At 75.4% G+C, this 44,558-nt stretch carries 17 protein-coding genes and 1 pseudogene; all 18 read right to left on the reverse strand.

Annotated elements, in window-relative coordinates; genetic code table 11:
- Window positions 1–620: pseudogene (locus tag ACFV61_RS06855) on the reverse strand (hypothetical protein); the annotation flags it as partial.
- Entirely contained in the window at window positions 617–5,212 is a 4,596-nt protein-coding gene (locus ACFV61_RS06860) for a condensation domain-containing protein (RefSeq protein WP_380490482.1), read from the reverse strand. The gene ACFV61_RS06860 and the pseudogene ACFV61_RS06855, both read right to left, overlap by 4 nt.
- 19 nt (window positions 5,213–5,231) lie before the next feature.
- A complete protein-coding gene (locus tag ACFV61_RS06865) occupies window positions 5,232–7,127 on the reverse strand; it encodes a non-ribosomal peptide synthetase (protein ID WP_380490484.1) in 1,896 nt (631 codons plus the stop codon).
- Window positions 7,124–8,077: a 3-hydroxyacyl-CoA dehydrogenase family protein gene (locus tag ACFV61_RS06870; RefSeq protein ID WP_380338263.1), complete on the reverse strand. Its 954-nt coding sequence runs from the start codon at window positions 8,075–8,077 to the stop codon at window positions 7,124–7,126. The genes ACFV61_RS06865 and ACFV61_RS06870 overlap by 4 nt, the downstream gene beginning before the upstream one ends.
- Window positions 8,078–8,112: 35 nt before the next feature.
- Window positions 8,113–9,330, reverse strand: a complete 1,218-nt coding sequence (locus tag ACFV61_RS06875) for an HAD-IIIC family phosphatase (protein ID WP_380490486.1) — start codon at window positions 9,328–9,330, stop codon at window positions 8,113–8,115.
- The gene (locus tag ACFV61_RS06880) at window positions 9,327–10,481 is read right to left on the reverse strand and encodes an acyl-CoA dehydrogenase family protein (protein WP_380490488.1); all 1,155 of its coding nucleotides are present in this window, start codon (window positions 10,479–10,481) and stop codon (window positions 9,327–9,329) included. The genes ACFV61_RS06875 and ACFV61_RS06880 overlap by 4 nt, the downstream gene beginning before the upstream one ends.
- Window positions 10,465–10,746: a phosphopantetheine-binding protein gene (locus ACFV61_RS06885; RefSeq protein ID WP_079135959.1), complete on the reverse strand. Its 282-nt coding sequence runs from the start codon at window positions 10,744–10,746 to the stop codon at window positions 10,465–10,467. Before ACFV61_RS06885 ends, ACFV61_RS06880 begins: the two co-directional genes overlap by 17 nt.
- The gene (locus ACFV61_RS06890; RefSeq protein ID WP_380481182.1) at window positions 10,743–11,765 is read right to left on the reverse strand and encodes a 3-oxoacyl-ACP synthase; all 1,023 of its coding nucleotides are present in this window, start codon (window positions 11,763–11,765) and stop codon (window positions 10,743–10,745) included. Before ACFV61_RS06890 ends, ACFV61_RS06885 begins: the two co-directional genes overlap by 4 nt.
- 102 nt (window positions 11,766–11,867) lie before the next feature.
- A complete protein-coding gene (locus ACFV61_RS06895; RefSeq protein WP_363375465.1) occupies window positions 11,868–13,289 on the reverse strand; it encodes a PLP-dependent aminotransferase family protein in 1,422 nt (473 codons plus the stop codon).
- Window positions 13,290–13,368: 79 nt separating this feature from the next.
- Window positions 13,369–15,072 (reverse strand): 2-isopropylmalate synthase, encoded by a 1,704-nt coding sequence (locus tag ACFV61_RS06900; RefSeq protein ID WP_244293483.1) that lies wholly within the window; start codon window positions 15,070–15,072, stop codon window positions 13,369–13,371.
- 54 nt (window positions 15,073–15,126) lie between these two features.
- Window positions 15,127–15,630: a flavin reductase family protein gene (locus ACFV61_RS06905; RefSeq protein WP_380434202.1), complete on the reverse strand. Its 504-nt coding sequence runs from the start codon at window positions 15,628–15,630 to the stop codon at window positions 15,127–15,129.
- Window positions 15,627–16,889, reverse strand: coding sequence for a cation:proton antiporter (locus tag ACFV61_RS06910; RefSeq protein ID WP_380481177.1), 1,263 nt, complete (start codon window positions 16,887–16,889; stop codon window positions 15,627–15,629). The genes ACFV61_RS06905 and ACFV61_RS06910 overlap by 4 nt, the downstream gene beginning before the upstream one ends.
- A 30-nt stretch (window positions 16,890–16,919) precedes the next feature.
- On the reverse strand, window positions 16,920–18,464 hold the full coding sequence (locus ACFV61_RS06915; RefSeq protein ID WP_380490491.1) for a tryptophan halogenase family protein: 1,545 nt from the start codon (window positions 18,462–18,464) through the stop codon (window positions 16,920–16,922).
- Window positions 18,465–18,725: 261 nt separating this feature from the next.
- Window positions 18,726–19,499, reverse strand: a complete 774-nt coding sequence (locus ACFV61_RS06920; protein ID WP_079135957.1) for a thioesterase II family protein — start codon at window positions 19,497–19,499, stop codon at window positions 18,726–18,728.
- Between the two features lie 55 nt (window positions 19,500–19,554).
- Complete coding sequence (locus ACFV61_RS06925) at window positions 19,555–24,165, reverse strand: amino acid adenylation domain-containing protein (protein WP_380490493.1); 4,611 nt, start codon at window positions 24,163–24,165, stop codon at window positions 19,555–19,557.
- Between the two features lie 11 nt (window positions 24,166–24,176).
- Window positions 24,177–36,653 carry an amino acid adenylation domain-containing protein gene (locus tag ACFV61_RS06930; RefSeq protein WP_380490495.1) on the reverse strand — a complete coding sequence of 4,159 codons (12,477 nt, stop codon included), beginning with the start codon at window positions 36,651–36,653 and terminating at the stop codon, window positions 24,177–24,179.
- Window positions 36,650–42,994: an amino acid adenylation domain-containing protein gene (locus ACFV61_RS06935; RefSeq protein WP_380490497.1), complete on the reverse strand. Its 6,345-nt coding sequence runs from the start codon at window positions 42,992–42,994 to the stop codon at window positions 36,650–36,652. The genes ACFV61_RS06930 and ACFV61_RS06935 overlap by 4 nt, the downstream gene beginning before the upstream one ends.
- A gap of 18 nt (window positions 42,995–43,012) precedes the next feature.
- Window positions 43,013–44,365 carry a serine hydrolase domain-containing protein gene (locus ACFV61_RS06940; protein ID WP_380490499.1) on the reverse strand — a complete coding sequence of 451 codons (1,353 nt, stop codon included), beginning with the start codon at window positions 44,363–44,365 and terminating at the stop codon, window positions 43,013–43,015.
- Between the last annotated feature and the right edge of the window lie 193 nt (window positions 44,366–44,558).

Here is a 44,558-nt window from a genome sequence, read left to right on the forward strand (position 1 = left end):
GCCCCGGCCGGGCGGGCGGCGGCGGGCTCGGGGCCGGCGGTCCCCAGGACCTCCCGCCAGTACGCCCGGTCGGCGGGCCGGTCGGCGTCCGGGTCCGGGTCCGGGGTGGAAACGGAGGTGCCGGTGGAGGCCGGGGCCGTCGCGACATCCGCGGCGTCCTCGGCGTACAGCTCGCCGGCCCGGCGGACGAGCGCGGCCAGCCCGGCGTCGTCGTCGACCAGCCGGTGGTGGCGCTGGAACCAGCTGAGCCCGCCGTCGGATCGGCGGATCAGCACATGGCGCAGCAGCGGCCCGCCGAGCAGGTCGAGCGGGCGGACGAGCTCGGCGGCGAGCCAGCCGTCCAGTTCCTCCGGGTCGAGGTCGATCACCGCGACGGCGGGCGGCTGGGCCGGGTCGGCCGGGCGGAGCAGGCCGGGGCCGCCCCCGGCGGCGGCGCGGTAGCCGGTGTGCAGGTCCGGGCGTTCGGCCAGGGCCCGGGCCACGGCGCGGCGCAGCCGGTCCAGCCCGACCGGGCCCTCGAAGCGGACCAGGCGCGCCACGCAGTCGGCGGGAAGGAGCGGGGTGTCCCGCAGGACGGCACGCCGGGCGGCGTCGAGCGGGGTGGCGGTGGAGCTGCTCACAGGGCCCTCACGGTGTCGTCGTCGGGGTGCGGGGTCACGGTCTCGGGCGCGTCGCCGTGGTCGGCGTGGTCGGCGTGGTCCGCACCGTCGGCCTGGTCCGCGTAGTCGGCGTAGTCGGCCGCCACGTCGTGGACCGGGCGATCGGGCTCGGCGAGCAGGCCGCGCAGCAGCTCGCGCAGGCCGGTGGCGAAGCCGGTCGCGGTCGGCGGGTCGAAGAGTTCGGGGGCGTAGTGCACGGTCAGCGCCGTGGGGACGGCGCCGCTCTCCGCCCGCCACCCCAGGTCGAGTTCGGCCCCGCCCGGGGCGGCGCCGTGACCGACGCCGTGGCCTCCGCCGTCGCCCCGGGAGCGGACCGGGGGCTCGGCTCCGGGGCCGACCGTCCCGTCGGGGGTGGTGCGCCCGAGCAGGTCGGTGAAGGCGGGCTCGTCGGCGAGGTCGGCCCGCAGCAGGGCGCCGCCGGGCAGGCCGACCGCCACCTCGTCCTGGCCGGCGATCCACGAGAGCAGCACCAGCCAGCCGGCCCGCAGCACCCGGTCGGGGTGCGGGCCGAACCGGGCGATGGCGCCGCGCAGCGACTCGTCGACCGGGACGGTGACGCTGCGCTCGGTGTAGTCGGGGCGGCCCGGGCGGGGGCGGTCGGTGGGGACGTCGAGCCGGACGGGCCCGGACAGAGCGGCTGGCAGCGCCGCGTCGGAGGAGGCGGGAACCGGCGCCCCGGCCCACAGCCGGGAGATCGGCAACTCGCCGTCGGCTGAGGCGAGTTCACGGAGCAGCTCCGTGTACTCCTCGACGAACGCGGCCGCCGTCGCCCCCGTGAACAGCTGGGTGCTGAACTCCAGGCAGGCGGTCATGGCGTCGTCGCCGACCCGGTCGGAGGTGATCAGGGTGAGGTCGAACTTGGCGGTGCCCGCCGGCAGGCCGCCGAACAGGTTGCCGGCGCTGTGGCCGATGTCGAAGTACCCGGTCGAGGTGCCCTCGATCTGCTGGATCGGCGGCAGCTCCTGGTGCACGTAGAACACGTCGAACAGCGGGCTCCGGCCCGGATCGCGCTCGTCCGTCAGCGCCTGGACGACCCGGTCGAAGGGGATCTCCTGGTGCTCCAGGGACTCCAGCACCACGGCGCGCACCCGGTGCAGGAAGGCGGTCACCGACGGGGCGCCGGACAGGTCGGCGCGCAGTGCCACGGTGCTGTTGAAGAAGCCGATCAGGCCTTCGAGTTCGGGCCGGTTGCGCCCGGTGGTCGGGATGCCGACGACCAGGTCGTCCTGCTCGCTGCGGCGGGCCAGCAGCAGGTAGAGGCCGGCGAGCAGGACCACGAAGAGGGTGATGGAGCGGTCGGCCGCGAGCCGCCGCAGCTCCCGCATCAGGGCGGCGTCCACGGTGAACACCGCGAGGTCGCCCGCGTGGTCCTTGCGGGCCGGGCGCGGGTGGTCGGTGGGCAGCCGCAGCACCGGCGCGTCCCGCAGGGTCTCGCACCAATAGGCGAGTTCGCCGTCCAGGGCCGAGCCGGCCACCAGTTCGCGCTGCCAGGCCGCGTAGTCGGCGAACTGGACGGGCAGCGGCGCGAGCCGGTGCGGGCGGCCCTCGCGGCGGGCGGCGTACAGCTCGGGCAGCTCGCGTTCGAAGATCCGCGGTGAGGCGCCGTCGTTGACGGCGTGGTGCATGGTCACCTGGAGCACGTGCTGCTCGGGGGCCGTGCGGACCACGAGCACCCGCACCAGGGGGTCGTGGGCGAGGTCGAAGCGGTGCTCGGCGGCCTGCCGGACGAGTTCGCGGGCGGCGGCGAGCGGGTCCGGCTCGGCGCAGACGTCCCGGAGGGTGAAGAAGTCGCCGGGCTCCGGGCTGATGCGCAGCACCGGCTCGTCGTCCTCCTCGGCGAAGTTGGAGCGCAGCACCTCGTGGCGCAGCATCAGGTCGTGCCACATGCCGCGGACGGCGTCGACGTCGAGCGGGCCGCTGATCAGGCTGACCATCGGGAGGTTGTAGAGCGTGGTGTCGGGGTCGAGCTGGTGGTGGAACCAGATCCGGTCCTGGCCGAAGGAGGTGACGGGCGGCGTGTCGCGGGGGGTGATCGGCGGCAGGGCGGGGGCCGCGGGGGCGCCGGCCCGGCGGCGGATGAGGTCGGCGAACGCGCCGACGGCGGGGTGTTCGTAGACGTCGAGCAGCCGGGGGCGGAAGCCGAAGCGGGTCTGGATCCGGTCGGCGAGCTGGAGGGCGATGATCGAGTTGCCGCCGAGTTCGAAGTAGTCGGCCTCCGGGCCGGGCGGCTGCTCGCTGTGCAGGAGTTCTCCGAGGACTTCGGCGAGCCAGCGTTCGGGGTCCTCGGCGGGGCCGGTCCCGGTGCGCTCGACGGCGGGCGCGACGGACGCGACGGACGCGACGGGCACCACGGATGCGACGGGCAGGGCGGGGGCCGCCGGTGCGGGCCGGATCCAGCACGGGGTGGCGGCCAGCGGGTGTCCGGGCAGGCGCAGCCGCCGGGCGGTGCCGGGCTCGGGGCCGAGCGCCGTCCAGTCCAGGTCCAGGCCGCATTCGTACAGCCGGCCGAGCAGCGCGGCAAAGCCTCCGTCGCCGTCACCGGCGGCCGTGACCAGCCGGGCGCCGTCCTGCCCCTCCGGGCCGAACCGCTCGGCGAGCAGCCGGCCGAGGACGCCGCCGGGGCCGGGGTCGAGGAACACCACCGGTCCGGCGGCGGCGAGCCGTTCGGCCGCCGCGACGAGCCGGTCCCGGTCGGGCGGCGCGGCCTCGGCACCGGTGGCGGTGGCGGTGGCGAGTTCGCGGGTGTCCTCGGCGGTGAGGGTGCCGAGCAGGTACCGGGCGGCGTACCGGGAGACGCCGCTGCTCAGCACGGTCTCCACGGGCACGCCGCAGCGCGACAGCTCGCGGTGGAGGGCGAGTTGGCCCGCGAGCAGCCGGGCCGCCGGGCCGGTGGCGGGCAGCGCGTCGGGCAGTTCCGCCGGGCCGGGGGCGTCGGGCGCGGCGTCCGGGGAGAGCAGCAGGCAGACGGCGGGCGGCCTGGTCCGGGCGCCGCGCGGGGCGCCGCCGACCGGCGGCGAGGCGTCGAGCCGGGCCGCCCGTTCGAGCAGGGCCCGGCCGAGCCCGGCGGTGTCGCGGGCCCACACCGCCGCCCGGTGCCCGTAGTGGGTGCGCCCGGAGTTGAGGGTGAGGGCGACGTCGTCGAGGTCGGTGTCGCGGGCGGCCGGGCCGGTCAACGCGGCGCCGAGGTCGGCGCAGAGCCGGGCGAGCGCGGTGCGGCTGCGCGCGGAGACGCCGACGAGCCGGGGGGTGCCCGACCGGTCGCCGCGCGGCGGCACGGGCGGCCGCTGGACCACGCAGTGGGCGTTGATGCCGCCGAGGCTGTACGAGCTGACGCCGGCGATCCGCTCCTCGCCCTCCCAGGGGCGCAGCGCGGTGACCACCTCGACGGGTTCGAGGGCGGCCTCGTCGACGGGCCGGCGGAAGTGCAGGGACGGGTACAGCTCGCCGTGGCCGACCGCGAGGACGGCCTTGACCAGGCCGGCGATCCCGGCCGCGTGGTCGAGGTGGCCGACGTTGGTCTTCACCGAGCCGATCGGCAGCCGCCGGCCCCGCGCCCCGAACCCGCGCGGCCCGAACACCTGGGCCAGGCCCTCCAGTTCGACGGCGTCGCCGAGCCGGGTGCCGGAGCCGTGCGCCTCCAGGTAGCCGGCCAGGGCGGGGTCGAGCCCGGCGGCGCGCCAGGCCGCGCCGATCACCGCCGCGTGCGCGGGTGCGCTCGGGGTGCTGATGGTGGCGGCCGCCCGGCCGTTGTGCCGGACGGCGCTGCCGCGGATCACCGCGTGGACGGGCGTGCCGTCGGCGCGGGCCCGGCCGAGGGTGGTGAGCAGCAGGACGGCGCCGCCCTCGCCGCTGGCGGTGCCGTCGGCGTCGGCGTCGAAGGCCCGGCAGCGGCCGCTCGGGGAGACGAGTTCGGTCATGCCCTCGGTCTGCCGGGCGGGCAGGCCGCCGGGGCGCAGGCTGAATCCGCCGGCGAGCGCGTACTCGGCCTCGCCGTCGCGCAGTTCGCGGCAGGCCTGGTGGACGGCGACGAGCGAGCCGTTGCAGCCGGTGTCGACGGCGTAGCAGGGGCCTTCGAAGCCGAGCACGTGAGCGATCCGGGCGGGCAGCGCGAAGGGCACGTTGCCGAGGGCGCTGAGCGGGCCGGGCTCGGTGGCGGCGCCGAGGTAGCCGGAGGCGGCGGCGCTGAGCACCACGGCGACCTGGCGTCCGCGCAGGGCGCTCGCGGCGTGGCCGGCGTCCTCGACAGCCTGGTGGGCGAGGACCAGCGCGATCCGCTGCTGGGGGTCCATCAGGGCGGCCTCGCGCCGGGAGAGGCCGAAGAAGGCGTGGTCGAAGGTGTGGACGTCGGCGAGGTGGCCCATCGGCAGGTAGCCCGCGTCCGGGTCGAGCCCGGTGGCAGCGGCCCGGGCGGCGGGCATGCCCCCGACGGAGTCCCGGCCGGCGGCGAGGTTGGCCCGGAAGGCCGCCAGGTCGTCGGCGTCGGGGAAGCGGGCGCCGATGCCGACGACGGCGATGTCGGTGTCGGCGGGGGCCGTCGCTGGGGTCCTGGTCACTGCTGCTCTCTCCCGTTCGTCAGACTTCGTACGCGGCGTCGGGCCGGGCGCCGCCCGTGGGCGCTCCGGCCGCCGGGGCGACGGGCTCCGGGGTGGCGGCCTCCGGGGCGACGGCCTCCGGGGCGACGGCCGCTGCCTGCTCGGCGACGGTGCGCAGGTCGAAGAGCCGGCCGACGCGGACGGCGCCGGGCCAGCGGCCTTCGAGGCGCAGGTGGAGTTCGACGATCCGGTGCGAGTTGCCGCCGACGGCGAAGAAGTCGTCGTCCGGTCCGAAGTCGCCGTGCCCGAGGACCTCGGTCCAGTAGCGCGTCACGAGCTGCGGGGCCCCGTCCGCCTCGGCGGGCTCGTCACGTCCGCCGGGCTCGCCGGGGTCTTCGGCGAGCAGGGCGCGCAGCGCCTGGAGGTCGGTCTTGCCGGACGGCGCGAGCGGGAAGCCGGCCACCCGGACGAAGCGCTCCGGCCGGGCCTGGCCGCCGAGCAGGGCGGTGCAGTGCGCCAGCAGTTCGGCGGTGTCCGGCGCGGGGGCGGCGGGGTCGGCGGGGAGCCAGCACGCGGCCAGCGCGGTGGCGCCGTCGGGGCCGGTCACGGCGAGGACGGCGGCCTGCCGGACGGCGGGGTGGCGCTCCAGCGCCGCTTCGACGGCCTCGCGTTCGACCCGGACGCCGCGCACCTTGAGCTGCCCGTCAGCCCGGCCGCGGAACACCAGCGCCCCGGTGGGGTCGGCGGAGGCGAGGTCCCCGGTGCGGTACATCCGGGCGCCGGGGGTGGTGGCGAAGGGGTCGGGGAGGAAGCGCAGCGCGGTGTCGGCCGGGCGGCCGGCGTAGCCCTCGGCGACCTGCGGCCCGGCCACGTACAGCTCGCCGGTTCGCCCGGGCCCGACCGGGGCGAGCCGCTCGTCCAGCAGGTGGATCCGGTTGCCCGGGGTGGACCGCCCGATCGGGACGGGGTCGAGCGGCGCGGGCGTGACCGGCTGGGCGAGCACGGTGACGGTGGTCTCGGTGGCGCCGTACTCGTTGACCAGCCGGGTGCCGGGCAGGACGGCCCGGTGCCGCTCGGCCTGCGCGGCCGACAGCGCCTCCCCGCCGACGATCCACTGCCGCAGGTGGACGTCGGCGCCGGCCAGGTGGGGCAGCACCAGCAGGTGGAACGAGGGCGGGCCGACCGCCACCTCGACCCGGTGGCGGCGGATCAGCGCGGCGGCGGCCTCCGGGTCGGGCAGGGCCCGTTCGTCGGGCAGCACCGCCGTGCCGCCGCCGCAGAGCGTGTGGAACAGCATCAGCAGCGGCGCGTCCCAGGAGAGCCGGGAGGCGGTGAAGGTGGTCGCGGCGGGGTCCTCGGCGCGGGAGGCGACCAGGTGGGCGAGCGCGCCGCGGGAGACCAGGACGGCCTTGGGCTCCCCGGTGGTCCCGGAGGTGGTGACGGCGTAGGCCGGTGCGGTCGGGGGCACCACGGCGTCCGACCGGCCGGCGGCCACGGCCGGAGCAGGGGCCGGTCCGCTCTCGACCACCGCCGTGACGGGCTGCCCGCAGCCGGCCGTCAGCTCCCGCACGGCGGCGGGCGGGGTGGCCGGGTCGCCGTCGTCGTACACCAGGACGGCGCAGCCGCTGTCGCGCAGCAGGGCGCGCACCATCGCGGCGGGGCGATCGGGTTCCAGGACGCACCAGGCGGCGCCCAGCCGCAGCGCGGCCAGCATGCCGACGACGGTGCGCACGCCCTGGCGGCGGTGGATCAGGACGAGCCGGCCGGGGGCGACCCCGACGGCGGCCAGTCGATCGGCCAACGCCTTGGTTTCGATGTCGAGTTGACGATACGTCAGGCTCTGCTCGCCGACCGCCACGGCGGTCCGGTCGGGCAGCGCGCGGAACCGTTCCCGGATCAGGTCGAGCACGTCGGTGGCCGGACGGCCGGCGGTCACGGGCGGGTCCCGTAGGCGTGGAAGCCCAGCCCGGTCTTGCGGCCGAAGTGTCCGCGCCGCACCAGGTCGAGCAGCAGGTCGCAGGGCCGGAACCGTTCGTCGCCGGTGGTCTCCAGCAGGACGTCGAGGGTGTCGACGATGGTGTCGAGCCCGATCAGGTCCGCCGTGCGCAGCGGGCCCATGGCGTGGCCGAAGCACTCCTGGAAGATCAGGTCGACGGTCTCCGCGTCGGCCACGCCCTCCTGCACCCGGGCGGCCGCGTCGTTGACCATCGGCATCAGCACCCGGTTGGAGACGAAGCCCGGCGAGTCGCGGACGACGTGGGCGCGGCGGCCGACCCCGGCGAGCAGGGCGAGGGTGGTCTCCAGCGTCCGGGCGGTGGTGGCCGGGCCCCGCACCACCTCGACCGTCTCCTTGAGGTACGCGGGGTTCATGAAGTGCGTGGCGAGCACCCGGTCGGCCCGGTCGGTGTAGGAGGCGAGCCGCTCGACCGGGATCGCCGAGGTGCAGGAGGCGAACACCGCGGCGGGGGCGCAGACCCGGTCGAGCTCCCGGAGCACCTGCTCCTTGACGGCCAGCCGCTCGGAGGCGCACTCCACCACGAAGCCGGCCGCCGCCAGCCGCCCGAACTCGTCCGTCCAGTCGACCAGTTCGACGGTCTCCGCCGCCGATGGGCGGGCCTCGCCAGGGGCCCCGGCACCAGCCTCACCGGGGGCCGGGCGGCGGCCGAGCAGCCGCGCGGCGCGCAGGCCGTCCCGCAGCCGGCCGGGGCCGGCGTCGAGGGCGGCCCGCTGCCGGTCGACCACCACCACGGGGTGCCCGGCCGCGGCGAAGACCTGGGCGACGGCGGTGCCCATCGTGCCGGCGCCGACGATCCCGACCGGGATCCGGTCGGTGCGGGCCGCCCGGGCCTCGCCTGCCTCGCGGTTCTGGGTGTCTTGCGGGTGCACGGTGTCCTTCCTGGTCACGACGGATTGCGGCCCGGTCACGGCCGGTTCCGGGCCTCGGGGGCCTCAAGGGCGACAGGGGCCTCGGGCGCCTCGGGGGCCTCGGGGGTGATCAGCCGCAGGTGGCCCGGCGGCGAGGGCGGCGGAGCGGCGGGCGGGTAACCGAGCAGCAGCCGCCCCTCCCCCTCCCGGCCCACCACGGTGAACCCGGCGAACCGGAGGTTCACCAGCATCACCCGGTTGACGTCGGTGGGCACGAACTCGGCCAGCGGGCGGCGCCCTTCGGCGAGCGCCGCGCGCACGACGTGCCCGATCAGCGCCGGCCCGATGCCCCGGGACATCACCCGGCAGGACAGCAGGAGCAGCCGCAGCACCTCGGCCGGCCCGGCCGGGCCGTCGCCCTCCCGGTGCCCGGTCCGCTCGCTCAGCGCGAGGCCGATGGTGCCGTAGTCGCCGAACCGGTCGGTCAGTTCGGCGACCAGCACCCGGTGGTCGGGCGAGTCGCACAGGGCGCGCAGCTCCGTCAGGCCGTAGGTCCGGCCGGTGGTGTTGAGCTGGTGGGTGCGGACGGTGAGCTCGTGGGCGCGGGCGAGGTCGTCCGGACCGGCTTGACGGATCGTCAACTCCAGTCCCAGGGAGGCGAGGAACTCCTCGGGGGTGCCCTGGTGATCCTCCCGGGCCTGGGTGCGGAGCGCCTCGCCGCGGTAGCGCAGCCGGCGTTCGCGGGCGTCGGCGGTGACGAACTCGGGCCGGAACTCCGGCAGTTCGGCCAGCGCGGCGACCTGCTCGGCCGGGTAGCAGCGCACCACGGGGTGGGCGGCGGCCACCTCGGCGCGCTCGACCGGGTCGTTGTCGACGAAGGCCACGGTGTCCAGCCCGATGCCGATGGCCTCGGCGATCCGGCGCACCGCGCCCGACTTGGGCCCCCAGCCGATCTCCAGCACGGTGAACAGCTCGTGCAGCCCGAGCCGTTCCAGGTGTGCGGTGGCGACGGCCCGGTCGCTCCGGCTGGCGACGGCGTGCAGGACGCCGCGCTCGTCCAGCGCCCGCAGGGCGGCGGTCGCGGCGGGGAACGGCGCCGGGTCGTCGCCCTCCAGCACGGTGCCGTCCCAGAGGGTGTCGTCGAGGTCCCAGACCAGGACCTTGACGGTCGGCTCCGCCCTGCTCGGCTCCGCCCTACTCTGCTCCGCCCCGCTCTGCTGCGGCCTGCTCTGCTCCGCCCCACTCCGCTGCGGCCCCGGTTGAGCCCCGGTCATCGGCGCACCCCCTGGCGCAACAGGCGGTCGGCGATGTGCAGTTCGGCGACCTGCGGGCTGCCCTCGATGATCTCCATCACCTTGGCGTCCCGGTAGAACCGGCCGGCCCGGACGCCGGGCTCGCAGCCCGCCGAGCCGAGGATCTGGACGGCCCGGTCGGCGACCGCCTTCGCGGCCCCGGCCGCCGCGTACTTGGCGACCACGGTCTCGGTGGCGGCGCCCAGCGGCGAGCCGGCCCGGGCCTCGGCGGCCCGCTCGGCCAGCGCCCGGGCGGCCGCCGTGTCGACGGCGGAGCGGGCGAGCAGCGAGCGCACCAGCTGGTGCCCGGCCAGCGGCACGCCGCCCTGGACCCGGTGCGCGGCGTGCTCGGCGGCGTCGGCCAGGCAGGCCTCCGCCATGCCGACGCAGCCCCAGGCCACCGTGAACCGGCCGTGGTCCAGCGCCACGGCGGCGGTGTGGGTCAGGCCCAGCCCGGGCGGCGCCACCAGGTTCTCCCGGGGCACCCGCACCCGGTCGAAGGTGAGGTGGGCGATCCGCGCGGCGCGCAGGCCGAGTTGGCCGCTGACGGGCTCGCGGACGATCCCGGGCCGGTCGGCCTCCACCAGGACGGCCGTCGGGCCGGCGTCGGTGCGCCCCAGCACCAGGAACACGTCGGCGCTCTGCCCGAAGGTCACCCAGCGCTTGGCGCCGGTGACGACCAGCCGTTCGCCGTCGTCCTCGATCCGCGTGCCGACCTCGGCGAGCGCGCTGCCGGCCTCCCGTTCGGTGGCGGCGAAGCCGGCGAGGCGTTCGCCGGAGGCCAGTGCGGGCAGCCACCGCGCGCGCTGCTCCTCGCCGCCCCAGCGCAGCAGCGCCGCGGCCGTCATGCCCTGGACGGTGAGCAGCGCGCGCAGGGCGCCGCAGACGCCGCCCAGGTGCGCGACGGCCTCGCCCAGCTGGGCCGGGGTGGCGCCGGCGCCGCCGTGGCGGGCGGGCAGGTCGAGGCCGAGCAGCCCGGCGGCGGCCACCGCGCGGACGGCCTCGTCGGGCAGCGCGCCCTGCTCGTCCCAGCGGGCGGCCTCGTCGCGGACGGCGGCAGCCAGGTCGGCGGCAGCGTCGACCGCCGAAGCCCCCGCAGTGGACGGCCTGGTCTCGCTAGCCGTGGGCGGCACAGCCGGCCCCCGTCTCCTCGCCCGTGCCCAGGCCGGCCCGCTTGCGCTCGACCAGCGCGGCGATCCGCTCGGCGGTGCGGAAGGAGTCCAGGTCGAGGTCGTCCACCTCGATCCGGATGTCGAACCGCTCCTCGACGAAGACCACCAGCTCCAGCGCGAACAGCGAGTCCGCGAGCCCCAGTGCGAAGTAGTCCTCGTCCGGCGCCACCGGCCGGCGCAGTGCGACGGTCAGGAACTCCCGTATCTCGATTGCCGTGTCGGTCACGCGGTGCTCTCCCAGGGTCCGATTTCCACCAGCAGCAGGTTCCAGGCCGCCACCGGGCTGACGTTGACCAGGACGACCCGGTCTCCCTCGGCCAGCCGCCCGTTCGCCAGCGCCGTCCAGAGGTTGAGGAAGACGTCGTTCGGCCCCAGGTGGCCGTACCGGGCCAGGTTCTCCCGGCACTCCGGCAGGAGGTCGACGCCCAGCGACTCCGCCAGGAAGCGCAGTCCGCCCGCCGAGAGGTTCTGGCTGGCGTAGCCGGCGACGTCGGCGCGGTCGAGGCCGTGCCGCTTGAGCAGCCGCTCCAGGAGCGCGGTGAGCCGGTTCCTGGTCTCCACCGCGAGCCGGAAGGAGTAGCCGGGCAGGTCCCGGCACTCCTCCTGCCAGCTCTCCCAGGGGCGGTCCCGGTAGTCCACCCGGAAGAGGTCCCAGTACGCGCCGTTGGTCTCCTGGACCAGGTCGAGCACCCGCACCGGGCCGGTGCGGGCGAGCAGCAGGGCCTGCCCGGCGTCCCCGTTGACGGTGACGGGGTGCCGGTAGCGGCCGGGGGTGGCCGGGGTGGAGGCGTGGGCGACCAGGACGTGCCGGACGTCGGGGTCGGCGGCGAGCAGTCCGCGGGCGGCGAGCAGGGCCGGGCCGAGCGAGACGCAGCCGAGGCCGCCGACGCCGAAGGTGACGGCCCGGTCGGCGCCGAGCCGGGCCTGGAGCCTGGTCGCCTCGGAGCTGAGCAGGGTCTCGGGGGCCCGGGAGTCGACGACGATCAGGGCGTCCAGGTCCTGGGCGGCGAGCCCGGCGCCGGCCAGCGCGCTGCGGGCCGCCCGCTCGGCCAGCCCGGTCGGGCCGAGCTCGCGGTCGACGGCCACGGTGTCGATGCCCAGGCCGGCCAGCGTGGTTCTGCGCTCGCCGTCCAGGCCCGCCAGTTCGGGCAGCTCACCGACCGGCACCCGCTGCTCCGGCAGGTGCCAGGCCGCCTCGCGCACCGCGAGCGGCGCGGGGGCGCCACCCGTCCTCGTCGTCACCATGCCGTGTCCTCGACTCTCCGCTGTCTGTCCGCTGTCCGTCCGGGCGTCCGGCCGTCTCTCGGTGCCGCCCCGGCCGCATTCCGGGCAAAGCCGGGGCGCGGCTCAGGCACTGCGCAGGCAGCCGTCCGCCGCCGACTCGGCGTAGGCCTCCCCCAGTTCCCGCACCGCCTCGGCGACGCCGCTGCGGGGCACCCCGGCGTACCCCACCACCAGGGCCGGCCCGGACTGCCAGGACCGGTGGTGGTACGAGCGGCCGCCGCGCACCAGCACCGAGCGGCGCAGCGCCCGGGCGACCAGCGCCGCCTCGTCCACCCGGTGCGGGAGCTGGACGTAGGCGTGCAGGCCGGCGAAGGCGCCCACGATCCGGGCCCCGGGCAGCCGGCGCCGCACGGCCTCGTGGAAGACCTCGCGGCGGGCCCGCAGCCGTTCGCGCTGGCGCCGCAGGTGCCGGTCGAGTTCGCCGCCGTCCAGCAGTTCGGCGAACGCGTGCTGGGTGAACACGTCGCAGCCGAGGTCCCGTTGGGAGCGGACCTCCTCCAGGCGGCGGCGCAGCCGGGGCGGGGCGACCAGCCAGCCCAGCCGCATCCCGGAGGCCAGCGACTTGCTCGCGGTGCCCGCGTAGAGCACCCGGGAGGGGGACAGCCGTTGCAGCGCGGTGGGCCGGCGGCCGTGGTCCAGCCAGAGGTCGCCGTCGTAGTCGTCCTCGATGATCCAGCCGTCCACGTCCTCCGCCCAGCGGACCAGGGCGGCCCGCCGCTCCGCGCTGAGCACGGCGCCGGTGGGGAACTGGTGGGCGGGGGTGACCAGCACCGCGCGGGCGCCGGTGCGGGCCAGCGCTGCCACGTCGATGCCGTGCTCGTCGACCGGGACGGACGGGCAGTCCAGGCCCGACTCGACGATGAACTGGCGCTGCTGCGGGTGGCACGGGTCCTCGACGGCGAGCGCGCCGAGGCCGGTGCGGGGCAGCGTGGCGCAGACCAGGCCGAGCGTCTGGGCGAACCCGGAGACCACCATGACGTGCTCGGGGGTGGTGTGCACGCCGCGCGCCCGCCCGAGGTAGCGGGCGAGTTCGGCACGCAGCGCCGGGACGCCGGACACCGGCGGGTACCCGAGGTCGCGCGGGCCGAGCCGGCGCGCGGCCCGCTGGTAGGCGGCCAGCCACTCGCGCTGGGGGAAGGCGGAGGCGTCGGCGCCGCCGGCCCGCAGGTCCCAGCGGATCACCGGGGCGGGGCGGGCGTCGCTGAGCAGGGTCGGCATCCGGGTGCCCCGGTCCAGGTGGGTGGCGACCCGGGTGCCCGATCCCCGGGTGGCCTCCAGGTAGCCGCCGGCGACGAGTTGCCCGTAGGCCTCGACGACGACGCTGCGGGACACCCGGAGGTCCTCGGCGAGCTGACGGCTCGACGGCAGCCGGGTGCCGGGGTGCAGCGCCCCCTCGGCGATCTCCCGCTTGATGCCGTCCCGGATCTGGGCGGTCAGCGGGAGCACGTCCTCCCGTGCCACGTCGATCAAGGTGTTCCAGGGCATGTTTGGCTCCTCCCTCCCCCGCCCACGGCGGCCCTGTTGAGCCCTGCGGACCTGTTAAGCCCTGCCCGGCCCGCCGGCCCTAGCGGGCCTCGGACAGACCGGCCCGCTCGGTGTCCAGCAGCGCCCGCAGGCACGCGACCCGGACGGCCCGGCCGACGGCCTCGCCCTCCTCCTGGGCGATGCCGACCCCCCAGTAGGAGTGGGAGTCCACGACGATCTCGAAGGCGGCGGTGACCGCGTTCAGCGGTGCGCCGGCCCGCTCCACGACGAGGCCCTGGATGACGGCGTCGAGCCCGTAGCCGGCCACCGCCTCGGCGGTGGCCCCGCTCCAGCGGGTGTCGCCGGGCTCCGCCGCCAGCGGCTCCGGCTCCGGCAGGCCGGGCACGGTCTCGGTGCCCAGCGCCACGTACCGCTCGACGAAGTGTTCCCACAGCTGGTCGCCGGTGATCTCGCCGCCGATCTCCTCGCAGACCGCCTGCATCTCGGCGGCGAAGTCGATCTGGAGGCGGCGCGGCAGCTCGATGCCGTACTCGGTGCGCAGCAGGTGGGCGATGCCGCCCTTGCCGGACTGGGTGTTGATCCGGATCAGCGCCTGGTAGTCGCGGCCGATGTCGCGCGGGTCGATCGGCAGGTACGGCACGTCCCAGACCTCCTGCCCGGACTCCTCGCGGGCGCGCAGGCCCTTGGCGATGGCGTCCTGGTGGGAGCCGGCGAAGGAGGTGTAGACGAAGTCGCCGGCCCACGGGTGGCGGGCGGGGACGGGCATCTGGTTGCAGCTCTCGACGATGCGGCGGATGCCGTCGATGTCGCTCAGGTCCAGCATCGGGTCGACGCCCTGGGAGAACAGGTTCATGGCCAGGGTGACCAGACAGACGTTGCCGGAGCGCTCGCCGTTGCCGAACAGGGTGCCCTCGACCCGGTCCGCCCCGGCGAGGACGGCGAGTTCGGCGGCCGCGACGCCGCTGCCGCGGTCGTTGTGCGGGTGCACGCTGAGGATGGTGCGCTCGCGGTGGAGCAGGTTGCGGTGGGTGTACTCGATCCGGTCGGCGAACTCCTGCGGCGGGAACACCTCGACGGTGGAGGGCAGGTTGATCCGCAGCGTGTGCGCGGCCCGCGGGGCCCAGAAGTCGAGGACGGCGTTGCAGAGTTCGAGCGCGTAGTCCGGCTCGGTCTGGGTGTAGGACTCCGGCGCGTACTGGAGGTAGATCTCCGTGCCGGGGATCGAGTCCTGGAGTTTGAGGGCCTGTTCGGCCCCGTCGAGCGCCATGGCGGTGGTCTGCCGGCGGTCCTTGCGGAAGACCAGGCGGCGCTGGACCTCCGAGGTCGGGTTGAAGATCTGGAGGACGGCGCGGGGCACGCCCTCCAGGGCCTTGACGGTGCGTTCGATGAAGTCGCCGCGGATCGGCGTCATGACCTGGACGACGACGTCGTCCGGGATCGCGCCGGTGTCGACGAGGTGGCGGAGGAAGGCGTGGTCGTCCTGCGAGGAGGTGGGGAAGCCGACCTCGATCTCCTTGAACCCCATGGCGACCAGCAGGTCGAACATCCGCCGCTTGCGGGTGATGTCCATGGGGTCGGTCAGGGCCTGGTTGCCGTCCCGCAGGTCGACGCTGCACCACAGCGGGGCCTGTTCCGCGCGGCGGCCCGGCCAGCCGCGGTCGGGCAGCCCGACCGCCTGGTACGGCTGGTACTTCCGGACCGGCATCGCGCTGTGGCGCTGGATGCCCTGGTCGCGGGCGGGTGTGCCCTGCGGCGTGTCCGCGTCGGTGGGTTGAGCGGTCATCTCTCCTCCACAACGGTGGTCTGGGCGTCTTGTGGGGACGCTCTGCTAGCTCTGCTAGGCGGGCCAGGAGCTGAACTGTCTCCTCCCGTAGAGCAGCGGCGACGCGTCGCTGAGCTCGGTGATCCGGATGACCTCGCCGAAGACCATCCGCTGGCCGCCGACGGGGACCAGCTGGCTGACCCGGCAGTCGGCCACCGCGTGGGCGTCGTGGACGAGGTGGGGTCCGCCGGCGCCGGGGGGCAGCCGCCAGGTGGTGGCGTCGAACCGGTCCGGGTCGCCGGAGGCGAACAGTTCGGCGGTGCCGCGGCCCTCGGCGTGCAGCAGGTTCACCGCGAACTGGCCACTGCGCAGCACGGCCTTCAGGGTCGGGCTCTCCGCCCGCATGCCGACCAGCAGGGTGGGCGGTTCGACGGTGACGCTGCACAGGGCGGAGCAGGTCATGCCCCAGGGCCGGCCGGCGTCGTCCAGCGAGGTGACGATGGCGACGCCGCTCGGGAAGCCGGACATGAAGGTCCGGAAGTCGGAGGGGGTTGAGGTGACGAGTTCCACGTGATTCACCGCTCGACTGGGTAGGGGACCGGCTCCGCGGTCCGGGGCGCGTCCACGCTCGCCGTGCGCCGGTCGATGACCCACAGCAGCGGGCCGCTGAGCACCGTCGTGAACAGGGCCATCACGACGAGGGCGAGGAAGAGCGCCGGGGTGAGGATCCCGGCCTGGTAACCCGTCTGGAGGACGGCGAGCTCGGTCAGGCCGCGGGCGTTGAGGAACACCGCGATCCGCATGCTCTCCACCGGGGGCCGGCCGGCCGCCCGGGCGCCGTAGTAGCTGCCGACCAGCTTGCCGAAGATCGCGAGCACCACCGACAGGACGACGGCCTGCCAGGAGAACACGCTGAGCGGCGCCGAGGCGAGGCCCATGCCGGTCACCGTGAACAGCAGCGGCAGCACGATCCGGCCCCAGCCGCCGACGGTGTGGGCGGCCCTGGTCCAGGGGCCCGCGCCGTCGTCGCCCGGCAGCGCCAGGGCGACCAGGACGGCGCCGAGCACATCGGTGAGGCCCAGCCGCGAAGTGGTCAGCGCCGCGGCCACGGCCGCGGCGGCGGTCAGCCCGATCGGCACCGCCACCGGGATCCGCTCGGCCCAGGCCCGGGGCCCGGGCAGGGCCCCGGCCCGGCGGATCAGCCAGGCGCCCAGCAGGCCGACGACGAACACCAGGTACGGGGTGATCTTCCCGCCGCCGTGCGCCAGGCCGACCGCGATCGCCAGCAGCGACCAGGTGACGGCGTCGATGGAGACCGCGACCGCCATGCAGAGCCGGCCGATCGCGGTGTTGAGCATGCCGCGGTCGTCCAGGATGCCGGCCAGCACCGGGACGGCGGTGACCGCCAGCGCGATCGCCAGCATCAGGACCAGCACCCCGGCCGGGGCACCGCCGCGCAGCGCCGGGGAGCCGTCGGCCAGCACCCACGCGGCGAACGCGACGCCGCAGCCGAGCGGCAGCAGCAGCGAGCCCACGGCGGTCAGTGCGATGCTGCGCCCGCCCAGCCGGCTGCCGCCGGCCCGGATCTCGTGGACGGCGCCCACCAGGAAGAGCGCGAGGCCGAGGTGGCCCGCCTTCTCCAGGACGGCCCCGCCGTCCATGGTGGCCGGCTTCCAGTGCCACTGGCTCGCCAGCAGCGCCCCGAGCAGGAGGCAGGCCATGATCTCGCCGACGATCTCCGGCTGCCGCAGCAGCTTCGCCAGCCGGCGTCCGAGCAGTGCCACGGGGACGAGCAGAGCGAGCGTCACCGCGGCCGGTACGTACGGAAGACTGTCCATGGTGCCTCCTTTCTCGGGGCGCCGAAGGGGTCAGTGCATCTGGGCGAGGTACTCGTACTGGCTGGGCAGGCGCTTCAGGAGCTCGGCGGACTGGTCGCTCAGCAGCTGGAACTCCTTCTCCGCGCGGCTGCCGTCCTGCAGGGCGAGTGCGGGCGGGGCCTTGAGCTCGATGCCGCCGAGGCCGAGCAGCATGGCCAGGTAGGAGTAGGACTCGAACCCGTGGAAGTGCGGGAAGATGGTGGCCTCCGTCGGAGGCTTGGCCTTCCACAGCTCGATCCGCTCGGCCAGGCCGTCGGGCATCACCCGGGTCTTGGCGTCCCGCCAGTAGGCGTTGTCCTCGCGGGCCGCGGCCTTGTAGTGCAGGACGAGGAACTCCCGTACGCCGTCGATGGTGTTGCCGACGATGCGGTTGTAGGAGCGGCGCAGCCCCGGGTCCCAGTTGGCGTCCGGGAAGTGCTTGACCAGTTCCTCGATGCCCTGCTGGATGAAGAAGATGCCGGTCGACTCCAGGGGCTCGACGAAGCCGCTGGACAGGCCGATGGCGACGCAGTTGTTGACCCAGGCGTTGCGGGTGCGGCCGATCCGCATCCTGATGTGGTTGGCCTCCAGGCCCTCCGACTCCGGGCCGACCTTGGCCCGCAGCGTGGCCTCGGCCTCCTCGGGCGTCGCGTACTCGTCGGAGTAGACGTAGCCGGTGCCGATGCGGCCGAACAGCGGGATGGTCCAGATCCAGCCGGCGTCCGAGGCGGTGGCGGTGGTGCAGGGGCGCAGGCCGCGCTTCTCCATGTCGACCGGGACGCGCAGCGCCACCGCGCGGTTGTTGGGCAGGGTGTCCTGGAAGGAGGTGAACGGCTCCTCCAGGGTCTGGTTGATCAGCAGGCCGCGGAAGCCGGTGCAGTCGATGAAGAGGTCGCCCTCGATCAGGCCGTGCTCCTTGGTGCGCACGCCGCTGATCCAGCCGCGGTCGTCCTGGACGACCTCGACGACGTCGTCCTCGATGTGCTTGGCGCCGCGCTCGGTGGCGTACCCGGAGAGGAAGTCGGCGAGCAGCGAGGCGTCGAACTGGTAGGCGTACGGGAACTGGGTGTCCTGCTCCGTGAGGGTGTCGCGCTCGGTCGTGTTGCCGCCCTCCTTGAAGTCCTGCTCGAAGAGGGTGCCGTCGAGGTAGCGCGGGGACTTCTCGGCGTCGCAGATCGCGGCCATCAGGAACACGTCCTGGTCGAAGCGGTCGCCGGAGCGGCTGTTCAGCCACCAGTCGGTGAGCGGCAGGCCGTCGACGACCCGGAGGCGCTCGAAGGGGTGGTAGAAGTAGTGGCCCTTGCGCCGCCAGTTCTCGAATCGGATGCCCAGCTTGTAGGTGGCATTGCACTTGGGCATCCAGACGTGCTCCGGCAGGCCCAGGTAGTTGAAGAAATGCCGGACGGTGCTGAAGGTCGCCTCGCCGACCCCGATGGACTTGATTCGCTTGGATTCCACCAGCGTGACGGAAATGCGATCGCCGAATGCGGCGCGCAGGTACGAGGCGGTCATCCAACCGGATGTCCCACCACCGACGATGACGACGTTGCCCAGCATTCCTGACCCTCTCAGCCGGTCGTTCAACCCGGAGCCCCGGGCTGTCCCATGGCTCGAAATCCTGCGGCAGCGGAGCCTCCGGAAAACAGGCTTTTAAGCCTCAGCGGAAACACGCACTCCAGCGCGTCCCGGCCTTCGCCGGGTGTTTTCCGGCATGCCGAACAGATGACACCCGATGGTTGGGGGTGCCATCTGTTCGGCGGAACTCGCCGGAATTCGGCGGGGGTTCGGCAGTGACTGAGCCTGACCGGCAGGGCCGGCTCAGCCACCGTCCAGCAGGTAGTCGTGCAGCAGGGAGATGACCCGGGCCCGCTGCGCGGTCAGGTAGAAGTGCCCGCCGGGCAGCACGTGGAACGCGAACTCCTTGCCGGCCAGCGCCTCCCAGCCGCGGGCCCGCTCGACGCTCACCGTGACGTCGGAGTCCCCGGTGAGCACCACGACCCCGCAGTCCACCGGGCGCAGCGCGGTGGGCCGGTAGGAGTCGATCAGCAGGTAGTCGTTGCGCAGGATCGGCAGCACCATCTCCCGGATGTCCGGGTCGTCGAAGATCGACATCTGGGTCCCGCCGTGGCCCGCGACCGTGGCGAGGAGCTCGTCGTCGCCGCGGGGCAGGGCCGGCGCCCGCCCGGCCGGTCCGTCGCCGGAGCCGGCCGGCGCCTGCGGCGGCGGGTAGCCGGAGAGCACCAGCCGGGCCACCGGCAGGCCCTGCGCGTGCAGGGACTGCACGGTCTCGTACGCGAGCAGCGCGCCCATGCTGTGGCCGAAGACGACCGTCTCGACGCCGGGGCGGTCGGTCTCCAGCAGCGCCTGCGTCAGCTGGGCCACCAGGCTCGCGGCGTCCTGGACGAAGGGGTCCTCGATCCGCTCCTCCCGCCCCGGGTACTGGACGAGCTGGAGTTCGACGGCCGCCGAGAGGTGGTTGGCCCAGGGCCGGTAGAAGCCCGCGCTGCCGCCGGCGTGCGGCAGGCAGACCAGCCGCCGGGTCGCCTCCGGGCGCGGCCGGGGGATCACCAGCCAGGGTTGGTCGTCGTTCAAACGGTCACTTCCTTCCGTCGGCCCCGCGGGGCCGTGTCCGTACCGGCCCGGCCGGTCATCCGCAGGCCCGGACGATCTCGCGCAGGGCCTCGTGCATGCGCTGGAGCAGGGCGGTGGCCGCCGTCTCGTCGAACCGGCCGCCCGCGTACACGCAGGACAGCTCCATCCGGCCGCCCTCGACCGCGGCGGCGACGTCCAGCTCGTAGGTGCGGGTCTCGCCCGGCTCGTGGTCGCCGCCGCCGTGGTCCAGGTGGCGCAGGATCAGCCGGTCCCCCTCGGGCAGCTGGTTGTCCCACTGGCCGAGGTAGTTGAAGCCGATCCGGGCCTTGGGCGCGGGGACCAGCAGGTCCTCCCGGGCCTCGGCGGCCGCCGCCAGCCGCAGGACGCCGTGGCCGATGCCGCGGCGCGGGACGGCCCGCAGCCGGCGCTTGGCCACCCGGACGGCGGCGGTCGGCGCCAGCTCCGCGGGCACGTCGAGCAGCACCGGGTAGATCGTGGTGAACCAGCCGACGGTGCGGGACAGGTCGACGCCGTCCAGGATCTCCTCGCGGCCGTGCCCCTCCAGGTCGATCACGGTGCCGCCGTCGTCGGCGTGGCCCTGGGCGGCGAGCGCCTGGGCGAGGGCGGTCAGCAGCACCTCGTGGACCTGCGCGCGCAGCACGCCGGGCACCCGGCGCAGCAGTGCCTCCGTCTCGTCCCCGGTCAGGGTGTGCCGCGCGGTGCGGCGGTCGCCGAACCGGCCGGTGTCCAGGGGCTCCCCGGCGGGCTCGGGCAGCGACCGCCAGTGCGCCAGCTCGTCGTCGAAGCCGCCGGTCAGGGCGTGCTCGCGCAGTCGGCGGGACCACTGGCCGAAGGAGGTGGAACGCGCGGCGGGCCGGGCGGGCCGGCCGGCCGCCAGGTCGGCGTAGGCGGAGCGCAGGTCGTCGAGCAGGATGCGCCAGGAGACGCCGTCGACCACCAGGTGGTGCGCGGTGAGGAACAGCCGGGCCGGGCGGTCCGGCCCGAGGTCGGCCAGGACGGCGCGCAGCAGCGGCCCGTCGGCCAGCCGCAGGCCGCTCTGGGCCTGCCGGAACGCCTCGGTGGCGCGCTCCTCGGCGTCCGGCGCCCCGGCGAGGTCGAGCCGCTGGAAGTCCCAGCAGCCGTCGGCCTCGGCCGCCACCTCCTGGGACCAGGCGCCCTCGGCGTCGCGGGTGTAGCGGGCGCGCAGCATGTCGTGCTGCCCGACCAGCGCGGCCAGGGCGGCGCGCAGGGCCTCGGTGTCGGTGCCCGGGACGAGTTCGAACAGCAGCGACTGGTTGAAGTGGCCCGGGTTGACGGTGTGGTGCTCGAAGAACCACTGCTGCACGGCGGTCAGCGGCACGGGCCCGGTGGCGTACGGGTCCTCCTCGGCCGGCCCGCTCTCCCCCGTCCCGGCGGCCTTGGCGAGCGCGGCGACGGTCTTGTGCTGGAAGAGGTCCCGGGCGGTGAAGTGCAGGCCCTCCTGGCGGGCCCGGGCGACCACCTGGGTGGAGAGGATGGAGTCGCCGCCGAGCAGGAAGAAGTCGTCCTCGGCGCCGACGTCCTCGATGCCCAGCACCGAGCGGAACACCTCGGCCAGCGCGGTCTCCACCGGGCCGTTCGGCGGGATGGAGACCCTGGTCAGGGCCTCCCGGGCGTCCGGCAGGGCGTCCCGGTCGACCTTGCCGTTGGTGGTGAGCGGCATCGCGTCCATCGGGATCAGCGCGGCCGGCACCATGAAGGCGGGCAGTTCCTCGGTCAGGGCCTCGCGGACCTCGCGGACCGCCTCGCCCCGCTCGCGGCCGGGCGCGGCGACCAGGTAGCCGACGAGCTGCTTGCCGCGGTCGCTCTCGCGGACCACCACGGCGGCCTGGTCGACCGCGGGGTGGCGCTGCATGGCCGACTCGATCTCGCCGGGCTCGACCCGGAAGCCGCGGATCTTGACCTGGTCGTCGGCCCGGCCCCGGAAGTCGATCCGCCCGTCGGGCAGCCAGGCCCCGAGGTCGCCGGTGCGGTAGAGCCGGGCCCCGGGGTCGTCCGCGAAGGGGTGCGGGACGAACCGCTGCTCGGTCAGCTCCGGGCGGCCCAGGTAGCCCTGGGCGACGCCGCGGCCGCCGAGGTGGATCTCGCCGGTGACGGCGGGCGGCACCGGGTTGCCGTGCGGGTCCAGCAGGTAGACCTCGGTGTTGGGCAGCGGCCGGCCGATCGACAGCCTGCTGCCGGCCTCCTCGTCCTGGACCTCGAACATGGTGGCGCCGACGGTGTTCTCGGTCGGGCCGTAGCCGTTGATGAAGCGGTGCACCCGCGACCACTTGCGGGCCAGGCCGACCGGGCAGCGGTCGCCGACGGCGAGCACCACCGAGCCGGCGGGCAGCGCCTCGGGCTCGACCGCCGCGAGGGCCGCGGGCGGCAGCGCGAGGACGGTGGGCCGGCCTCCCGCCATGGCGCGCAGCTGCTCGCTGCCCAGCGCCTCGGACTCGTTCGCCGGGAGGGCGAGCGCCGCGCCGGAGACGAGGGCGAGGAAGGTCTCCCAGACCGCGCCGTCGAAGCTGGGCGAGGAGAGCTGGGTCACCGTGTTCTCGGGGCCGGTGCCGACGATCAGCCGGGAGGCGTTGACGACGTTGGTCAGGCCGCCGTGGCCCAGCAGCACGCCCTTGGGCGTCCCGGTGGAGCCGGAGGTGTAGACGATGTAGGCGAGCGCGTCCGGCCCCACCCGGTCGCCCTCGGGCACCGGTCCGGTGTGCGCGTCGAGCTGCGGGCGCAGGTCCTCCAGGATCAGCGGCTCGGCGGCGGACTCGCCCGCGTCGGCGGCCAGCGCGCGTTCGGTGAAGACGAACCGGGCGCCGGTCTCGGCCAGCATCAGCTCCCGGCGGGCGGCCGGGAAGCGCGGGTTCAGCGGCAGGAAGGCGGCGCCGGCCTTGAGCACCGCGAGGGTGGCGGCCACCTGGTCGGGGCCGCGCTCGCAGCACACGCCGACGACGTCGCCGGGGCGGGTGCCGCGGGAGCGCAGCAGCTCGGCCAACAGCCCGGCCCGGCGGTCGAGTTCGGCGTAGCTGAGGCGCTCGTCGCCGCGCACCACCGCGAGGCCGTCGGGGCGTTCGGCGGCCCGCTTGGCCACCAGCAGGTGCACCGGGTCCTGTTCGGGGAAGGCCACCGGGTTGCGGGCCCAGTCCACGGTGAGCCGGTTGTGCTGCTTCGGGTCGAGCAGGTCGAGCCGGCCCAGCTCCTGGTCGGGGTCGGCGGCGATCGAGCCGAGCAGGGTGGTCAGGTGGCCGGCGAAGCGGCGCACCGTGGCCTCGTCGTACAGGTCGGTGCTGTACTCCAGGGCGGACCAGAGGCTGCCGTCGGGGCGCTCCTCGAAGGCCACCACGAGGTCGAAGCCGGTGCTCGCCTGCGGCAGGGCGAGCTGCTCCATGGTCAGCCCGGGCAGGTCGAGGGTCGCCTCGGGGGCGTTCTGCAGGACGATGAGCACCTGGGCGAGCGGCATCCGGCTGGGGTCGCGCTCGGGCTGGACGGCGTCCACCACCCGCTCGAACGGGACCTCCGCGTGGTCGAAGCCGGCCAGCACGGTGTCGCGGACCTGGCCCAGGAAGTCCCGGAAGCCCAGGCCCGGCTCGATCCGGGCGCGCAGCACCAGGGTGTTGAGGAACAGGCCGACCAGGTCGGCGAGTTCGGGCTCGTCGCGGCCGGCCACCGGGGTGCCGATCGCGACGTCCTCCTGCCGGGAGAGCCGGGCCAGCAGCAGCTGGGTGGCCGCGGTGAGCGTCATGAACAGCGTCGCCGCGGCGGACTCGGTGAGCTCGCGCAGCCCGGCGACGGTCTCCGCCGGGACGCTGAACTCGTGGAAGGCGCCCGCCCCGGTAGGCACGGCGGGGCGCTGCCGGTCGGTCGGCAGCTCCAGCACGGGGACGCCGTCGAGCTGCTCGCGCCAGTAGTCGAGCTGCTCGTCGAGCCGCCCGCCGGAGGCCCGCTCGCGCTGCCACACCGAGTAGTCCGCGTACTGCGGCCCCGTCGCGGGCAGGTCGGGTTCGCGCCCCTGGAGCGCGGCCGCGTAGTACTGGCCCAGCTCGCGGGTGACGATCGACAGCGACCAGCCGTCGTGCGCGATGTGGTGGATGCTCAGGACGAGCACGTGCTCGCGGTCGGAGAGCCGGACGAGGAGGGTCCGCAGCACCGGGCCGGTGCGCAGGTCGAAGGGCCGGCCGGCCTCCTCGCGGACCAGTCGCAGCAGTTCCGCCTCCCGCTCCTCGGGCGTCCCGCCGCCGGCCTCCACGACCGGCAGCGGGATGTCCACGCTCGGGTGCGGGACCTGCACCGGGACGCCGTCCACCTGGTCGTAGGTGGTGCGCAGCGCCTCGTGCCGGTCGACGACGGCGGCCAGCGCGCCCTGCAGCGCGGCGCGGTCGAGGTCGCCGCGCAGCCGCAGCGCGAAGGAGGAGTTGTAGCCGACCGACTCCGGGTCGAACTCGTACAGGAACCACATCCGCTGCTGGGCGAAGGACATCGGCAGCGGGCGGTCGCGGTCGGCGGGGCGCAGCGCGGTGCTCGCGGCGGCCTCGGGGGCGGGCGTCTCGGCGCCCGCCAGGCGGTCCCGCAGCAGGGCCCGCAGGTGCTCGGGCAGGGCCGCTATGCGGTCCTCGCGGGACGTGGACGTCTGGGTTTCACTCATGTCGGTTGCCCCTACTCCGCCGCCGGCGCCGACTGGCGCGCGGCCTCTCGCTCCAGTTCCTCCAGCAGCGCGTCCTCGACGAGTCGCGCCACCCCCGCCACGGTGGGGTTCTCCAGGAGGCTGCGGAAGGCGATCCGGATGCCGAAGGTCTGCTTGATCCTGGTGATCGCCTGCACGCTGGTCAGGGACTGCCCGCCGAGGGCGAAGAAGCTGTCGTGCGCGCCGACCCGCTCCACGTGCAGGGTCTCGGACCAGATCCCGGCGATCAGCTTCTCGGTCTCGTCGCGCGGCTCCACCCACTCCTCGGCGGCCTCGACGGCCGTCTCGGCGGGGTCGGGCAGCGCGGCCCGGTCGATCTTGCCGTGCCGGGTGAGCGGGAAGGACTCCACCTCGGTGAAGGCGGCCGGCACCAGGTGCGCCGGGAGCCGCTCGGCGAGGTAACCGGCGAGCTCGGCGGCGCCGGGGACGCCGCCCGCGGCCGGCCGCAGGTAGGCGACCAGGCGGGCGTGCTCGGCCTCGCCGCGGACCAGGACGACGGACTCGGCGACGCCCGGGTGGGCGTCCAGGGCCGCGGTGATCTCGCCCGGCTCGATCCGGTAGCCGCGCAGCTTGACCTGGTCGTCGAGCCGGCCGAGGAACTCCAGCCGGCCGTCGGACAGCCGGCGGACCCGGTCGCCGGTGCGGTACAGCCGCTCCTTGGGGTCGAACGGCGCGGCCAGGAAGGCCTGTTCGGTCAGGTCGGGGCGGCCCAGGTAGCCGCGGGCCAGGCCGTCGCCGGCCAGGTACAGCTCGCCGGGCGCGCCGACCGGGGCGAGGTTGCGCTCCGGGTCCAGGACGTAGGCCCGGACGTTCTGGACGGGCAGGCCGAGGACGGGCCGGGGGCTGTCGGCGACCCGGCAGACCAGCGCGTCCACGGTGGCCTCGGTGGGCCCGTAGAAGTTGTAGGCGATCAGGTCGGACTGGGCGCGCAGCCGGTCCCACTGGGCCTGGCCGATCGCCTCGCCGCCGAGCGCCGCGCCGCGCAGCGGGTGGGTGCCGGGGGCGAGCAGTCCGGCGTCGTCGAGCTGGCGGAACCAGGACGGGGTGGTCTGCAGGAAGTCGATCCGCTGCTCGGCGCGGTAGGCGACCAGGGCGTGCGCGTCGCGCCGCACCTCGTCGTCGACCAGGTGCAGTTCGTGGCCGGCGACCATCCACAGCACCGGGTTCCAGGAGGCGTCGAAGGACGCGGGCGCCAGGTGGGCGACCCGGACCTGCCGGTCGCCGCAGGCCTCGCGCAGCGGCTCGAAGACGGTCCGCAGGTGGCTGTCGAGCAGGTTCGCCAGGCTGCCGTGCTCGACCAGCACGCCCTTGGGCTTGCCGGTGGAGCCGGAGGTGTGGATGACGTAGGCGGCGTGCTCCGGGGCGAGGTCCGGGTCGGGGGCGGTGGCGGGCCGGGCCGCGATCGCGTCCCGCTCGCGCTCGGGGACGACCAGGGCGACGTCGGCGGGCAGCGCCAGCGTGGTGCTCGCGGCCTCGTCGGCGATCACCACCCGGGGCTTGACGTCCTCGACCAGCAGCCGCAGGCGCTCGGCCGGGGCGGCCGGGTCCAGCGGGGTGTAGACGCCGCCCGCCTTGAGCACCGCGAGCAGCGCGGTGATCAGGCCGGGGCCGCGCCGCAGGCAGACCGCGACCGGCACCTCGGGGCCGACGCCCCGGTCGGCGAGGTGGTGGGCGAGCCGGTTGGCCCGCTCGTCCAGCTCGGCGAAGGTGATCCGCTCGCCGCCGTGGACCAGGGCGACGGCCTGCGGGGTGGCGGCGGCCTGGCGGGCGAACCGCTCGGGCACCAGGGCGTCGGTGGTGAGCGCGGTGGCGGTCTCGTTGTGGCCGGTGAGCAGCCGCTCCCGGTGGGCGGGGGCCAGCGCGCGCAGCTCGGCGAGGGTGCGCTCGGGCTCGGCCGCGATCTCCTCCAGCAGGGCGCGCAGGTCGCCGGTGACGCGGTCGGCGGTGTCGGCGTCGAAGAGCCCGGGGTCGTAGGCGAGCCGGAAGGAGAGCTGCTCGCCGGCGAAGACCGCGAGCACCATGGCGTAGCTGGTGGGCTCCTGGGAGCGCACGTCGCAGATCCGGATGCCCTGGTCGGAGCCCAGTTCGCCGTCGAAGGGGTAGTTCTCGACGACCACGTAGCTGTCGAACAGGTCGACCCCGGCGGGCAGCCCGGTCCAGCCGCGGATCTGCGCCAGCGAGACGTACTCGTAGCTGCGGGCCTGGACCTGGTCGCGCTGGAGGTCGCCCAGCCAGTCGAGGACGGGCTGTTCGGGGCGGACCTCGACCCGCACCGGCAGGTTGTTGATGAACAGGCCGATCATCGACTCGACGTCGGGCAGGTCGGCGGGGCGGCCGGAGACGGCCGAGCCGAAGCAGACCTCCCGCTCCCCCGCGTAGCGCGAGAGCGTCAGCGCCCAGGCGCCCTGGGCGAGCGTGTTGGTGGTGAGCCGGTGGCGCCGGGCGACCTCGGCGAGCCGCTCGCTGACCTCGGGCTCCAGCTGGAAGACGCTGGTCGCCTCGCTGCCCTGGCGGGCCGCCTCCTCGCCGGCCCGGTCGGCCGGCAGGGCGGTCGGGGCGGTGAAGCCGTCGAGCAGCTCGCGCCAGTAGCGCTCGGCGTCGGCCAGGTCCTGCTCGCCGAGCCAGGCGACGTAGTCGCGGAACGGGCGGCGGGCGGCCGGGCCGGGCCGGTCGTGGCCGGTGAGCCGGAGGTAGTCGTCGACCACCTCGGAGACCAGTTCGGCGCTGCTCCAGCCGTCCAGCAGCAGGTGGTGCGAGGTCCAGACGACCCGCAGGGCGCCGTCCGGCTCGTCGATCAGGGCCAGGCGCATCAGCGGCGCCACGGCCAGGTCGATGCCGCGGGTGCGGTCCTCGGCGAGGTAGGCGGCGAACCGCTGCTCGCGCTCGGCCGCCGGCAGGGCGCTCCAGTCCAGCCGCTCGACGGGCACGGTGACGTGCTCGCGGACCACCTGGAGCGGCTGGTCGGTGTCGACCCGGGCGAAGCCGGTGCGCAGCATCGGGGTCCGGTCGGCGAGGCGCTGCCAGGCCTCGGCGAAGGCGTCCGCGTCCACGCCGCCCTCCAGCAGGAAGGACAGCTGGCCGAGGTAGACGCCCTCGCCCTCCTCGGTGAGGCTGTGGAACAGCAGGCCGTGCTGCATCGGCGTGGCCGGGTAGAGGTCGGCGATCCGGCCCAGGGCGGTCAGTTCGTCCAGCAGCGGCTGGTCGACCCGGGCGAGCGGGAAGTCCGAGGGGGTGGCCCCGGAGGCGGCGGCGCCGGCCTCGCGGCAGTGCGCGACGATCCCGCGCAGGGCCTCGACCAGCTGGTCGCCGACCCGCTGGACGGTCTCGGTGGTGTGGGTCGCGGTGGAGTGGAACAGCTCGAAGCCGAGCTTGCCGTCGCGCACGTACGCCACGATGTCGAGCGGGTACTCCAGCAGTTCCCCGGGCGCCTGCTCGGTGCCGTAGCCGAGCCGCACGTCGTGCAGCAGGCCGCCGTCGTGGCCGTCGACGACCCGGCCGAGGTAGTTGAAGCCGACCTGGGCGCGGGGGCCTTCGGCGAGCAGCTCGCCGGGCGCCCCGGCCGGGCTGAGGTGGCGCAGCGCGCCGTAGCCGATGCCGCGCTGGGGGACGGCCCGCAGCTGCTCCTTGACGGAGCGGAGCCTGGCGCCCCAGTCGGCGCCGTCGGCGGTGTCCAGGGCGACCGGGAAGGAGGTGGTGAACCAGCCGGTGGTGCGGCTCAGGTCGACGTCGTCGAAGATCTCCTCGCGGCCGTGGCCCTCCAGGTCCACCAGGACGGCGGAGCGGCCGGTCCAGTCGGCGAGCACCCGGGCGAGCGCGGTCAGCAGGACGTCGTTGACCTGGGTGCGGTAGACCGCGGGGACCTCGCGCAGCAGCGCGTCGGTGCTCTCCGCGTCCAGGCCGACCCGGACGGCGGCGGCGGTGGCGACGGTCGGGGTGCCGGTGAGGTCGGCGGGCAGCGGCTCGCCGCCGGCGCGGCCGGCCGCGAACCAGTGGTCCAGCTCCTCGTCGAAGCCGCCGACCGCGGTGTGCTCGGAGAGCCGGCGGGACCAGTCGAGGAAGGAGGTGCCGCGCGAGCCGAGGTCGACCGGCCGGCCCTCGGCGGCCTGCCGGTAGGCCGTCTCCAGGTCGCCGAGCAGGGTCTGCCAGGAGACCGCGTCGACCACCAGGTGGTGGGCGGTGAGGAAGAGCCGGGCGCCGGCGGTGCCGCCGAGGTCGGCCAGCACGGCCCGCACCAGCGGGCCCTCGGCCAGGTCGAAGCCGGACTGGGCGGCGGTCGCGGCGGCCAGCAGCGCGCCCTCCGGGTCGGCCTCCAGGGTGAGGTCCAGCCGCTCCAGCGGCCAGCCGTCGCCGGGGGCGGCGATCTCCTGCTGCCAGCGGCCGTAGACGGTGCGGAAGCGGGTGCGCAGGGCGTCGTGGTGGGTGAGGAGGGCGTCGAGCGCGGTGCGCAGGTGCGCCTCGTCGGGGAGTTCGCGCAGCTCGGCCAGCACGGACATGGTGCTGTGCTGGGGGGCCTCGGTGTGGTGTTGGAAGAAGGCGCGCTGGATCGGGGTCAGCGGCGCCCTTCCGGTGACGGGTTCGGTGTTCACGCCGGCCGGCTCCTCGGGTTCGTGGGTCGAGATCGCGGCGGCGATCCCGGCGATGGTCTGGTGGCTGAAGATGTCCTGCGAGCTGAGGCGCAGTCCCAACTGCCGCGCCCGGGAGACGACCTGGATGCTCAGGATCGAGTCACCGCCCAGGTCGAAGAAGTTGTCGTCGACGCCGACCTCGGGCACCCGGAAGACCTCCGCCCAGAGCCCGGCGAGCGCCTGCTCGGCGGGGTTGCGGGGGGCCGTCCTGGTGGTGGCCGGGCGGTCGTCGGCGGCCGCGGCCGGCAGCGCCCGCCGGTCCACCTTGCCGTTGGCGTTCAGCGGCAGCCGGTCGAGCCGGACGAAGGCCTGCGGCACCATGTGGCGGGGCAGCGAGCCCTCCAGGTAGCGGCGCAGCTCGGCGCTCTCCGGTGCGGTGCCGGGCCGGGGCACGACGTACCCGGTCAGGACGGCGCCCGGCTCGGAGCGCAGCGCCGCGACGGCCTCCAGGACGTCGGGGTGGCGGCGCAGGACGGCCTCGATCTCGGCGAGTTCCACCCGGAACCCGCGGATCTTGACCTGGTCGTCGCCGCGGCCGAGGAACTCGACGTCGCCGGTGGGCAGGAAGCGGGCCTGGTCGCCGGTGCGGTAGAGCCGGCCGTCGGGGTGGGGCGTGAACGGGTCGGCGGAGAAGCGCTCCTCGGTGAGGTCGGGGCGGCCCAGGTAGCCCCGGGTGACGCCGCTGCCGCCGAGGAAGAGCTCGCCGACGACGCCGACCGGCAGCGGCTCCAGGTCCGCGTCCAGGACGTACATCCGGGTGCCCGGGATGGGCCGGCCGATCGGCACGGACGCGACGTCCGGCAGGCTCTGCGGGGTGACGGTGAAGTACGAGGACTCGACGGTGGCCTCGGTGACGCCGTAGGAGTTGAGCACGACGGTGCCGGGGGCGACGCTCTTCAGCAGCCGGCGGCAGTCGTCGGTGCGCCAGTTGTCCGAGCCGACGGCCAGGTAGCGCAGCGGCGGGAAGGCCCGGCCGGTGCGGGCGGCCTCGTCGGCCAGCGCGTTGGCCAGCGAGGGCACCGTCTCGACGTGGGTGACGCGCTGGCGCTCCATCAGGTCGAGCAGGCGCACCGGGTCGGTGGTGGCGTCCTTCGGGCAGAGCACCAGGGCGCCGCCGGTGGTCAGCGCGTGCGTCAGGTCGGAGACGAAGACGTCGAAGGCCATGCTGGCGAGGTTGAGCTGGCGGACGGGGCCGCGGTCGAGCCGGTAGGCCTCGCGCCAGGCCGCGGCGGCCCGGGCGACGCTGCGGTGCTCGACCGTGACGCCCTTGGGCTTGCCGGTGGAGCCGGAGGTGTAGATGACGTAGGCGAGGTTGTCCGGGGTCACCTCGGTGCTGGGCGCCTCGGCGGGCCAGCTGTCGATCTCCTCGCGGTCGGCGTCCAGGCAGAGCACGGTCGCGTCGCACAGCGGGAGCCGCTCGGCGAGGTCCCGTTGGGTGACGAGCATCGCGGCGGCGCTGTCGTCCAGCACCAGGCGCAGCCGCTCGGCGGGGTGGGCGGGGTCCAGCGGCAGGTAGGCGGCGCCGGCCTTGAGGACGCCGAGGGCGGCGACGACGGTGTCCGGGCCGCGGTCCAGGCAGATGGCGACGACGGTCTCCGGGCCGATGCCCTGGCCGACGAGGTGCTGGGCGAGCCGGTTGGCCCGGGCCTCCAGTTCCGCGTAGGTCAGCACGGTCTCCTCGAAGACCACCGCCTCGGCGTCCGGGGTCTGCTGCGCTTGCTCGGCGATCAGCTCGTGCAGGCAGGCGTCGGCGCCCGGGGTGCCGGTGTCGTTCCACTCGTACAGGACGCGGTCGCGGGCGCGCAGCGACAGCATCGGGACGTCGCCGACCCGCTGGCCGGGGGCGGTGGGCATGCTGCCGAGCAGGACGGCGAGCTGGTCGGCGAGCACCTCGGCCTGGGCGCGGTCGTAGAGCGCCGGGTCGTAGGAGAGCAGCAGGGTCAGCGAGCCGTCGTCGTCGTAGGCGGTGAGGTCCAGCGTGAAGCTGGTGGTGTCGACGGCGCGGACGTCGCTGAGGCGCAGTCCGTGGCGTTCGGCGGCGGCCCCGTTGCCCGGGTAGTTCTCGAACACCACCAGGGTCTGGAACAGCGCGCTGCCGCGCGGGACCTTGCTGCTGCGCTGGATCTCGGCGATCGAGGAGTACTCGAAGCGCCGGGATTCGGCCTGCTCGGCCTGGAGGGCCGCCAGCCACTCCACCAGCGGGGCGTCCTGGTCGACCTCGGTGCGCAGCGGCAGGGTGTTGAGCAGGTTGCCGACCATGGTGTCGGCGCCGGGCAGCTCGGTCGGGCGGCCGGCCACGGTGGTGCCGAAGCAGACGTCGCGCTGCCCGGAGTGGCGGGCCAGCAGGATCGCCCAGGCGCCCTGGACGGCGGTGTTGAGGGTGAGCCGGTGGCGGCGGACCATCGCGACCAGCGCGTCGGTCTCGGCGCCGGACAGGCCCACCCGGACCTGCCCGGCGGACTGGGACTCGTGGCCCTGGGGCACCGAGCGGCCGAAGGGCAGCTGGGTCGGCGCGTCCAGGTCGCCCAGCAGGGCGCTCCAGTGGGCGGCGGCCGCGGCCTTGTCCTGCCGGGCCAGCCAGGCGACGTAGTCGCGGAACGGCCGGCGCTCGGGCAGGGCCGGGGCCTTGCCCCTGCCGTCGGTGAGCGCCTGGTAGGCGGCGAAGAGGTCGGCGAACAGGTGCGAGGTGCTCCAGCCGTCCAGGACGGCGTGGTGGAAGGTCCACACGACGCGGACGGTCCGCTCGTCCTCGCGGGCGAGGGCGAGGCGCATCAGCGGCGCCCGGGACAGCTCGATCCCGGTGGCGCGCTCCTCGTCGATCAGCGCCTTGAGCCGGCGGTCCAGTTCGGCGGCGGGCAGGCCGGTCCAGTCGAGGTGGCGCACCGTCAGCCGGGCGGAGCGCTCGACCACCTGGACGGGCTCGGGGACGCCGTCCCAGACCAGCCGGGTGCGCAGCGCGGGGGTGCGGTCGACCACCTGCTGCCAGGCGGCGGCCAGCGCGTCGACGTCGCGGACGCCCTCCAGCCGGAAGGCGACGTGGTCGGAGTAGGCGCCGACGCCGTCCTGGTTGAGGGTGTGGAAGAGCATCCCGCTCTGCATCGGGGTCAGCGGGTGGATGTCCTCGACGGCGGAGCCGGCCGGCACCAGCCGGTCGACGGTCGCCTGGTCGAGGGTGAGCAGCGGGAAGTCGCCGGGGGTGGCGCCGCCGGCGCCGGGGGCCAGGCAGTGCTCGACGAGTTCGGTCAGGGCCGCCGCGAAGTCGTCGGCGAGCCGCTGCACGGTGGCCTGGTCGTGGCGCTGCGGCGCGTAGTGGAAGTCGAAGGTCAGCACGCCGTGCCGGACCTCGCCGACGATGTCCAGCAGGTGCGGCCGCTCCTCGTCCGGGTGGTGGTCCAGGCCGTAGTCGGGTTCGACGGCGCGGAACAGCTCGCTCCCGGCCGCGGCGTCGCTCCACTGGCCGAGGTAGTTGAAGCTGACCTGGGGCTGCGGCGCCGCGGCCAGGGCGGCGGCCTGCGGCTGGTCGCCGCGCAGGTAGCGCAGCGGGCCGTAGCCGGCGCCGCGGCCGGGCACGGCGCGCAGCAGTTCCTTGGTGTCGCGGATGAGCCGGCCGAGCGGGCGGTCGGCCGGGGACTCCAGCAGCACCGGGAAGATCGAGGTGAACCAGCCGACCGTCCGGGAGACGTCGGTGCCGTCGAGGATCTCCTCGCGGCCGTGGCCTTCCAGGGTGATCAGGGTGCGGGCCCGGCCGGTGAAGCGGGCGAGTGCGCGGCCGAGGGCGGTCAGCAGGACGTCGTTGACCTGGGTGCGGTAGACGGCGGGCACGTCCTGGAGCAGTTGCCGGGTGCGCTCGGCGTCGAGGCCGGCCGAGACGGCGCGGGTGTCGCCGACGCTGTTGCGGCCCTCCCGGTCGGTGGGCAGGTCGGCGGAGCCGGCCGGCACCGGGCGGGCCCAGTGCGCCAGTTCGTCGTCCAGGCCGCCGTCCTGGGTGAAGGCGGCGAGGCGGCGCGCCCAGCCGCGGTACGAGGTGCCGGCCGGGCCGAGGTCGACGTCCTCGCCGCGGACGGCCTGCCGGTAGGCGCTCTCCAGGTCCTCCAGGAGGATCCGCCAGGAGACGCCGTCCACGGCCAGGTGGTGCACGGTGAGCAGCAGCCGCGCGGGCTCGCCGGCGCCGTGGTCGAACAGCAGGGTGCGCACCAGCGGCCCTTCGGCCGGGTCGAGCGAGGCCTGCGCGGCCTCGGCGAGGGTGCGCATGGCGGCGGCGCGCTCGCCGGGGGCGGCCTGGTCGAGGGTGATCCGCTCGATCCGGGCCTCGGTCGGCACGGCGTCGGCGTCCGGCGCGGTGACGGTCTGGACCCGCCGGCCGTCGGGGCCGGTGGCGAAGCGGGTGCGCAGGGCCTCGTGCCGGCGGACGAGGCCGGCCAGGGCGCGGGCCAGCGCGGGTTCGTCGACCGCGCCGTCCAGGGTGATCAGCACGGACTGGTTGAAGTGGTGGGCGCCGCGGGTGTGGTGGGCGAAGAACCACTCCTGGACGGGGCCGAGCGGGGCCGGCTCGTGGTCGTCGGCGTCGACCTGGACGACCGGGGCCTGCTCCACCGGGCGGGCGGCGCGGGCGAGGTCGGCGAGCGACTGCCGGGAGAAGATGTCCTTCGAGGTGATGACGAGTCCGGCCCGGCGGGCCCGGGCGACCACCTGGATGCTCAGGATGGAGTCGCCGCCGAGTTCGAAGAAATTGTCGTCGGCGCCGACCTTGCCGATGCCGAGCACCTCCGACCAGACCTCGGCGAGCGCCTGCTCGGCCGGGTCCTCGGGGGCCCGGTAGTCCTCCCGCTCCAGGGGGGCGTCCGGCGCCGGCAGGGCCCGGACGTCGACCTTGCCGTTGGGGGTGAGCGGGAAGGCGTCGAGGGTGGCGAAGGCGGTCGGGACGCTGTAGGAAGGCAGCCGCTGCTCGGCGAAGGCGCGCAGGTCCAGCGGCGCGATGACGGCGCCGGGCTCGGCGCGCAGGTAGCCGACCAGCCGCTTGTGGTCGCCGTCCGCGAGGGCGACCACCAGGGCCTCGGCCACCGCGGGGTGGGCCTCCAGGACGGCTTCGACCTCGCCGGGCTCGATCCGGTAGCCGCGGACCTTGACCTGGGTGTCGGCGCGGCCGAGGTACTCGACCAGGCCGTCGGCCCAGCGCACCACGTCCCCGGTGCGGTACATCCGCTCGCCGGGCTCCGCCGCGAACGGCGAGGGCTGGAAGCGCTCCTCGGTCAGCTCCGGGCGGCCCAGGTAGCCGCGGGCGACGCCGGGGCCGGCGATCCAGAGCTCGCCGGGCACGCCGGGCGGGACGGGGCGGCGGCGCTCGTCGAGGACGTACACCGCCGTGTTGGAGATCGGGCGGCCGATCGGGATGGCGCGCACGCCGTCGGTCTCGCGGATCAGGTGGGAGACGGCGAAGGTGGTGGTCTCGGTCGGGCCGTAGCCGTTGACCAGCCGCTGCGGCGGGGCGCCGCCGGCCAGCAGTTCGGCGATCCGGCGCGGGTTGAGCGCCTCGCCGCCGACCAGCAGGTGGCGCATGCCGCCGAAGGCGGTGGGCTCCAGGCCGACGACCTGGTTGAAGACGCCGGCGGTGAGGAACATCGCGGTGGCGCCGGTCGAGCGCAGTGCGGCGGCGAAGGCCGGCGGGTCGAGCAGGACGTCCTTGGTGATGACGGCGATCCGCGCCCCGGCCACCAGCGGGCCCCAGAACTCGAAGGTCGCCGCGTCGAAGGTGGCGTCGGCGACCTGCGCCACCACGTCGTCGGCCGCCAGCGGGGCGTAGTCGGCGCCGCGGACCAGCCGGACGATGGAGCGGTGCTCGACCACGACGCCCTTGGGCCGGCCGGTGGAACCGGAGGTGTAGATGACGTAGGCGGCGCTCTCGGGCCCCGCGTCGGTGGCCGGCGGCCCGGCCGGGAGGGCGGCCAGCTCGGCGGTGCGCTCGGCGGGCAGCAGGGCCGGGACGGCCAGGTCGGGCAGCCGTTCGAGCAGCTCCCGGTCGGTGACGCAGAGCGCGGCCCCGGTGTCCGCGAGCATGAACTCCAGCCGGTCGGCCGGGTAGTCCGGGTCCAGCGGCACGTAGGTGCAGCCGGCCTTGAGCACGGCCAGCAGGGCGACGACCAGGCCGGTGCCGCGGGGCAGGCAGACCGCGACGTGCTGGCCTGGGCGGGCGCCGTGGTCGAGCAGCAGCCGGGCCAACCGGTCGGCCTGCTCGTCGAGCTGACGGTAAGTCAGCTCGCCTTCGGCGGCGGTGACGGCGATGGCGTCGGGGGTGGCCGCGGCCTGCTCGGCGACCAGCGAGTGGACGGTCCGGTCGGCCGGGTAGGGCACCCGGTTCTCGGCCCAGTCGCGGGTGACGGTGTCGAGTTCGGCGGCGGTGAGCAGCGGCAGGTCGCCGACCGGGCGGTCGGCGTCGGCGGCGACGCCCGCCAGCAGGAGCAGCAGCCGGGTGCAGAGCGCGTCGACGGTCGAGGCGTCGAACAGGTCGGTGTTGTACTCCACCGTCCCGCCCAGCGTGCCGTCGGCGGCCGGGGTGAACTCCAGCGTCAGGTCGAAGATGGAGGACACCGAGGGCGCGCGGAACTCCTCGACGGCCGGGCCGCCGAAGTCGGGCAGGGCCCCGGGGTCGTTCTGGAGCACGAGGGCGGCCTGCACCAGCGGGGTGCGGCTCGGGTCGCGCTCGGGCTGGATCTCGTCCACCAGCCGGTGGAAGGGGACGTCCTGGTTGCTGAGGGCGTCCCAGAGCTGGTCGGTGGTGCGCTCCAGCAGGTCGCCGAAGGCCTCGTCCAGGTCGATCCGGCCGTGCAGGACCAGGGTGTTGACGAAGAAGCCGACCAGCGGCTCCAGTTCGGTGCGGTCGCGGCCGACCGACACGGTGCCCAGGCCGACGGTGCGCTGGCCGGTGTGCCGGGCCAGCAGGACCTGGGTGGCGGCGGCGAGCACGGCGAAGAGCGTGGTGCCGCGTTCGGCGCCGAGCGTGTCGAGGCCGGTGGCGACCTCGGCGTCGACCTGGAAGGTGTGCAGGGCGCCGACGGTGGTGCGCACCGCCGGGCGGGGCCGGTCGGTGGGCAGCTCCAGCGGCTGGATGTCCGCCAACTCGTCGCGCCAGTAGTCCAGTTGCCCGGCCAGGCGGTCTTCGGTGCAGCGCTCGCGCTGCCAGCGGGAGTAGTCGCGGTAGCTGACCGGCAGCGGGGCGAGGGTGTGCGGGCGGCCCTCGACGGCGGCCCGGTAGAGCTCGCCGAGCTCGCCGGTCAGCAGGCCCTTGGACCAGCCGTCGGCGGCGATGTGGTGCAGGTTGAGGAAGAGCGCGTGGTCGTCCGGGCCGTGCCGCACGACCGTGGAGCGCAGCAGCGGGCCGCTGGCGAGGTCGAAGGGGGTGGCGAGTTCGCGGCGCAGCAGCGCGGCGAACTCGGCCTCCCGCTCGTCGGCGCCCAGCGCGCTCAGGTCCACCGGCTCGGTGTCCGGGGCGTAGGCGGGCCGGACCTCCTGGCGGGCCACGCCGTCCTCGGTGGTGAAGACGGTGCGCAGCGGCTCGTGCCGCTCGACCAGGCCGGTCAGCGCGGTGCGCAGCGCGGCCAGGTCGAGGCCGCCGCGCAGCCGGAGGCCGAAGGAGGTGGTGTACTCGACCGCGTCGGTCTCGAACTCCTGGAGGAACCAGAGCCGTTCCTGGCCGAAGGAGAGCGGGGCCGGGCCGTCGCCGCCGGGCCGGATCGCGTCGCGGTCGCCGCCGCCGGCGCCGGCGGCTGCCAGTCGCTGCCGCAGGATCTCGTCGGCGTCCTGGCCCTCGCTGTGTCGCTGGTCTGTCATCGGTTGCTCCCCCGCGCGCCACCGCGCGTCGTCGTCCGGTCCGCCGGTGTCCGGCGCACGTCTTCGAGTACTTGCTTGCGGACCTGGTCCGCGAGGGCCGCCACGGTGCGGGCGGCGAACACGTGCCGGGCCGAGACCCCGACGCCGAACACCTCCCGGATCCGGGCGGTGACCTGGAGGGTGAGCACCGAGTTGGCGCCGTGGTCGAAGACGTTGTCCTCGGCCCCCACGACGGGCACGCCCAGCACCTCGGCCCAGATCCCGGCCAGCGCCGCCTCGGTCTCGTCCCGGGGCGCGGTGGGCTCGGCCGCCGGCCGCTGCTCCTCCGGTTCCGGCAGGGCCCGCCGGTCGATCTTGCCGCTCGTGGTCATCGGGAACGCGTCCAGGACGATGACGACCGGCGGGACCATGTAGCCGGGCAGCCGCTCGGCGAGCCGGGCCCGGATCTTCTCCGGGTCGGCGGCGCCGTCCGCGGGCACCACGTAGCCGGTCAGCACGGTCTGCCCGGACGGCCTGGTCCGGGCGACCACCGCGGTCTGCTCGACGCTCTCGTCGTCGAGCAGCGCGGTCTCGATCTCGCCCAGCTCGATCCGGTAGCCGCGCACCTTGACCTGGTTGTCGATCCGCCCGAGGAATTCGAGCGTGCCGTCGGGCAGCCAGCGGACCAGGTCGCCGGTGCGGTAGAGCCTCGCGCCGGCGGTCGCGGCGAGGTGGTCCGGGACGAACCGCTCCTCGGTGAGCTCCGGGCGGCCCAGGTAGCCGCGGGCCACCCCGGCGCCGCCGACGTACAGTTCGCCGGGCACGCCCACCGGGACGGGCTCGCGGTGCTCGTCGAGCACGTAGCCGGTGGTGTTGGCGATGGGCCGGCCGATCGAGGGCAGTCGCCCGACCGGGGCGTCCTCCTCCGCCTCCAGCACCGTGCCGGTGGTGAGCACGGTGGTCTCGGTCGGGCCGTACAGGTTGGACAGCGCCATCGCGGAGCCGCGCGGCAGCCGGCGGCGCACCACGTCGGCGCCGGTGAGGATGTGGCGCACCCGGCCCTGGTGGAGCGCGGGCTGGTCGAGCAGGCCCTCCAGGCGCGGGGCCGGGATGAGGATGAGGGTGATCCCCTGCTCGACGATCCAGCCGGCGAGCAGGTGCGGGTCCTCCAGGACGCGGTCGGAGGCGAACCGGATCTCCACGCCGCAGGCGAGGGCGCCCCACTGCTCCAGCACCGTCGGGTCGAAGCCGGGCGGCACCATCTGGGTGGCCCGGTCGCCGGGCCCGGCGTCGAAGAAGTCCCGGTACCAGTCGCACAGGTTGACCACGCCGCGGTGCTCGATCAGCACGCCCTTGGCCTTGCCGGTGGAGCCCGAGGTGTAGATCACGTACGCGAGGTCGGACGGGCCGACGGCGACCTCGGGCGGCCCGTCGTGCGTGCCGGGCCCGGTGTCCTCGACGTACAGCACCTCGACGCCTTCCGGCGCCTCGGGCCCGGGCAGGTCGCGCTGGGTGAGGAGCACCGGCACCCCGGCGTCCTGGAGCACGTAGACCGTCCGGTCGTCGGGCAGTTCGGGGTCGAGCGGCAGGTAGGCGGCGCCGGCCTTGAGCACGGCGAGCTGGGCGATCGTCATCTCGGCGGCGCGCCGGGTCCGGACGCCGACGACGGTGCCCGGGCCGACGCCGCGGTCGGCCAGCCGGTGGGCCAGCGCGTCCGTCAGCGCGTCGAGTTCGGCGAAGGTCAGGCTGCGGTCCTCGGTGGTGACGGCCGCGGCCTCCGGGGTGCGCCGGGCCTGGTCGGCGACCAGGCCGTGGATGGTCGCCGTGTGGAACCGGGCGCCGGTCGCGGTGGCGTTCCAGCCGGTGGTGACCAGCCGGCGTTCCTGCTCGTCCATCAGCGGCAGCTCGTCGACGAGCCGGTCCGGGTCGGCCGCCGCCATGCCCTCCAGCAGCACGGTGAGGTGGCGGGCGGTCCGGGCGACGGTCTCCGGGTCGAAGAGCGCCGTGCTGTACTCGACCAGGCCGCCGAGCCGCCCGTCGCGCTCCTCGAACTCGAAGCCGATGTCGAACAGCGCGTGCATCCGCGGCAGGGCGCTCTCCTCGACCCGCAGGCCGTCGGGGCCGGGCAGCGCATCCTGGGCCCGCTTGAGCATCAGCGCGGCCTGGATCAGCGGGGTGCGGCTGGGGTCGCGGTCCGGCTTGAGCTCGTCGATCAGCCGGTCGTACGGCAGGTGCTGGTGGGTGAAGGCCTCCAGCACGCCCTGCCGGACGTCGGCCAGGAAGGCGCCGACGGTCGTGTCGGGGGTGGTCCGGGCGCGCAGCACCAGCGTGTTGACGAAGAAGCCGAGCACGTCCTCCAGTTCGCTGTGCTCGCGGCCGGAGACGATGGTGCCGACGGCGACGTCGCGCTGGCGCGCGTACCGGGACAGCAGCAGTTGGACGCCCGCCGTGAGGACGGTGAACAGGGTGACGCCCTCCCGGCGGCAGAGCCGGGTGAGGGCGGCCACCAGCTCGGGGCTCAGCTCGAAGGGGTGGCCGGCGCCCCGGGTGGCGCGGGTGGCGGGCCGGGGCCGGTCGGTCGGCAGCTCCAGCGGCACCACGCCGTCCAGCCGGCGCTTCCAGTAGGCGAGGTCGGCGGCCTCCCGGGCGCCCCGCTCGCCGTGCTGGTGCACGGCGAAGTCGGCGTACTGCAGGGGTAGTTCGCTCAGCGCGGCGGGCCGGCCGGTGGCCTCCTGGCCGAGCAGGGCGACGAGCTCGCGGGCCATCACCTCCTTGGACCAGCCGTCGGTGACGACGTGGTGCATGTCGAGGACGAGCAGGTGCTCGGCGTCGGCCAGCCGGATCAGCCAGGGGCGCAGCAGCGGGCCGCCGCGCAGGTCGAAGGAGCGGCTCAGCTCGGTGCGCAGCAGCTGGTCGAGGTCGTCGACGCGCCCCTCGGCCGCGAGGTCGGTGAAGCGCACCGGCCGGTGGCCGGGGGCGTGGACGACCTGCACGCCCTGGCCGCCCTCGGTGGCGAAGGTGGTGCGCAGCGCCTCGTGCCGGGCCACCAGGGCGTCGACGGCGCGCCCGAGGGCGTCCCGGTCGAGCGGCCCGGTCAGCCGCAGGCCGAGCGGCGAGTTGTACTCGGTGCCCTGGGACTCGTAGTCGTACAGGAACCAGAGCCGCTGCTGGCCGTAGGAGAGCGGCAGCGGCCGGTCGCGGCCGACCGGCACCAGTCCGGCCCGGCGGGCGGGCTCGCTGCCCAGCCGGCCGGCCAGCCCGGCGACGGTGGGCGACTCGAACAGGGTGCGGATCGGCACCTCGACGTCCAGCACCGAGCGGATGCGCCCGATCAGCCGGGTGGCGAGCAGGGAGTGGCCGCCGAGGTCGAAGAAGCTGTCGTCGACGCCGATCGAGGCGACGCCGAGCACCTCGCAGAACAGGTCGCAGAGCTGCTCCTCGCGGGCGCTGCGCGGCCCGTGTCCGCTGCCGGCGGCGGCGGTGCCCGGGTCCGGGAGCGCGGCCCGGTCGGTCTTGCCGTTGGGGGTCAGCGGGATCTCGGGGATCGGCACCACCACGGCCGGGACCATGTAGCCGGGCAGCGTGGCGGCGGCGTGCGCGCGCAGTTCGGCCGGGTCGGCGCCGCCCTCGCCGGCCGGCACCACGTAGGAGACCAGCCGGGTGTCGCCGGCCCCGTACTCGCGGGCGACGGTGACGGCGCGGGCCACCGCGGGGTGCCGCTCCAGGACGGCGTCGATCTCGCCGGGCTCGATCCGGAAGCCGCGGACCTTCAGCTGGAAGTCGGCGCGGCCGACGTACTCCAGGTTGCCGTCGGCGGCCCAGCGGACGATGTCGCCGGTGCGGTACATGCGCTCGCCCTCGGCGCCGTACGGGTCGGGCAGGAAGCGGTCCCGGGTGAGGTCCTCGCGGTGCAGGTAGCCGGTGCCGACGCCGTCCCCGGCGATGTACAGCTCGCCGGCGGCGCCGATCGGCACCAGGCGCAGCGCCTCGTCGAGGACCCGGACCCGGGTGTTGCCGATCGGCCGGCCGATGGTCGGCGCGCCGGGGCGGTCGTCCAGGCGGGCGGCGGTGGACCAGATGGTGGTCTCGGTGGGCCCGTACAGGTTGGTGACCTCGCTGCCGAGCGCGCGCATCCGCTCGGCGAGGGCGGCCGGCAGGGCCTCCCCGCCGACCAGCATCCGCAGGCCGCGCAGCGCCTGCGGGGCCTCGTCGCACAGGGCCTGCCAGAGGCTGGGGGTGGCCTGCATGATCGTGGTGCCGGTGCGGCCGACCAGGGCGCCCAGCCCGGCGGGGTCGGTGACGGTCGCGCGGTCGGCGAGGACCACGGTGGCGCCGCCGACCAGCGGCAGGTAGAGCTCCAGGGCGGCGATGTCGAAGGCGATCGTGGTGACGGAGGTCCAGACGTCCTCGGCGGCGAGCGGGAAGAGGTCGGCCATCGAGACCAGGAAGTTGGTCAGCGCGTGGCGGCTGATGACGACGCCCTTGGGGCGGCCGGTGGAGCCGGAGGTGTAGATGACGTAGGCCGGGTCGGCGGCGGTCGCGGCGGGGCCCTGCGGCGCGGCGGGCTCCGTCGCCAGCCTGGCGCGCACCTCCTCGTCGTCCAGCAGCAGCCGGTGGGCGGCGGTGGCGGGCAGCCGCCCGGCCGTCGCGCTGTCGGTGACCAGCGCCGAGGGGGCGGCGTGGTCGAGGATGTAGCCGATCCGGTCGGCCGGGTAGTCGGGGTCGAGCGGCACGTAGGCGGCGCCGGTGCGGGCCACCGCGAGCAGGGCGACGACGAGGTCGGCGGAGCGCGGCAGCGCCAGGGCGACGAGCCGGCCCGGGGCGGCGCCGTGGCGGCGCAGCTCGCCGGCCAGCCGCTCGGCCCGGTCGTCGAGTTCGGCGTAGCTGAGCACGGTGTCGCCGGCGATCAGGGCGGTCCGCGCGGGCTGGGCGGCGGCCCGGGCCCGGAACAGTGCGGAGACGTCGGCGTCGGGCACCGGCCGGTCGGTGGCGTTCCACTCGGTCAGCAGGGCGTGCCGCTCGGCCGGGTCCAGCACCTCGTAGCCGTCCGGGTCGGCGTCCGGCGCGGCGACGGCGGCGGCCAGCAGGCGCGGCAGCGCGTCGGTGAGCCGCCGGACGGTCGCCGGGTCGAACAGCTCGGTGCTGAAGGTCGCGGCCAGCCGCAGCCCGGAGCCGTCGGGTGCGCTGCGAAAGCGCAGCTGGAGGTCGAACGGGGATTGCTGGCGGGGAAGTTGGACCACCTGGGCGTCGAGCGGGCCGAAGCCGAGCCGGGCGGGCAGGTCCTCGGCGAGGTCGAAGGCCAACTGGGCCAGCGGGTGGCGGTTGAGCGCGCGCTCGGGCCGCAGCTCGCCGACCACGGTCTCGAACGGGACGCCGCCGTGGCGCCGGGCCGTGTCGGCGACCGCCGCGCAGTCGCCGACCAGCTCGCGGAAGGAGGCGCCGGGGCGGCGCAGGACCCGCAGCACCACCGGGTTGGCCAGCGGGCCGACCACGGCGGCGCGCCGGGCGTCGTCGCGGCCGGGCAGGCTGCCGACCAGCGGGACGTCGGCGCCGGCGCCGACGCGGCCGAGCAGCGCCACGACGGCGGCGTGCAGCACCGCCTCGACGCCTGCGCCGCAGTCGGCGGCCAGGTCGGCGAGGGCCGCCGCCAGCGGGCCGTCCAGCTCGCTGCGGTACTCGTCGGCGGCGTAGCGGGTGACGGCCGGGCGCGGCCGGTCGACGGGCAGGTCGAGCTGCGCCGGCGCGCCGTCCAAGGCCGCGCGCCAGTGGGCGAGTTCGGCCGCGGCATGCTCGGTGGGCCGCTCGGGGGCGCCGTTCAGCTCCCGGTCGGCGGCGGCCGCCGCGGCGTACTGCGGGGCGGGCTCGGACGCGCCGGGGGCGGCCGGGGCGGTGGCCGCCGCGTACGCCCGGGCCAGGTCGTCGACGATCACGGCGAGCGAGCGCTCGTCGGCCGCGATCTCGTGCACCGTCAGGACCAGCACGTGGGCGTCCGGACCGGTGGCGAGCAGCCGGGCCCGCAGCGGGGGCTCCCGGGTGAGGTCCAGGCCCTGGCCGGCCGCCCGGGTCAGCGCCTCGTCGAGCTCGTCGGGGGCGACCGGCTCGGGCCGCAGCCCGGCGAACGCCCCGCCGTCGGGGGCGGGTTCGGGGCGGCAGCGACCCTCGGCCTCGCGGTGCACGGTGCCCAGCAGCGGGTGCCGCCGGACCAGGGCGTCCAGCGCGGCGCGCAGCTGCTCCGGACCCAGGCCGCCGGCCAGCCGCAGCGCCACCGTGTGGGTGTGGCCGGCGGCGCCCTCCTGGAAGCGGTTCAGGAACCACAGGCGCTGCTGCGCCGGCGACAGGACACTGTCGTTGGTGATCGTCACGTTCGCTCTCCAGCCTGTTCAGGCGACGCGTCGCAGGACGCGGCCGCCGAACTGCATGTGGTCCGCGCGCCCGGTCTCCGGGTCGAGCAGGAAGCGGCCGAGGTGTTCCACCTCGGGCAGCCGCGGGTGCCGGGCGGCGAAGAAGCGCTCGCCTCGGCCGGTCAGGTCGTACTCCATCCCGTCGTCGTCGACCAGGACGGTGGCGCCGGGGTGTGCGCCGTCCGCCGTGTCGGCGCCGGGGCGGATCCGGTACACGGTCTCGCCGTTGGCCCACTGCCCGACGCGGTCCGACAGGTCCTGCGCGGCGCCGGCGGCGGGGCCCGGCGCGTAGCCGGCGACGTCCACGCCCTCGGCCCGGAGCTGGGCCAGCAGGTCCTGCCAGGCGCCGAGGCCGGCCGCGGAGTCGGCCTGGAGGGCGATCACGGTGCCGCGTTCCGGCTGGATCCGCAGGTGGCAGGTGGCGCCCGCGCCCACGCCGTCGAGGCCGAGCCAGCGGTCGGCGCCGTTGCCGTACCGGGCCCAGCCGTGGCCCCAACCGTCGGCCAGGCCGAACGGCAGGGTGTCGAAGGGCGGTTCGGCCAGCTCCCGGACGGCCTCCTGGTCGAGCAGGGCGGCGTGCGAGGCGTCGCGGTCGTCCAGGTGGAGCCGGGCGAACGCGACCAGGTCGGTGACGGTACCGGCGATCGCGGCGGCGGGGGCGAGGTCGCGGGGGATCTCGTCGGCCGCCAGGAAGGCCGGCTCGATGTCCAGCGGCCGGAGCAGGAAGTCCGTCACGGCGTTGCGCCAACTCACCCCGGCGGCGGCCTCGATGACCTTTCCGGCCAGCGCGAACCCGGCGTTGGAGTACGAGAACGCGGTGCCGGGGGCGAACAGCGGGCCGGCCGCGACGGCGGCCCGCAGCCCGCCGTCGCCGGGGCCGTCGCAGACCAGCCCGGAGGAGTGGCTGAGCAGGTGGCGGGTCGTCAGCCTCAGCTCGGCGAAGGGTGGTTCGTTCAGGTACTCGCCGACCGGCAGGTCCAGGTCGAGGTCGCCGTCGAAGGCCAGCTGCATGGCCAGCGTCGCGGTGAAGAGCTTGGTGAGCGAGGCGAACGGCGCGGCGGGCGCCGGCCCGGGCTCCGCACCCGCCTCGGCGACGTGGAGTTCGCCGGCGTCGTAGAACGCGCACCGGAGGGAGCGCACACCGTGTTCGCGCGCGAGCCGTCCGGCCTTTTCACGCCATGACTGTGAATTCACTAAAACCCACCCACCGCATTCACCGGAATCCGAAAAAGGCGCAGCACAACAGCCCCGTTCGGCCGTGTTCCGTCCACGGCTCGTCGGTACGGGGATTACGCAAAAGGGGAATTCGCTCTGGTGAATGCAGGCTAACACCGGGCGGCGGGGCCGGTCAGGGTCGTTAAGCGGCAGCCGAATGACCCTGGTTGCCGCACTGCGAAACGCCGTTCGACCTGCCCGGAAACCCGAAAACGGGGCGGGTGGGGGCGGGGGGGGGGCCCCACAGCGCGGGGGGGGGGGGAAGGTTTTGGAGTTTTAAAAACATAATCGCGCGACGACAAAGTAAGGT

It is taken from the genome of Kitasatospora sp. NPDC059817, from assembly GCF_042731835.1.
Taxonomy (GTDB): Bacteria; Actinomycetota; Actinomycetes; order Streptomycetales; family Streptomycetaceae; genus Kitasatospora.

Coding starts and splice junctions, on each gene's coding strand:
- ACFV61_RS06890 (WP_380481182.1), bottom strand. CDS start 11,765: ATGGTGACGACGAGGACGGGTGGCGCCCCCGCGCCGCTCGCGGTGCGC.
- ACFV61_RS06910 (WP_380481177.1), bottom strand. CDS start 16,889: ATGGACAGTCTTCCGTACGTACCGGCCGCGGTGACGCTCGCTCTGCTC.
- ACFV61_RS06915 (WP_380490491.1), bottom strand. CDS start 18,464: ATGCTGGGCAACGTCGTCATCGTCGGTGGTGGGACATCCGGTTGGATG.
- ACFV61_RS06925 (WP_380490493.1), bottom strand. CDS start 24,165: ATGAGTGAAACCCAGACGTCCACGTCCCGCGAGGACCGCATAGCGGCC.
- ACFV61_RS06900 (WP_244293483.1), bottom strand. CDS start 15,072: ATGACCGCTCAACCCACCGACGCGGACACGCCGCAGGGCACACCCGCC.
- ACFV61_RS06930 (WP_380490495.1), bottom strand. CDS start 36,653: ATGACAGACCAGCGACACAGCGAGGGCCAGGACGCCGACGAGATCCTG.
- ACFV61_RS06895 (WP_363375465.1), bottom strand. CDS start 13,289: ATGCCCTGGAACACCTTGATCGACGTGGCACGGGAGGACGTGCTCCCG.
- ACFV61_RS06875 (WP_380490486.1), bottom strand. CDS start 9,330: ATGACCGGGGCTCAACCGGGGCCGCAGCGGAGTGGGGCGGAGCAGAGC.